This is a genomic window from Streptomyces sp. NPDC055025 (genome assembly GCF_053608565.1).
The window spans coordinates 1-41,512 of record NZ_JBSGVS010000076.1 but is presented as its reverse complement, the minus strand read 5'-3'; the positions used below and the strand labels follow the sequence as shown (position 1 = coordinate 41,512).

Sequence of the window (41,512 nt, the reverse complement as noted above, 5' to 3'; positions counted from 1 at the left end):
CGCTAGAAGGCTTTACCCGCCCTCGCACGTTTTCACAAATGATTGAATTCATGACATCTCTGGAATTCGCTGCGCACATTCTAGACCCGCCGCACACCACCCCCCGTCCACGGTCGTCCACGGCCGTCCGCGGTCAGACGATGCCCTCGGAGATCTCCGACTGCTCGCGGGCGTTGCCGTACGCCTGCGGTGTGCTGTACGAGCTACGGGCCACGTACCACCACACCGTGGCCAGGACCAGCACCACGGCCAGGGCGATCACCGCGTAGTTCATCGAGTCGACGGTCACCGGGTTGGACTGCGGCAGACAGAAGAGCACCGTGACCACGGCCACCCACACCACCGCGATCCAGCCGATCGGCTTGCTCCAGCGGCCCAGCGTCCAGGGTCCCGGCTCGAAGCGGTCGCCCGCGCGCAGCCTCAGATAGATCGGGATGGCGTACGCGGGGGTGATACCGATGACATTGATGGCCGTCACGGCGCCGTACGCGGTCGTGGAGTACAGGGACGGCACGGCCAGCAGGCACGCGACGACGACGGAGAGCCAGACCGCGGGGACGGGCGTCTGGGTACGGCTGCTGACACGGCGCCAGAGCGCGGAGCCCGGGAGGGCGTTGTCGCGGCTGAAGGCGAACACCATCCGGCTGGCCGCGGCGACCTCCGCGTTGCCGCAGAAGAGCTGCGCCACGATCACCAGCAGCAGCAGCGCGGTGGCACCGCCGGTGCCGAGGGCGTCGATCAGGATCTGCGCGGGCGGCACGCCCGTGTCGCTGTTCCGGGTGCCCGCGTAGTCCTGGATCGCGAAGGTGAGTCCGGCCAGCAGCGCAAAGCCGGCGATCCAGGAGACCCAGATGGCGCGGACGATACCGCGCGCCGCCGACACCGAGGCGTTGGAGGTCTCCTCGGAGAGATGCGCGGAGGCGTCGTATCCGGAGAAGGTGTACTGCGCCAGCAGCAGACCGATGGCCGCCACATAGACGGGGTTCTCCCAGCCGGTCTCATTGACGAACTCGGTGAAGACGAACGACGGCGACTGGTGGCTGTCGGGGATGATCGCGAGAGCGCCGACGATGATCGCGACACCGGCCAGATGCCACCACACACTGATCGAGTTGAGCACGCTGACCAGGCGGACGCCGAACAGGTTCAGGGTCGCGTGCAGCAGCAGGATGCACATGAATATGACCATGGTCCAGCCGGGCGTGGGGTCGAAGCCGAACTGGAGATTGAGGAAGGCCCCGGTGAAGAGCGCGGCGCCGTAGTCGATACCCGCGATCGCGCCCAGCAGTCCGAGCAGGTTCAGCCAGCCGGTGTACCAGCCCCACTTGCGTCCGCCCAGCCGGTCGGCCATGTAGTACAGCGCGCCCGAGGTGGGGTACGCGCTGGTGACCTCGGCCAGTGCCATGCCCACGCAGAGGACGAAGAGACCGACGCCCGCCCAGCCCCAGAGCATCACCGAAGGGCCTCCGGCGCCCATGCCAAAGCCGTACAGGGTCATACAGCCGGAGAGGATGGAGATGACCGAGAAGCTGATCGCGAAGTTGCCGAAGCCGCCCATACGGCGGGCGAGGACCGGCTGATAGCCCAGCTCCCGCAGTCGCTGCTCTTCGTCCTTCTGCGGCACGAGGTCGGCCTTCGACCACGTTGGCGGGGAAACGGACACGGAAGTACCTCCGGTGGGAAACACACCTGTAGGAGTCGGGACAGGAATCGTGCGGCGGTGCTGGTACGGATGCGGTGCGGTGCGGGCGGAGCCGTGCGGTGGGTACGGTCCCGGGGGAAGCGGCTCAGCCGGACGGTCCGTTCCGCCCCTCGCGCACGGCGCCGAGGCACCGGCCGCGGGCACGGAGGAACACGTCCTCGGCCTGTGCCGCGTCGCCGGGACTCCGCGTACGGTACGCCCACGGCAGCGTCGCGTAGAAAGGGCCCAGCGCCTCGAACACCCGGGCCCCCGCGTCGAATTGGAGCGCCCCCCACAGGGCGTGCGCGAGATGGTTCAGATCGAGCAGGGACGCCTCGGCCAGGGCCGCGTGGTCGAACCAGAGACGCAGGGCCCGCAGGGCGTCCCGCGTCGCGTCCTCCGTCACCCAGTGCAGATCCAGGGCCTTCTCATGGCCGTTCTCCCGGCGGTAGCGCTCCACCCGCACATAGAGCGGCAGTACGTGCAGGGCGGAGCCCTCGTGAGCCGCCGAGGCCGCCCACTGCACGAAGTTGACCGCCTCGGAGAGCGATCCGTCGGCCCGCCGCGCGTAGACGAACTGGAGCATGCGGTGGTACGCCTCGCGGTTGAACGGGTCGCGTTTGTCGGCCTCGGCCAGCAGGGCCCAGGGACCGGGGAACAGCATCGGCCCCGGCGGGGCGAGCCGGTGCTCCTCCATCTGCTGCTTGCCGTCGAGCTGGGCCAGCGCCAGCAGGCACACCCAGGGCACCGGGTCGGCCGGCGCGTGGCGCGTGGCCGCGCGACACGCCTCCCATGCCTGCTGCCACAGTTCCTGGGTACGCGGATGTCCCTCACGGTGGGCCCGTACGGCGCGCTCGACCATGACGCGCGTATGCATCACGGTCGCGGCGAGGCTCCGCGGTTCCTCGGTACGCCAGGCCTGTACGGCGTCGGAACCGGCGGCCACGGCGGCGAAGACCTGGGTCCGCTGCGTCCACAGTCCCCAATCGGTCGTCTCGGCGAGGAGGTTGCGCATCGCGACCCAGCGTCCTGTGCGCAGATCCTGTACCGCCGCGCGCAGTTCGTTGTCATGACCGGCCGGGTGGTACACCGGGCGGAAGTGATCGCCCGCCATCAGCTCGGCTCCGTCCGCCGGGGGCGGGACGGCCGGGCGGGGGAACCTAGCACCAGACCTCCACTCCCGTCCCTGGCGGCCCCTGGACACGGGCATGACACACACGGATGGCGTCCAGGAACCCGGACGTCCCATGGGCCGTACATGGCCGGGCACGACCGAGGAAATATCCGGCTGAACATATGGTCGTCATAGATCCTCTAGGACGGTGGGGGGTGGAGCGAGCGAACCAGGGAGCGTCACGCAGGTACGGACCTGTCGTGGCCGCGGGCAAGGGCGAAACCGGTCAAGGATGCCTGTCGCCGCGGCGATCAGTGTAGGGGCCGGAGTGACCGTGCTCGAACACTTTGCTGATCTTTCGCAACTCTCCGTTGATCAAGGCGGGTTGTGCCCTTCTCCGGGCCGTTGCCGGAGCGCTCCACGGATGGCGGAAGCGTGCCCGCCGGCAGCGGCGCACGGACGGCCCGGGGAACCCTTGACGCCCGCTCTGACCTGCACCACGCTTTCGCTCAGCGATCACGTCCCAGCAGCGGAAGGCCCCACACGCCCCGAAGAGCCCCGAAGAGCCCCGCCCCGGCGGACCCCTCGACGTCCTGACCGGTCCGAAGCCGTCGAACTCACCGAATTCGCCGGAGAAAACGCCGAAGCGACCGAAGACAAGACCCCTGACACAAGGAATCGGGACATGCCGCCAGTCCACTACTCGCCCCAGCCACGCGCCGATTCGGCCACCCGGCCGGTGCTCGCCATCGATCAGGGCACCTCGTCCACCAAGGCTCTGGTCATCTGTCCCGAACGAGGGGTGATCGGCAGCGGATCGGCACCCGCCCCGCCCCGGTACGGCCCGGACGGACTGGTGGAGATCGATCCGGCCGTACTGCTCGGCTCCGTCCTCGACGCGGGACGCGCGGCCCTCGCGGACGCCGCGGAACCGGTCGCGGCCGTCGGTCTGGCCAACCAGGGCGAGACGGTGCTCGCCTGGGACCCGGCCACCGGCGCGCCGCTCACCGACGCGATCGGGTGGCAGGACCGGCGCGCGGAGTCCCTCTGCGCCGAACTCGCCCCGCACGGGGAGCGGTTGCGGCGGCTGACGGGGCTTCCCCTCGATCCGTACTTCGCCGCGCCGAAGATGGCGTGGATCCGGCGCCGGCTGACCCGCGAGGGCGCCGTCACCACCAGCGACTCCTGGCTGATCCACCAGCTGACCGGCGCGTTCGTCACGGACGCCGCGACCGCCGGCCGCACCCAGCTTCTCGATCTCGACCACGCCGAGTGGTCGTCGGAGGCCCTTGAGATCTTCGGACTGTCCGACGAGCCGCTGCCCGGTGTCGTCGACACGGCGGGGGCGGTCGGCACGACCAGCGCCTTCGGCGGCGAGCTCCCGCTGACCGGGGTGATCGTCGACCAGCAGGCCGCGCTCCTCGCGCAGAGTGTGACCGAACCGGGCTCCGCCAAGTGCACTTATGGCACGGGGGCGTTCCTGCTCGCCCAGACGGGCGACCGGCCGCGCCGGGGCACGACGGGGCTGGTGAGCTGTGTCGCCTGGCGGCTCGGCGGCCACACCAGCTACTGCCTCGACGGGCAGGTCTACACGGCCGCGTCCGCCGTGGGCTGGCTGACCGGTCTCGGGGTCATCTCGGGGGCGGCCGAGCTGGACGCGGTCGGCTCCTCCGTACCGGACAGCGGCGGGGTGACCTTCGTACCGGCGCTCGCCGGACTCGCCGCGCCATGGTGGCGTGGCGATCTGCGCGGCTCGATCAGCGGTCTGGGACTGGACACCGGTGCCGGGCATCTGGTGCGCGCGCTGTGCGAGGGCATCGCCGCCCAGGTCGTGGAGCTGGCGGACGCGGTGGCCGTCGATCTCGGCGAGCAGCTGACGAGTCTGCGGGTGGACGGTGGTCTGACGCGGTCCTCGCTGCTTATGCAGACGCAGGCCGATCTGCTGCAACGGCCCGTCGAGGTCTCCGCGCTGCCGGATGTCACGGCGCTCGGGGTGGGCGCGCTCGCGCGTCTCGGTCTCGATCCGGAGCTGACACTCCGTCATGTCGTGCCGGACTGGAAGCCCTCGGCGGTCTACGAGCCGCGGATCGGCCCGGCCGAGGCGGCCGACCGTCTCGGCGTGTTCCGCGCGGCGGTGACCGCGCTGCTCGACCGTACGCCCCCGCCCGCCGCCGCCATGGGGCACTGAGCGCCGCGGCCCCGCCCCCGGCACCGGACATGAACCGGTCCGGCGCCCATGCCCCCGCCCGGCATCGGGGCCATACCGAGTCCCTCACCACCCCCCTCACCACCCCCGTCGCCACCTCCCTCACCACGTCCCTCAGCGAGTCCGAGCCCGGAACTGGAGCATCATGGCTGTCACCACCTCCGGAAGTCTGCCGGACGAGGTGTACGACATCGCCGTCATCGGCGCGGGAGTCGTCGGTACCGCCATCGCGCGCGAACTCGCCCGCCATCCGCTGCGTGTCGCGCTGGTGGAGGCGGCCGACGATGTCGGCGAGGGCACGTCCAAGGCCAACACGGCCATTCTGCACACCGGTTTCGACGCCGTGCCCGGCTCGCTGGAGTCCCGGCTGGTACGGGAGGGACAGCGGCTGCTGGCCGCCTATGCCGCCGAGGCCGGTATCCCCGTCGAGCCGGTCGGCGCGCTGCTCGTCGCCTGGGACGACGAGCAACTGGCCGCCCTGCCCCGGCTGGTGGAGAAGGCCGAGCGCAACGGATACCGCGAGACCCGGATCATCGGCGCGGACGAACTGTACGCCCGCGAACCATGTCTCGGGCCCGGCGCGCTCGGCGCGCTCGACGTCCCCGGCGAGAGCGTCATCTGCCCCTGGACGACCACGCTCGCGTACGCCACCCAGGCCGTCCGCGCCGGCGCCGATCTGCATCTCAACTGCGCGGTGAGACGGGTCGACGCCGGATCCCCCCATGAACTCGGCACCGTCCGCGGGCCGTTGCGTACGCACACCCTGATCAACGCGGCGGGACTGCGCGCCGACGAGATCGACCGGATGCTCGGCCATGCCGACTTCACCGTGAGACCCCGGCGCGGTCAGCTCATGGTCTTCGACAAGTTCGCCCGCGATCTGGTCCGTCATATCCTGCTGCCGGTGCCCACCGCGCTCGGCAAAGGAGTGCTGGTGGCGCCGACGGTCTACGGCAATGTGCTGCTCGGGCCGACCGCCGAGGACCTGGAGGACAGGACGGCGACCTGCTCCACCGCGGAGGGGCTGGCCTTTCTGCGCGAGCGGGGCGGGCGCGTCCTGCCCGCGCTGCTCGACGAGGAGGTCACCGCCGTCTACGCGGGGCTGCGCGCGGCCACCGAGGACGACGACTACCAGATCCGCCACCACCCCGAGCAGCGGTATGTGACGGTGGGCGGCATCCGCTCCACCGGGCTGACGGCGTCGATGGCGATCGCCGCGCATGTGGTGGAGCTGCTCGCCGGCGCGGGCCGGGAGCTGGGTACGCCACGGGACCATGAACCCGTGCGGATGCCGAATATCGGCGAGGCGTTTCCGCGCCCCTACGAACGCGCCGATCTGATCGCGGCCGACCCGGAGTACGGCCGGCTCGTCTGTCACTGCGAACGGGTGTCCCGGGGGGAGATCCGGGACGCTCTCGCCAGTACGATCGCGCCCAGCACTCCCGAGGGGCTGCGGCGGCGCACCCGCGCCCGGGGCGGCCGGTGCCAGGGGTTCTACTGCGGGGCCGCCGTACGCGCCCTGCTCGCCCCCGGGACGACCGGCGCCTCCGCCGCTTCCGAGGGCGGCGGACCATCCCCGCGGCCGGAGGTCGGACCATGAGCGCGACGACTGACCGGGACGGCTTCCCCGTCCCCGGACCCGACCGGCGACCGCGCACGGTCGATGTGCTGGTGATCGGCGCGGGCCCGGCCGGTCTGGCGGCGGCGGCCCGGCTGGCCGCCGCGGGCGCCGGCACGGTCGAGGTCGTCGACCGCGAGGAGCAGGCAGGCGGTGTCCCGCGCCACTGCTACCACTCGGGGTTCGGGTACCACTCGGGGTTCGGGCCGCGCGAGCTGTGGCGCCCGATGAACGGCCCCGCGTATGCCCGCCACTGGTGCGATCTGGCGACCGGCGCGGGCGCGGTCCTGCGTACGGGGGTCTCCGTCACGGGCTGGGCGGGACGGCTCGGACGGAACGGCCGCGGGGACCCGGCGGGGAGCCCGGGTCCGCTCGGCGTCGACACCACGGGCCCGGAGGGACTGGAGCGTCTGACGGCCGGGGCGGTCGTCCTGGCCACCGGCGCGCGCGAACGGCCCCGCAGCGCACGACTCGTGCCGGGGACCCGGCCGGCCGGTGTGTTCACCACCGGTGAGTTGCAGCAGGCCGTCCATCTCCACCGTCAGCGGGTGGGTCTGCGGGCGGTGGTCGTGGGCGCCGAACCGGTCGGCTACTCCGCCGTACGCACCCTGCGGGGCGCGGGCGTCGAGATCGCCGCGATGGTCACGGACCAGCCGCGCCACCAGACCTCCCGGGTGTCGGGGCTCGGTGCCCGGCTGCACCACCGTGTCCCGCTGCTCACCGGGACGACGGTGACCGCACTCCTCGGCCGGGGCCGGCTCTCGGGTGTCGCGCTGCGGCACACGGACGGCAGGACCACGACCGTCGCCTGTGACACGGTCGTCTTCACGGGTGACTGGATCCCCGACCATGAACTCGCCCGGCTCGGCGGTATCGCGCTGGACCGGGGCACCCGGGGCCCGGCGGTCGACACCGCGTTCCGTACGGCCGCGGCGGGGGTCTTCGCCGTCGGCAATCTGCTGCACGCCGTGGAACCCGCGGGCACGGCCGCCCGGGAGGGCAGGCTGGTCGCGGGGCCCGTGCTGCGCTATCTCGCGGACGGCGGCTGGCCCGGCCGCCAGGTGCCGGTGGAGGTCGACGCGCCCCTGCGGTGGGTCGCCCCGAACCGTATAGACCCCCATGGCCCCCGCCCGCCGCTGGGCCGGTTCACCCTCCGTACGACCGCGACGGCCGGCCGGCTGTCGACGCTGGTCGTCACCCAGGACGGCCGTCTCCTGCACCGCGAACGCCTCCGCGGGGCGGCGGCCCCCAACCGCCCCCTGTACGCCTCCGCCGACTGGATGGACCGTGCGCGCCCCGGCGGCGGCCCGGTCGTGATCTCGGCGGGCTGAGGACACCGCACGGGCCGTCGTCAGAGGGTGTCCGATCCCAGGACCGACGCGAGGAACCCGGCGCGCCGGGCCAGCGAGGTGAGCCCGGCCGCGCGGGCCACCGGGAGAAGGACCAGCGGATAGCAGTCCGAATCCATGTCGAGCATCGCGAGCGCCGTGCCCGCTTCGAGGTGGAGCCTGCCGTAGTGGGTCAGAAAGGCGAACGTGTCGCGCGCTTCCGCGTCGTCGTCCGCCGCGTCCGTCCCGCCTCCGTCCGAGAGGGTCCACGGATCGGTGGACGGACGGGATTCGAGGGCCCGGACCTGGCGTCTGATCTCCTCGCCGTCCTCCTTCCAGTCGACCTCGGCGAGCAGGCCCCGCGCCGTCAGCGCGTCCACGAGCGCGATCCACGCGAGGTCGTCGGTCGGCTCGTCGATCCCCCGGTCCTCCAGCCGCCGGGCATACGTCCGCACATAGGCCTCCGGGTCGTCGTACGCGAACAGGACCTCCTCGGCGACGGCGGGGCGGCCGGGGGCGAGGAGCTCCGCCAGCTCGGCGAGCGCCTCGGCGGTGGGTGTCGTGCGCTCCGGCATGACGGCGTCTCCTTCTCCGGATCGGCTCAAGGGCATGGACTCACAGGGCACATGGGCTCGGCGAGCACACGGGCTCAGGGGCCCGACGCCGTAGCGCGCCGTTCCCGTCGAAGACTCTGCCACGGGGGTACGACAACGGACCGGCACACGGCGCCGCCGCGGCGGCGGCCCGCGGCGGCACTCGCACCGGCGGCGGCCGTCGCGGAAGCGGGCGGCCGTCGCAGAAGCGAAGGACAGCCCGGGGACGAGGACAGCAGGCCCGGCATCCGGGCGCGGGCGGCGGAAGGTGACACATCAGGTGCCCCGCTTCCCCGCACGGTGAACGGTGAGTGACCGGCTCCCGTCCTGCGGCCATGTACACGGCGACGGTTCGCCGACGTCGGTGATCCCTGTGTGGAGATGGGTGTTCGCAGTTGGAATGTCGTTCACGCGCAGGCCACGCCGCGTGTCGACCATCGAGGGGTAACCCGGGGGCAATCCCCGGGCGCTCTTGCTGATGCGCTCGCACTCGGGAGACCGCACCCATGACACGCATACGCTCCGCAGTCACCGCTGTCGACCGTCGCTCCTTCCTCACCGCGACCGGGGCGGTCGGTATCTCCGCGGGCATCGGACTGGCGCTCGGCGCGGGCGGCGGCTCAGGAGAGGCCGCCGCCGCGCCCGGCGCGGCCACCGCGTCGGCGGTGCCCGTCCCTCTCCCCCCTGCCTCCCCCACGCCCGCCGGCACTCCCACCCGCGCTGTTCCGGCGCGTACGACGCTGGAGGCGGTCGCCGCGCCGCGCGACTCCTCCGCGGCCTTCCGCCGCCTCGGCGACGGGCCCGGCTGGCGCCGGGTCGTACGGGAGTCGCTGGCGGCTCCCCGGGCCGGCCGTACCGCCCGGCGCACGGTGCTCAGCTCCTTCGTACAGCTCACCGATCTGCATCTGACGGACGTCCAGCACCCGGTGCGCACCGAGTATCTGCGCTCGCTGGGGGTTTCGGGGTGGCGGCCCCAGGAGGCGCTCACCGTGCCGGGGGCGGTGGCCCTGATCGAGCAGATCAACGCCATCAACGCCGGACCCGAGACCGGGGAGCCGCTGTCCTTCGCCGTAACCACCGGCGACAACACGGACAACAACTCCCGGGCCGAACTCGACTGGTATCTCACGGTGATGAGCGGGGGCCGTATCTCCCCCAACACGGGTGACGGCCGCCGCTACGAAGGAGTGCAGAACTCCGGCGAACGGCTGTTCTGGCACCCGGAGGACTCCCGCCGCGACACCGACAAGCAGTACGGCTTCCCCCGTATCGACGGTTTCCTGGAAGCCGCGATCCGCTCGGTGAACAGCCCCGGACTGCGGCTTCCCTGGTACTCGACCGTCGGCAACCACGACAGCCTGGCCAGCGGTGCCATGGCCGACCGCACCGGCTATCTGGCCGAATTCGCGGTCGGCGCGCGGAAGCTGTACGACATCCCGGACGCCGACGCCAAGGCGCTGGCGAAGATCCTCGCCAAGGGCAGCATGCCCGGCGGCGGTGAACTGATCGATCTGCTGCGCCGGTCGAGGCGCTCGATGCGTTCCGTCACCCCCGACCCCGGCCGGGCGCCGTTCGGCCCGCGCGAGTACCTGTCCGCGCATCTCGACCCGGCGCGCCTGGGCGCGGGCCCGGCGGGACACGGCTACACCTCGGCCAATCTCGACAGCGACACGCTGTACTACACGTTCCCCATGGGCGAGAACATCACCGGTATCAGTCTGGACACCACCGATCGCGCCGGGCACTTCACGGGTTCGCTCGACACGACGCAGTTCAACTGGCTGAAACGGACGCTCAAGGAGCACCGGGACGGATACGTCGTGGTCTTCAGCCATCACAACAGCTGGACGATGACCAATACGCATCCCGATCCGGCCCGTCCCGGCGAGGGCCGGCACAACGGCGAGGAGGTGCTGGCCCTGCTCAACCAGCACCGGCCCGTGCTGGCCTGGGTCAACGGTCACAGCCACCGGAACTCGATCAACGCGCGCGGCTCCTTCTGGGAGATCTCGACGGCCTCGCACATCGACTTCCCGCAGCTCGCCAGGATCATCGAGATCACCGACAACAGGGACGGCACCCTGTCCCTGTTCACCACGCTGATCGAGTCGGCGGCCCCGCACCGGACGGATTTCCACGATCTGTCGCAGACCGGACTGGCCGCGCTCTACCGGGAGTTGGCGCACAACGCGCCGGGCTCGACCACCGCACCCGCGGGCAAGCTGATGGACCGCAACACCGAACTGCTGCTCACACGCTGATCAGCCGCTGGAGCGCCGGACCGTACACCGCCGCCAGATGCTCGGGCGCGGCACGCGCGTTGGCGCCCTCGCGGTGCAGGCTGAGGGTGACGCCGAGACCGAGGAGCAGACCGACGATCAGCTCGGCCCGCAGGGAGCGTTCGGGGCCGGTCAGGAGAGCCGTCAGCCGTCGGGTGATCTGCTCGTCGAAGCGTTCGCGCAGCAGGACGCGCTCGTCGTCGTTGCCGAGGGCGAACACGACCCGCAGCAGCGGGTCTCCCTGCTGCTCACGGCGGCTGCGGACCATGGTCAGCACCAGATGGCGGCCGAGCCCGTCCAGCGGCGCCGCGAAGAGCTGGTCGGCCGCGGGGCCGAAGTCGGCGACGGTGTTGAACAGCCGTTCCTTGGTGCTGAAGTGCTTGACGATCAACGAGGCGCTGACCCCCGCGTCGGCGGCGATACCCCGCAGGGTCACCTCGGCATAGGGGCGGAAGGCGAACGCGCGCCGCGCGGCCCGCAGGATCGCGTCACGCCCCGTCCCCGTCCCCACCTCGACCTCCGCCTCCGCCTCCGTCCCCATCTCTGTCCCCACCTCCGCCTCCGCCTCCGTCGGAGATCCCCCGTCGGTCGGAGATCCCCCCTCCGTGCCGCCCTCACCGGCCCCGCCTCCACCGCCGGCCGTCTCTTCCCCTGCCTGCCCGTTCATGTGCCCTCCTGGGCCAGCGACGCCGTCCGGTCGTCCCGCCCGACCGTACCGGTGGCCATGATCCGCCGCGGCGGCAGACACAGCGTGGCGGGATCCGGACGGGGCGCGTCGGGGGCAGGGGCGGCGCAGGCGGCGGAATCAGGGGGTGCACAGCCGTTCACCCCCAGGGTGAACAGCTGTGCACCCTTGCGACACCCCAGGGCCTCCCCCCGGCGTTCACCGGGCACGCGCCACCCGTGCGTCAGGTGTTTCCGCGACCCTGCACACTGTTCTGGGCGGTTCGCGGTTCGCGGTTCGCCGCCCGCCCGACGACCGCCGTGGGAGGCACGATGGCGCTTCAGATCAGCGCGACCAATCCCGAGCAGCCCGCCGTGCTGCTCGACCTGCCGTGGAACGTGCCGCTCGACGAGTGGCCCGACGCCTGTCTGGTGGCCCTCCCCCGCGGTATCTCACGCCATGTCGTACGGTTCGCGTCCGCGGGCCCCGAGGTGGTGGCGGTCAAGGAGATATCCGAGCGGGGCGCGGTGCGCGAGTTCGGGCTGCTGCGCGATCTGCACCGGCTCGGCATCCCCGCCGTGGATCCGCTGGCGGTGGTCACGGGACGGGTGGACGCGGACGGCGAGCCGCTGGAGCCGGCGCTGATCACCCGCCATCTCAAGGGATCGCTCCCGTACCGCTCGATGTTCGAGTCGACGATGCGCCCCACGACCGTCAAGCGGCTCATGGACGCGCTGGCGGTCCTGCTCGTACGGCTGCATCTCGCCGGGTTCGCGTGGGGCGACTGCTCGCTCTCCAACGCGCTCTTCCGCCGTGACGCCGGTGCGTACGCCGCGTATCTGGTCGACGCCGAGACGGGACAGATCCAGCCGAATCTGAGCCGGGGCCAGCGGGAGTACGACATCGAGCTGGCCCGGGTGAACATCGCCGGGGAGCTGATGGACCTGGAGGCGTCGGGCGCGCTCCATCCGTCGGTGGATCCGGTGCCGTTCGGCGCGGCGATCGTCCAGCGGTACGAGGACCTCTGGCACGAGGTGACACGCGAGTCGGTGTACCCGGTGGACAAACGGCACTACATCGACCGGCGCATCCGGCGTCTGAACGATCTGGGCTTCGATGTGGCGGAGATGCAGATCGAGCGCTCCCCGGTCGGTGACACGGTGACCTTCCTGCCGAAGGTGGTGGACGCGGGCCACCATCAGCGCCAGCTTCTGCGGCTGACCGGGCTGGACGCCGAGGAGAACCAGGCGCGGCGGCTGCTCAACGACCTGGAGAGCTGGATGGCCGGCGAGGACGACTACGCGCCGGGCGATCCGCTGGGCGCCCGCCCGGAGGTGCTGGCGCACCGCTGGGTCCGTGATGTCTTCCGGCCGACGGTCCGGGCCGTACCGCTTGAGCTTCGCGGGGAGATGGACGCGGCGCAGATCTACCACGAGGTGCTGGAGCACCGCTGGTACCTGTCGGAGCGCGCGGGGCGCGATGTGGGGCTGGAGGCGACGATCGAGGACTATGTCGCACATGTCCTGCCGCACTCGGTGAAGGCGATGCTCCCGCCGACGGCGGACGCGTCGAACGCCCTGTCCCCCTGAGCGGCGCCGCCCCGGAACCCACCGGGCGCGACCCCGGCGGACACCGGACGCCCCCCGGCGGACACCGGTCCCCGCGACCGGCCGTGCGTCCGTGCGGCGGCGGGCTCCCGGGCCGCGGTCCGCGGGCCCGCCCACCGGGCCGTACGCGGCGCCTCACTGCAAGGCGCGTACCGCCGCCGCGAAGAGCGACGGCATCCGGGCCGCCGCCGGGACGATCAGCCGCGCGCCCGCCGCGTGACCACTGACCCTGAGCAGCCCTTCCGTCAGCAGCCGGTGGCGTCGGGAGAGCCTGCGCCACGCGTCCTCGTACTCCTGCGGCCGGTCTGCCCGCAGACACCGTACGGCCGCTTCCGCCGACGCCAGCGCGAGCGCGATGCCCTCACCGGTGAGCGCGTCGACATAGCCCGCCGCGTCGCCCACGAGCAGCACCCGGCCCGCCGTACGGCCGCGTACCCGCTGGCGCAGCGGGCCCGCCCCGCGCACCGCGTTCGCGGGCTCCCCGTCCAGCAGGGACAGCAGCCGGGGGAATCCGGCGAGATGGGCGTCGTAGCCGCGCCGTACCGTGCTCAGCACGGCCACCCCCACCAGATCGTCGGCCACCGGCGTCACATACGCCTCGCCCGCCGACGACCAGTGCACCTCCACGAAGTCCGTCCACGGCTTCATGCGGTAGTGCCGCCGCAGACCGTAACGCCGGGGCCCGCGGTCGGGCAGGCTGAGACCGAGACCGCGCCGTACGGGCGAGTGCAGTCCGTCCGCGGCCACCAGCCAGCGGGCACGCAGCCCGCCCGCGCTCACGGAGTCCGCGCTCTGGGCGATGTCGCCGACCCGGCCGGTCACGAAGGTCACCCCGGTCTCCGCGGCCCGCCGCGCCAGCGCCGCGTGCAGTTCCGTACGCCGTGTCCCGAGCCCGGGTCCGTCGTCGAACGGCGCCTCCGCCCGGTGGGATCCGCGTACATACCGGATTCCGCGCAGCGGACGGCCGTGCGGGAGGTCGAGTCCGAGGGCGGTCAGCGCGCGTACGCCACTGGGCATCACGCCCTCCCCGCAGGCCTTGTCGACCGGGGTGGCGCGTGGTTCGATCACCACCGTCTCCAGTCCGGCCAGCGTGGCGTGGACCGCCGTGGCGAGTCCGGCGGGCCCGCCGCCCACCACCAGTACGTCGATCACGGACGCGCGCCCGCGGCAGCCGTCTCCAGGGCGCCGTTCTCACACCGTATCCGGACGGTCAGCAGCGCCGCGTTGAGTACGGTGAACACCAGCGCGGTGATCCAGGCGCCGTGCACGAGGGGCAGCGCGAGGCCCTCGGCCACCACCGCCACATAGTTGGGGTGCCGCAGCAGCCGGTAGGGACCGCCCGTGACCAGCGGCAGTCCCGGCACGACCAGCACCCTGGTGTTCCAGCGGGGGCCCAGCGTACGGATGCACCACCAGCGCAGCCCCTGCGCGGCCACGGCGACGGCGAACATCGTCCAGCCGAGCGCCGGGGCGAAGGGCCGGCCGGTCAGCCACACCTCTGCCAGACAGCCGAGCAGCAGGGCCGTGTGGAGGACGACCATCGGCGGATAGTGCCCCTGCCCCCGCTCGACGGCGCCGCGCTCCAGACTCCAGCGCGTATTGCGGCGGGCGACGACCAGTTCGGCGACGCGCTCCGCGCCGACGGCCAGCACCAGCACCGTGTACCAGATCATCTCTCCCCGTCCCTCTCCGCCGGTCGCGGCCGCTCGTCGCGGCCTACCACCGGAGCAGCACCAGCTCGGAGCAGAATCCCGGCCCCATGGCGAGCATCAGCCCCGCGGTCCCGGGCGGTGGCGGCCGTCGCTCCAGCGTGTCGCGCAGTACGTGCAGCACGGAGGACGAGGACAGATTCCCCACGGCCGCCAGCGAACGCCAGGTCATGTCGAGCGCTCCGCCGGGCAGTTCGAGTGCCTCCTCGACCGCTTCCAGCACCTTCGGCCCACCGGGATGGCACACCCACGCGGTGATGTCCTGGCGCCGCAGTCCGTGCTCGGCGAGGAATCCGTCGACCTCTTCGGGAAGGTTCTTGCGTACGAGGTCGGGAACGCTCGCGTCCAGGACGATACGGAAGCCGGAACCGGTGATGTCCCACCCCATCACCTCCTCGGTGTCCGGGTAGAGATGGCTGCGGGTGTCGACGACGGCGGGACCGGTGGTGCGGCGGCGGGCTCCGCAGGCGACCACGGCCGCCGCGCCGTCCCCGAAGAGCCCGGAGGCCACCAGATTGGCGGGTGACGGGTCGTCGCGCTGGAAGGTGAGCGAACACAGCTCGACCGAGAGCAGGACAGCCACGTCGTCGGGCCGTCCGAGCAGATAGTCGTGGATCCGGGCGACTCCCGCCGCGCCCGCCACACACCCGAGTCCGAAGACCGGCACCCGTTTGACATCGGGGCGCAGACCGAGCCGTGCCACCAGACGCGCGTCCACCGAGGGCGCGGCGATACCCGTCACCGAGGTGAACATCAGCAGATCGACATCGCGCGGGGAGAGCCCGGCCGCGTCCAGCGCTCCCGCGACGACCTCGGCTCCCAGCGGTACGGCCGCGGCGATGAAGGCGTCATTGACCTCGCCGAAGTCCTTGAGCTCCGCGTACCGGTCGAGGGGCAGGGCCGTATGACGTGTGTCCACGCGCGCGCTGCCGTGCAGCCGGTCCAGTACCCGGCGGTCCACCTTCCCGGGCGGGCAGGCCCTGGCGACCATGTCCGTGAGATCCCGCTGGGAGTGCTGATACGGAGCCAGGGCTCCATGGACGGCGGCGATGCGAGTCATCTGCGGTCCGAGGTCGAGGGGAGGCCGAGGGCGACTGACGAGCAATCCCTGCCCCCGCACCGCCGCGTCACACACGAAGTCGCCTGTACGGCCCCGCGACGGCGATATCACTCCGGCGGTATCGCCCCGGCGGTACGGTACCGGGGCTCCCGCGGCCACGGGTCCGCTCCCCGGACGGGTGGGACGGCGGTGTACTCGTACGGTCACCGCGCCCTGCCTACGATGGCCGCGTGGACGCTATCGACGCGCTGGACGCGGCCGGCGGAACGGACCTTCCCCACTCGGTGGACACGGCCGGGCGGGCGGTTCCCGCCGACGGGGCGGGCCTTCCCGGCCGGACGGGGAGCACCGGCGGGGGGCCGCGCGGCGGCGCACCGGGACGGTGGCCGCGCGGGATCGCCGCCCTGCTGGGCGCGTGCCACCCGGGGCCCGCGGCGGCCGTGACGCTGCTGATCGCCGGACTCGCGGTGGCCGCCGGGCAGAGCGCGTCCGGCTGTCTGCTGGTCGCCGCCGCCGTGCTGACCGGGCAGTTGTCGGTCGGCTGGAGCAACGACGCGCTCGACGCGGCGCGCGACACCGCGGCCGGACGCACCGCCAAGCCCGTCGTGCGCGGGGCCGTGGGCGCGCGGACCGTGGGCGCCGCCGCGCTGGTCGCGCTGGCTCTGTGCGTACCGCTGTCCCTGGCGTACGGGTGGCTCGCCGGTGCGGTGCATCTCGTCGGAGTGGCCGCGGCGTGGACGTACAACCTCCGGCTCAAGTCGACCGTCCTGTCGTGGCTGCCGTACGCGGTCGGGTTCGCCGCGCTGCCCGCCTTTGTGACGCTCGGTCTGCCCGGTCAGCCCCGGCCCGCCTGGTGGATCGTCACCGCGGCGGCGCTGGTGGGCGTCGGCGCGCATCTGGGAAACGTGCTGCCCGATGTCGACTCCGATCTGGCTCTGGGCGTACGCGGCTGGCCGCAGCGGCTGGGGCCGGCGCGGATACGGCTGCTGCTGCCCGCCCCGCTGGTGGCGGCGACGGTCCTGCTCGCGCTCGGCGGACCGGGCGTGCTGGGTGCCGTCGCGGTGGCCCTGGCCCTGGTCGCCGGGGTCGGCGGTTCGCTGATGGGCCGCCACCGGCCGAGACTCCCCTTCCTCACGGCGATCCTGGTCGCGGGTGTCGATGTCGCGCTGCTGCTGTGGCGGGGGACGGCTCTCGGCTGAGCCGAGGGTGGCCGGCGCCGGTCCCACGGCGGCCCCGGGCATCGGCCCCGGGCATCGGTCAGTCGGTCGCGGACGCCCCGGCCGCGGACGGGGCGAGCCGCTCGCGGAGGAAGGCGAGCGTGCGTTCCCAGGCCAGTTCGGCGTCCTCGGCGCGGTACACCTGGGGCCGGGTGTCGTTGAAGAAGGCGTGGCCCGCGCCCGGGTACAGCCTGAAGTCCGGCACGATGCCCGACCGGGCCTCGATCGTGGCCCGGAGCTCGTCGAGGGTCTCGGGCGGCACGGTGTGGTCGTCCTCGCCGTAGTGACCGAGGATCTCCGCCCTGAGGCGGGAGAAGTCCGGCATACCGTCCTGGATGACGCCGTAGAACGGCACGGCGGCGGAGACGCGCTCGTCGGCGGCGGCGAGCTGGAGGACGAATCCGCCGCCCATGCAGAAGCCGACGGCCCCGGCCGTGTCACCGTCCGTCCCGGGCCGCGAGAGAAGGTAGCCGACAGCGCCGGAGAGCAGCTCGACGCCCCGCCCGGTGGGCAGTTGGGACATCATGCGCAGTGCCTCGTCGGAGTCGTGGGCGACCCGCCCGCCGTACAGATCGGGGGCGAGTGCGACAAAGCCGGCCTGCGCGAAGCGGTCGGTGACGTCCTTGATGTGCGCGGTCAGCCCCCACCACTCCTGGATGACGATGACGCCGGGACCGTGTCCGGCGGGCGGTACGGCGAGATAGCCGTACGCGGTGGTTCCGGCGCTCGGGAACGAGACGTTCTGGAAGGTGGGTTCGCTGGCCATGGACGGCGCTCCTCGACGGTGACGGGTGGCACCGGGACCGGACGGCCGGTGACACCGAGATCGTAGGGAGCGGGACGGCCCGCGCGCGCACGCCGGGTATCCCGCGCGTGTGGGCGCCGCCCGGCCGGCGCGTATGGGGACGTCCGTCCGGCGCGTGTGGGGGGCGCCCGGCCGTGTGCCTTCGCAAGGTGCCCGACGGCCCGCGCGGCGGTGTCCCACCCCCGGACCTGAATCGTGGCTTCACAACCGCAACACAATCCCCCGATCGAGCGAACGCCCCCCTCCCGGGTGATTCGAACGCGGCACGATGACCTGACCGCCCCAGGCCCGTACGGGCCCTCCGGACATCCTCGAAACTCCGTCCGACGATTCGCCCTTCACCGCCCGTTACACCCTCTTGATCAGGTCCGTTGTCCGAGCGCCTGTACCCGTCGTCGTCATCTCAGGAGGACTCGTGTTCCCCGTTCCCCTTGCCGCCCGTACCTTCCGCGGACTTCGCGCGTTCGAGCACGACGGCGCGACGCCCCGCACGGCCATGCACCGCGTTGACGCCGAGGGCGGTGCCGCCGCGTGAAGCCGCTCCGGTTACCGTTCCCCCTCCCCCGCCGGCTTCCGCGCCTGCTCCGGTTCCGCTGGGGCAGGAGGCCGTACATCCAGAACTCCCCGCCCGAGCAACTGCTCTTCGGAGGCCGGCTGAAGGGATCCTGGGGCTGGACCGTCCATGAGGGCGCACGGCTGCGGACGTCGTTCTGGACGATCCTGCGGCAGATCCCCCGGCTCATCGGCCATACGGTCGCCCTGGCCTGGCAGGCCGATCGGGCCGCGCTGACCGTGGTCGCGATCGCCCAGCTCGGCCAGGCCGCGGCGACGGTCTTCGGACTGCTCGCCACCAACCGCGTGCTGGTCAGCCTCTTCACCGCCGGACCCACCGCGGAGCGGATCACCGAGGCACTGCCCTCGCTGCTCCTGGTCGGCGGGGCAGGCGCGGTGGCGGCGACCCTGCGGGCGGTCACCTTCGGCGCCACCGGGCGGCTGGAGCCGAAGGTGGAGCGGCTGGCCGCGCTGACCATGCTCACCCCGGTGATCCGGGTGGAGATGGAGCATCTGGAGCAGCCGGACTTCCACAAGATCCTCGACTCGGGACAGCACGGCCAGACCGCCGCACGCCATCTGATCCAGCACACCCTGGGCATCGTCGAATCGCTGATGGCGCTGATCGCGGTGAGCGGAGTGCTCGCGGTGCTCCATCCCGTACTGCTGCCGCTGCTGATCGCCGTCGTGGTGCCCAAGGCCTGGGGCACGGTCAAGGCCGCCCGCCGTACCTATGAGTCGATCCAGGTGTGGATCGAGCACGCACGGCAGCAGGGCGCGCTGCGCAGACTGCTGATCTCCCAGCAGGCGGGACCGGAACTGCGGGTGCACGGCGCGGGGCCCTTTCTGCTGGAGCAGTTCGACCGGATGGGCGTCGAGGCCGCGCAGGAGCAGACGAAGCTCGCGCACCGGGAGGCCGGCACGGATCTGCTGACCTCCGCACTGTCCGGGCTGACCGCCGCGGCCACCTACGGACTGCTGGCCTGGCTGCTCACCCATGGCCATATGCCGCTCGCCTCGGGCGCCACGGCCGCGCTCGCGCTGACCAGCGGCACCTCGGGACTGCGCCGTATGGTCACCCATATCCACCATCTGTACGAACAGTCCCTGTTCATGACGGATCTGATCACGGCGCGGGACGAGGCCACGCTCAGGGCCATCCCCGTCGGCGGCACACCGGTGCCGGGGCCGCCCGAGCTGATCGAGTTCGACCGGGTCTCCTTCACCTATCCGGGCCGGGAGACCCCGGCGCTCGACTCGGTGTCGCTGACCATCCGCCGGGGCCAGATCGTGGCACTCGTGGGGGTCAACGGCAGTGGCAAGACGACGCTCAGCAAACTGCTCGCCGGTCTCTACCTGCCGTCGGAGGGACAGGTCCGCTGGGACGGGACCGATGTCCGTGAGCTGGACCGCGACCAGCTCTTCGACCAGGTGGCGCTGGTGCTCCAGGACTATCAGCGGTGGCCGTTCACCGCGCGTGCCAATGTCGCCATCAGCAGGCCGTCCGAGATCCACGACCCGAAGCGGCTGGAGAAGGCCGCGGTGCTGGCCGACGCGCACGCGGTGATCGGTGAACTCCCGCACGGCTGGGACACCCTGTGCGAGAAGGGGTACGAGGGCGGGGTGGATCTGTCGGGCGGGCAGTGGCAGCGGCTCGCCCTGGCTCGCGCGTACTACCGGCAGGCGGCCCTGCTGATCTGCGACGAGCCCACCAGCAGCATGGATCCCGCGGCCGAGATCGCCGCGTTCCAGCAGATCCGCGATCTCGCGGGCGACGGGCAGACCGTCATCCTCGTCACACACCGGCTGCACAGCGTCCGGTCGGCGGATGTGATCTATGTCATGGAGGGCGGACGGCTGGTGGAGGCGGGCGACTTCACGGCGCTGATGGCGGACGAGCACGAAGGGCCGGGCCTGTTCCGGGAGTTGTTCACGCTCCAGTCGGAGCAGTACCGGACGGGCGGCCCGGCGGTACCCGCCCAGAACGGCTCCGTGGCGACGGACCGGGGCGACCGGGCGGACACGGCCGTACCGGAAAGCGCGGGGTGACCGCCGCGCCGGCCCCGGCCGTGATCCCGGCGCGGGCACGCGGCGGCGGTCCCGGACGTTGTGCGAGTGGCTCTGTGCACCACACGAGGAGAGATGACGGAATGGCCCTGTGGGACCGGTTCAAGGAATCTGCCACGACGATGCAGTCACAGCTCGTGGCGAAGAAGAACGATCTGAAGAGCGGCGCCTTCCGGGACGCGAGCATGGCCATGTGCGCCCTGGTCGCCGCGGCGGACGGCTCGGTCGACCCCGCGGAGCGGCAGCGCGTCGCGTCCCTGATCGCCACGAATGAGGTGTTGCGCAACTTCCCGGCGGAGGACCTCCAGCGGCGCTTCGACGCGTCCTTGGACAAGCTGACCGCCGACTTCGCGTTCGGCAAGGTCGGTGTCCTCCAGGAGATCGCCAAGGCGAAGAAGAAGCCCGCGGAGGCGCGGGCGGTCATCCAGATCGGCATTGTCATCGGCGGCGCGGACGGCCACTTCGACAAGGACGAGCAGGCCGTGGTCCGGGAGGCCTGCTACACGCTGGACCTGCCTCCGCACGAGTTCGACCTCTGATCGCGTAGACGCAGGGGCGGTGGCCGCTCCCGGCCACCGCCCCTCACCACGCCCCTCACCACGCCCCTGACCTGGGTGTCAGCTCTTCACGGCCCGTTCGGCGGGCGCCCGCGTGCCGTCGGGCGCGGGCTCCTTCTTGAAGGCCCAGGCCATCTCCGGCTCCAGGGCGAAGCGGAAGATCCGCTGGACCAGGGGCGTACAGAGCAGGGTGACGGCCACGGCGGCGAGGACCGAGACGAAGACCGCGCCCACGGGCCGGTGCAGCCAGTCCGCGTCGTACCAGCCCCAGGTGCTCGCACTCTGCAGGAGGAATCCATGCAGGAGATAGCCGCAGAGCGTGCCGGCTCCCAGGGCCGTGACCCACAGCCGCCGGCCGGGGACCCAGGCGAAGAAGCAGGCGGTCAGGACGAGCGAGCAGCCGAAGAGGGCGAAGGTCATCAGCACGCCGGTCCACCAGGGCACACCCAGCTCCTCCGCGCTGTCACGGTGGAAGAACCACGCCATGTTCATCCGGACGACGGCCCAGTAGGCGAAGACGACGGCGAGGGCGAAGACCGGCACGGCGATGATCCGCACCGCGCGGCGGCGGACGAGCCGGAAGTGCTCCCGCTTCAGCACCGTACCGAGGACGAAGAACGGCAGGAACTGAAGGACCCGTTGAAGATCGAGGTCGTCGCGGATCTGCGGTGAGGTGGTGGCCAGCGCGGCGATCGCCAGGGCGAGCGGAAGCGGCCACCGGACCAGCCGCCAGATGGGCGCGGTCATCCGCCAGATGAACAGCGCGAGCAGGAACCAGGTCAGATACCAGGGGTCGAGCAGGCTGATCGGCATGTCCGGCTCGTCCGCGGCCCAGCGGTGGAAGAGGCTGTAGGCGACCTCGAACAGGATGTACGGGACGGCGATGCCCGTGATCAGCCGGCGCACCCGGTCGGGCCGGAAGTCGAAATTCCGCGAGAAGTGGCCGGAGATGATGATGAACGCCGGCATGTGGAAGGTGTAGACGACGATGTAGAGCGCCGAGACCGCACGGCTGCCGCCCCGCAGCGGCTCCCACGCGTGCGCCACGGCGACGAGGACGATCGCCAGATACTTGGCGTTGTCGAAGAAGGCGTCCCGGCTCTTGGTCCGCGGGGCCGCCGCGGCGGCGGCCTCCGGCGGCCGGGCCGGGGTGCCCGGCCCGGACCGTGCCGCCTGTTCGGTGATCTGCGTCATGGCGCCTCCCCGGGGGAACCCGGTGCGGCGGGAACGCCTCTTAGCGGGGTTGTGGGAGGAATAAGCGGAGCCAACATTCAAGGCACCCTAACGAGTGCGTCAACCATCCGTTAACCCGGGTGTCGCTCATGGGACACCGCGTACGGGAACGGACCGGCGGCGCCGGGCGCCACGAGGACGCCCGGACGCGTACGGACGGAGGGCCTGCTCGTCTACGTCCGCACGAGTTCCTCCGCGAGCCGATCGATCCGGGTCCGCCAGGCGGCCAGTGCCGCGTCCGTGTCGAAGTCCTCGGATCCGCTCTGGACGAGGACGAGCCGGGCGCCGTGCCCCGTCCCCTTCCCCAGCTCCCAGGTGACCGTTCCGCGCGGCTGCCAGGTGTAGGTCAGCGAGTTCGGCGCCCGTACCTCCGTGACGGGGCCCGCCGGGACCTTCTCCGCGGTGAAGCCCTCCGGGACGGGCAGCCCCGCCACCGGCTCGATCCCGGCCGACAGGACGGCCCAGACGGTCTCGGCCGGCCGTACGAGCTGGCGTTCGAAGCGGACCCGGCTGCCGCCCTCGGCTCTTTCGACGGTGCCGCCGTCGAGTCCGAACCGCTTCAGATAGGACTCGTGCAGCTCACCGCTCCGGTCATGGCCGCCGCCGGCCCGCCCGCCGCCGAGGAGCCGGTCCAGCGCGGTGATGCGGAGATGCCAGCCGGAGGCGAAGCTCGCCGCGCCGGGGCGGTCGCCGAAGGTGTGGACGAGGGTGAGCGACGAGCCCTCGCCGTCGGGGGTGATGGTCCAGCTCAGATGGTCGGCGCCCCAGGTGAAGGCGAAGAGGCGGGGCTCCTCGGCATCCGTGACGGTGCCGGCCAGGCCCGGTTCGGGGTCTCCGGGGAAGTGGAAGCCCATCGCGCCGCCCGGCACGAGGTCCAGCGTCACCTCGGACGGGAACCACCGTGCGAGCGCGACGGGATCGGTGAGCGCGGCCCACACCTTCTCCGGAGGATGCGCGAATCGGCGCTCCATCCGCAGGGAGGTGCGGCCGTCGGCGGAGGTGGAGAGGGTGGCGTCGGACAGGGGACCGGACGTGGGACCGGGGGGCGGGTCGGTGTTCATGGGGAGTCGTCCTCCATCGCGTCGATATGCCGTTCGAGCGCGTCGGACGCGCCGGACCAGAGATGCCGGTAGTGGGAGAGCCAGGCGTCGAGTTCCGCGAGGGGCTCGGGCCGCAGCTCGTACCAGCGGCGCTGGGCGTCCTGCCGGACCCCGACGAGACCGGCGTCGCGCAGCACCCGCAGATGCTTCGAGGTGCCGGGCTGGCTCAGCCCGAGCAGCTCCGTGAGCTGCCCGACCGTGTGCGGACGGTCGAGGAGAAGATCGAGGATCTTCCGCCGGTTCGGCTCCGCGAGAACGTCGAACGGTATGGGCATGGCCAGAACATACCCGAATGGCTATATAGCCTTGCAGCCATGCACGGTGTGTCTCCACGCGATTACGCGAGGTTTCGGCCATCGACACCGTAAAGGAGCGCCACTCTGGCCGGATCCGCCTCATGACAGGGCGTCAGCATTTCCTTCATAGTTGTAACTTCGGGCCTCCGAAAGCCGATCTCCGCCCACTGGGGAAATCGGTCTTGGGAATCACCCTGCGGTACCACGCGATGTCACTGCCAAGAATTACGGCGCAGACCGTCCGGCCTCACAGAACGGCGCAAGGAGAGCGGCCGTGCATGACGAATTCCTGTGTCATGTCACCGCATACGGAATCAGCGGTGGACAGCGTATCGGCGTACCCCTCGGCACATATCGCGCTCCCACTCTGGCACTTGCACTGTGGTGGTTGCGGGACCGTGCGACATGGATCGCCGAACGACTCGATCCCAGTCCGGAAAGCCCGCGTTTTCCGGCGGGAGCCCTCACCCCGGTGGGGGAGAGCGTACCGGACGTACCGGCGACGCTCCGGGCCTGGCGGGACGATGTGGCCCACCAGGACCTGGTGGCGGAGCACCTGGCCGCCGGGCGGCTGCTGCGGGTGGCCACACGCGACGACACCACGGAATATGAACTGCTCGCGGAATCGGTGGACGCGCTCCGAATGGACCGGGCGCTTCCGGTTCTGCTCGTCGCGGCGTCCGCACCGGAAACGCACCGCGGGGAGCGCCCGTTGGCCGCTACCGCGGCGATGCCCGGCCATGAGTACCGAAGACATCCGGGCCGCGCCGACCGGCAGCGGATGACGGGGGAGGATTCCCCCGGCGAAACCATGCGGCTGGGACGGCTGTACGGATGAATTTCCCGGCGGGCCCGCAGGAGGGAGCGAAACCGCCGCCCCGGTGATCCCCGGCCGCCGCACGTCGGCCGCGGGTCACTCCGCCGCGCTTTCCCCCTGCGCGATTTCGATATGCGTATGGAGGTCATTCGCCGCGCCCGCCGCCGTGGCGCCGGACAGCGCCAGACAGCACAGCAGCGCGCCCGCGATCAGCCGCCCGGTCGGGGACGCGGCCGGCGGGCCGCTCTCCGCGCCGCCGAGCAGCGCGGCGACCCGGCGGGGCACCGGGCCCGCGGCCGCGGCCAGGACGGCGCGAGGGCGCGCGGGCCCCGGCGCCCCGCCACCGCGCTCGTGCCGGGCCGCCAGGGCGGCTCTGCCGATCGCTCGGGCGGCGAGCCGCCGGTCGCCGACGGCTGCCGCCGCCGCCTCGTCCGCGGTGCGCTCCAGGGCGTAGCGGATCGGCTCGCAGAGGGCGCGCAGGGCGGGATGGCAGTGGGCGGACAGTTCCACGGCCATGAGGAAGAGATGGTGGCGTCCCCGGAGATGGGCGCGCTCATGGGCGAACAGCGCCTCGCGCTCGGCCGGTCCGAGGGCGCGCAGCATCCCCGTGGTCACGACGATCCTGCCGGACCGTCCCGGCAGCGCGTAGGCGTCGGGCCGGCTGTCCCGTACGACCGCCAGTTCGCCGTCCGTTCCGCCCACGGCGCCTCTGGCCCGTCGCAGGTCCGTACGGGTGCGGTGCGCGGCGGCCGCCAGCGCGGCCGCGTGCCGGACCAGCAGCGCCCCGGCGAGGAGCGCGAGCGCGACGGTGACGGCGGGCGGTCCCGCCGTCACCGGTTCGAGGAGTTCGCCCAGCACGGCCACGGGGGGCAGATACGAGGCGCCGGGGACGACGAGCAGCACCAGCGCGGCCGAGCTGCTGACGGCGAGGACCAGCGCGACGGCGGTGAGCAGCCACGCGGCGTGGCGCGGCGCCAGGGCCGCGGCGGCCCGCCGCGCGGCGGGCACGGCGAGGAAGGGCATCAGCAGCGGTACCCAGACGAGGTAGCTCATCCGGCCCGCCCGTCCGCCGCCCGGGAGTCCCCGGCGCCGGACCCGGGTCCGGCGCCGTCCGGAGCGATGTCCCCGCCGTCGAGCAGGGAGCGCAGCAGCCGCTCGTCCTCGTCGTTGAGCTGGGAGACGAACCGGGCGAGCACCGCGCTGCGGTCCTCGTCCTTGGCCAGCTCGGTGTGCATACGCCGGGCGGTCAGCCCCGGGGCGTCCTCGGTCGGCGTGTAGGCGTATCCACGGCCTTCCCTGACCCGGGTGACCGTGCCCTTCTCGTACAGCCGCGACAGGATCGTGGTGATGGTGGTGCGGGCGAGCGACATCTCGAGCGCCCCCTGGACCTGCCCCGGTGTCAGCGGTCCCGCGGCGGCCCACAGCGCCGCCAGCACGCCGGCTTCCAGCTCTCCGGACGGCCGCCGTTCCGCGCTCTCGTCGCCCATGGGAACGCTCCTCCCGTTTTCTTCGTCTACAGTGAAGTAGACCGTCTACAGCACTGTAGACAATCAGATCGTCACGCAGGACACCCCTGCCCATCATTATGGGAGCAGCCCCCTTATGGCCGTATCCGCGCTCGCCGCGATGCCACAAGCCGTGAATCTCCTCGACGCGGGATCCCTGCTCTCCGCGTTCGGCGCTCTCGGTGTCGCCGTCGTCCTCTTCGCCGAGACCGGCCTGCTGATCGGGTTCTTCCTCCCCGGCGACTCCCTGCTCTTCACCGCCGGGCTGCTCTGTGTGCCCGGCACGGCGGATCCCGCGCGTCTCTCGCTGCCCCAGGTGCTCATCGCCTCGGGCGCCGGCGCGCTGCTGGGGGCGCAGACCGGTTACTGGATAGGACGGCGGAGCGGCCGGGCGCTGCTGGCCCGCGGCCGGGCCCGCAAGCTCCGTGAGGGGGCGGCCCGCGCCGAGGAACTGCTCGACCGGTACGGCCATGCCAAGGCCATCGTGCTGGCCCGTTTCGTACCGGTCGTACGGACCGTGCTGAACCCGCTGGCGGGCGCGCTGAACGTGCCCGCACGCCTCTTCACGCTCTGGCAGATCATCGGCGGCGCGGTCTGGACGGCCGGTCTCGTACTGGCCGGGTACGCGCTGGGCTCGTCCGTACCGGATGTCGAGCGCTATCTGCTGCCGATAGTCGCCGTCGTGGTGGTCCTCTCGCTCGTCCCGCTGGTGCTGGAAGTGCTGCGTTCACGCCGCGCGTCCCAGGAGGGGACACGTTGAGCGCGGACACGGGGACGCTCGCCTCCCAGGCCGGCGCGCCGGTGGCCGCGCGATGAGCCGGCCGACATCACCGGCGCCGCCCGTCCGCCGAGCCGCCCATCGGCCCGTCCGTCCGGCACCGCTGGTGGTCACCGTGCTCCTCGCGGCGGCTTTCGCCCTGCTGGCGGTGGTGGTGACCGGCCGGAACGGCGCGCCGCTCCCGCTGGACCGCGACGCGCTCGACTGGTCGGTGGGCCACCGCCCGGCCGAGGCCGTCGCGGTGGCACGGGGCATCACGGCGACCGGCACCGGGATCCTCCCCTATGTGTGCGCGGTCGTGGCGGGTCTGCTCATGGGCCGGGACATGAGGCAGCGGCTGATGGCGGCGGTCGGCGCGCTGCTGTTCCTCCTCGCCGGGCAGGCCGTCCGCTACGGCGTCCTGTACGCGGTCCACCGGCCGCGGCCCCCGGCGGCGGACTGGGCGACCCATGCCTCCCGTTACGCGTTCCCCTCCGGACACGCCACGACCTCGGCGCTTGTGGCGGGCCTGCTGGTCTGGGCCGTACTGCGGCGGAGCGGCGCGGTCCCCCGCCGCGAGGGCGGCAGAGACCGCGAAGGCGGTGGCGCGCCGGGCCGCAGGCTCCTGGCCTACGCGCTCTGCGCGCTGATCGTCTGCTGGGCCGTCGCCGTCGGGCTGACCCGGATCTATCTCGGGGTGCACTGGGCGACCGATGTCCTCGGGGGATGGCTGTACGCGGGTACGTGGATCGGCCTCGGCGTGGCGCTGATCCCCCTCGGACGGCTGCTGCCGCGAGTCCGGCGCGACGACGGAGAGGAGAGAGGCGAAGACGGATGAGGACGTCTTCCGCGGCGGCGGCCCCCGCGGCGGAAGCCCACCGACCCGGCGGGCGATGCGCTCGCCGTGCTCCGGGAGCGCCGGCCGCTCAGAGCGCGCGGTGCATGATGTGCAGTCCGACATAGCCCTTCGCGGGGTGCCGGAACGCCTCCGGCACCGTGCCCACGATCTCGAAGCCGAGCGACTCGTACAGCTTCACGGCATAGGTGTTGGTCTCGACGACGGCGTTGAACTGGATCGCGCGGAAGCCCGCCGTACGGGCCCAGTCCAGCGTGTACTCGACCAGCGCCCTGCCCACCCCGCGCCCCGACCGCGCCGGGTCGACCATATAGCTGGCGGTCGCGACATGGCCGGCGTTTCCCATCTGGTTGTTCTGCGTCTTCGCGGTGCCGAGGACCGTACCCGCCTCGTCGACGGCGACGACGGTACGGTTCGGGGCGGCCAGCAGCCACCAGTCACGGCCCTGGGTCTCGTCGAGGTCGAGCGGGTAGGAGAACGTCTCGCCCGCGGCGACGATCTCATGGAAGAAGGGCCAGATGGCGGGCCAGTCCTCGGCGGTGGCTTCCCTGATCGGCATGCGGTCAGCATGCCGCGCCGGGCCGCCCGACGGCCAGCGCGTTTCACGGGGCGAGGCGATGGCTCCGCGCCGACCCGCGCGCGGGCCCCGCACACGACCCCGGGCGGCCGGACCTTTTTGCTGGATAATGACCAAGAGAGAGGGGATATCCGAAAAGAGGCGATCGTTCATGTTCGAAGCCGAGGACATCCGGGAGTGGCGGGGCCACGATGTGGTCGACGCCGACAAGAAGAAGATCGGCTCGCTGGAAGCCGTCTATGTCGACACCGCGACCGACGCTCCGTCGTTCGCCACCGTCACGGTCGGACTGCCCACCAGAAGGCGTCTGGTCTTCGTCCCGCTGGGCGACGCCACGGTCGGTCCCGGCTATCTGAAGGTCACCTGGGACAGAAACCTCGCCAAGGAGGCTCCCTCCATCGACACCGACGGAGAGCTGCTCGCCCAGGACGAGCCACAGGTCTTCTCGCACTACGGGCTGCCCTACGCGACCGGTGCCGCGGGTGAGCGCCGGCTCGCCCGCCGCTGAAGCGGACCGGGACCGACCGGGAGACCCGGCCCGGAGACCGGTCGGCCCGATGGACGGCGCGGGCCCTGCCCGAGGGACAGGGCCCGGCCGGCGGACAGGGCCTCAGACGAGGTTCTTCTCCAGGTTCGCCAGATAGGCGGGCATGAAGTGGTCGCGGATGCCGTCGGAGGCGGGCGCGAACAGATCGGCCATACGGCCCGTCACCCGGTCCCTGAGGACATCGACGAACGGCAGCCGGTCATGGATCGTCCCGTGCGAGTCGAAGTACTTGACGGTGTCCACATGGGTGAAGAGCGGCGCCGGCGGGACCTGCGGAACGATGTCGTTGTTGTTGACGAAACGGTACGTACGGTCCTTCAGGGCGGTGTTGTACGCGGCGGCGAGCAGCCGGTCACAAGTGCGGGGCTGGCCGTAGGTGTAGATGCCGTCGGCCAGGATCCGCGGCTCCTCGAAGTACAGCCGGGTGCCGGCGAGCATGGCGAGCGCGCCGCCGAGGCTGTGGCCGGTGAACCACACGGTCTGGCCACCGGTGCGGAACTCCTCGATGGCGTCGCGGACATCCGGGTAGACGGACGCGAGCGCCTGGTGGAAGCCGTGGTGGACGAAACCCTTGTTCCCCGGTCCCGGTACGGGCGGGGTGTTGCCGTCGGTCAGCCAGTCGCGGATCTCCTGGGGGGTCGTTCCGCGGAACGCGGTGATGATCATCCGGTCACTGGCCGCGGTGTACGCCTGAGTGTCCTCCAGGGGGAACGGCATCTGGTGCCGTGACTCGAAGTGCCGGAACCGGTCGAACCCCCATTCGGCCAGGGCGGCTCGGGCGATGTCCTGGTCGCGGTAGGCGAGCTCCGAGGCCTTGGCCAGCCAGTAGGCGTGCGACAGTTGGTAACCGGTCGCGTGATGGTCGAGCGGGGCGAGGGGCACGAAAACCTCCGGTCATATACGGGCATTCAGTGTCAAGTCTGATGATTCGCCAATTTCAGACTCTTCACAGAATCGCGTTCACCCGCGCGGGCGGCGCGCGGAAGCACTCGCACCCCATCCCGAAGAGGCGGCGGGACCGGTGGACCTCGGCGTTCCGGGTGCGCCACGGCGCCGCGGAACCCTCCGGCGCAAGCCGTACGGCCCGTACCGCGCACCCGTGGGCGTCGCGGCCGGGCGCCGACCCCGATCGCGGGGAGACGGTTTTCAGCCGTCATACTCCTCGCCGCACTCCGCCCGTGCCGCACCCGGGCGGGTCGGCCACGATGCCCCACGCGCACGACAGGGCGCGACAGGGCGCGATCCCGCTCTTCGGTGGATGGCCGAAATGGGTCGACCACTCCCCCAATTGGTCTGGACCACATGGCTGGGTGCCCGCTAGGGTCCCTGCCAGCCGACACCCCGTCACGAGCCCTCCCCCGACCGGCCTCACCTGTCCCGCTCCCCCCGTCGGCTCCGCACCGAGGACCGAAGTGCCGTGATTGATATCGTTGTCGTACTCCGGGCCGAGGACGCCGTCCTCGACTTCCTGTCCGTACTCACCGACGACCACGGCGGTGAGACCCGGGTGATCCTCGGTGACCGCGCCGAGATACTGACCCTCCCCGCGGGAACGGACACGGCCGAGCGGCTCACGCTGCTCGCGTCCCATGTCCGACCCGTGACCGACGGCATCGCCGCACCGGGCCCGGAGGTCCTCGCAGGTCTCCTCTCCCGGGCCGGAGCCTGGCACGGTGGCCACGACGGCCAGGAGGGCCAGGAGGGGCCGGGCGCGCACGACGGCCAGAACCGGGAGACCGTCCGCGTATGGACACACTCTCCGGCGGACAACCGGCGCAGCCGCGGACGGCTCGGCCGTGACACCGCCCTCGCCCACACCGGCCGGCCGGGGAACGGCGGCGCCGACGCCGCCGACGGCGGACCCGAACTGCGCCATGCCGTCGGCTACTCGCCGTATCTCCAGTTCCTCAGCGATCTCGACCGTCCGATGACCCGGCGTCTGATCGCCGCGAAGCTCGACTTCGTCAACGGCTCGTGCGGACATCTGCTGGCCGAGCGGGACCCCGACCATGTCGTACAGACACCGCGCGTCCCCGCCGTCGAGCGCTTCTTCGACGCGGATCCCGTCGAACGTGAACGGCTCTACGCCCTGCTGGCCAGCCTGGACGACGAGGCCGCGTCTGTCGTGGATCCCTGGGAGTTCGGCAGTTCGCCGTACGAGGAACAGCGGCTGGACGCCACCGCGGCCTGGGTACGGGAGGGCCGCGCCGGCGTCGAGGGCCCCCTGGTGGAGGTGGGCGCCTGTGAGGGCGCGCTGACCCGCCGGCTCGCCGCGGCGGGCTTCACCGTACGGGCCACCGAGCCCAACTCCACGTTCAGGGACCGGCTGGCCACCGCGTTCGCCGGCTCGGAAGCGGTCACCGTGGACGGCGCCGATCTGGCCGAACTGGCCAAGGAGGACGGTCCGCCCCGCGCCGCGGCCCATCTGCTGATCGAGATGCTCTACTACGGCCAGGATCTCGGTCTGCTCGACGGACTCGCCACGGACCGTGTGTTCGTCGCCCTCGAACCCGAGGCGCTCGCCTCCCGGCTGCGGCCCTGGCTCGAACGCTCCACGGTCTGGCGGGCGGACGGGGAGACCGTGCTCGTCCCCCCGCGGCTGGAGACCGTCTGCGCGGGACGCGCCTATCTGAGCAAGCGCGGCAGCGTGGGTCTGCTGCTGCGGCGCACGGCCGGCTGACCTCCCGGGGGAGCGGATATGTACGACCGGCTCGTCGGTCTCGGCTACCACTGCGAATCCACCTATCAGATCCGCCGGATCACCGGCGACGACCGCGCGCACTTCTTCGACTGGCTCGATCTCGACTTCGAGTCCGTCGTGGAGACCATCGCCACCGACTTCGCCAACGTCCTGCGGCCCGGCATGGTCGAACCGTTCAGCGACGGACTCTGCGCGCTGGACCGCGGCTCCGACATCCGGTTCTTCCACGACTTCCACCCCGCCTCGGGCAGCACGCTCAGCAGTCAGGACATCCACGGCCAACTCGGCTCCGTCCGGGCCAAGTTCGCCGCGCTCGCCGACCGCTGGCGCACGCTCGCGGGATCCCCCGCGCGCGTGCTGTACATACACAACGACGCCTTCGACGAACTCGCCGCGGCCGATCTGCGCCGACTGCGGCTGAGCATCGCGACGGCGCACCCCGGGCACCGCTTCGATCTGCTCTGGCTGCGCCGTACCCCGCCCCCGGACGCGGACACGCTCGGCCCCGGGATCGGCTGGGGGACCGTGGCCGCCGCTCCCGGGCGGTGGCAGGGCGACGACGCCCAGTGGGACACCGCCCTCCGCGGCGTACGGTTCGCCGGCGGTCCGCGGCCGGCGGCTCGGCACCAGCTCAGCACCATGACCGACAGGAGCACTCCCGTATGACCACGCCCCGGCCGACACCGGCTCCGCCCGCCACCGTGATCCTCTCCCCGCACTTCGACGACGCCGTGCTGTCCCTCGCGGGACTGATCCCGGCGCTGGGCTCCCCGGTCACCGTCGTCACCGTCCACGGGGGCGCGCCCTCCCCCGGCCATGACGTCTCGTGGTGGGACAGCACCTGCGGTTTCTCCTCGGCGGGCGAGGCGCATCACGCGCGGCGGGCGGAGGACGCGCGCGCCTGTGCGCTGCTCGGTGCCGCGTGTGTCCCACTGGCGCATCCGGACGGCCCGTACCAGGACGGGGGTGTGCTCCACGAGGTCGACTCGTACCTCACGGCCCTCGCCCCCGAGACCCGGGTGCTGATTCCGCTGAGCACCAATCAGCCCGATCACGCGAAGGTGCGCGACCGCGCCCTGCACATCCTCGCGGGCCTCGGCAGACCGCTTCCCCTCGTCTACGCCGATCTGCCGTACACCGGTCATCTGCCGGAGTGGGGCACCCCGGAAACGGAGGCCGCGCTCGCCAAGGACGTCGACTACGGAGTGGCCTACCAGGAGCTCGACAGCCGTTTCGGGCTCCGGGTCGCGTACGAACTGAACCTCTCCGACGAGCAGTGGGCGGCCAAACGCGCGGCGGTGCAGTGCTACGCGTCGCAGCTCGCGCCGCTCGCCGTCGACCACGGCAGTGTGCTGGCGCGCGGGGGCCCGCTGCGCGCCGAGCGCGTCTGGGCGCTGGAGGAGCGCGGATGACGAAGGGCACCCATCCGGGGGCCCTGGACAGAGCGTGGCGCCCGCCGGGGTAGTAGACGACATATGACCCGAAAGCGTCCCGGTGCGGCAGAACCCCGGCACCGGCTGGAGCGCGTGTACAGCAGGATCATCACATCGCCCGCCGGGCTCGCCTGGAGCCGCGGCCGTGAGATGGAGCTGATGCACCGGGCCATGAGCTTCGCCGCGCTCGGCTTTCTGACGCTGGTGCCCCTGCTGGTCCTGGTAGCCGCGGCCGACCCCGCGAGCGGCCAGGGCTTCGCCCGCTGGCTGGGGCAGGGGCTCGGGGTGTCGCCGTCCTCGCAGGAGCAGATCCAGGAGCTCTTCGGCAGGCCGGGGCAGGCTCTACAGCGTACGACGGCGTTCGGTCTGGCCGCGCTGGCCGCGTTCGGGCTGACCTTCGGCTCGGCCGTGCAGACCGGTTACGAGAAGGTCTGGGAGCTGCCGATGGCCCGCTGGCACACCATGTGGCGCCATGTCGTCTGGCTCGCGGTCCTGGTCTTCTTCCTGCTCGTCTTCGTCAACACGCCCGTCACATCCGAGTCCGTCATCGAGCTGACCGTCTCCACCGTGGGCGATGTGGTCGGGACGTTCCTCTTCTTCTGGTGGTCGCAGCGCTTCCTGCTCGCGGGCCGGGTCCGCTGGCGCGCCCTCATCCCCGGCGCCATCGCGACCGCCGTGGGACTGCTCGGTCTCCGCGTGTTCTCCCGGGTGGTCTTCTCGCCCCTGATCGCCGCGAACGCCGTCACCTACGGTCCGTTCGGCACGGTGCTGGTGCTCCAGTCGTGGCTCGTCGGGGTCGGCTTCGTCGTCTACGGCGGCGCGCTGGTGGGACGGCTCTACCACGAGCACCGCACACACCTGCGGCTCCAGCGCGAGATCGAGGCCGACCAGATCTGATCCGCCGGTCCGGTGGCTCCGCCCTCGGCGACCGGACCGAGGGCCCCGCACCGCCGGCAGGGACGACCGTGCGGTCTTCCGCCGCACCTTGCACCGCACCTTCCGCCGCGTCTTGCGCCGCGCCGGTTCGCGGAGGGGCGTGCCGTGTGGGGACGGCACGCCCCGGCTCATGACCGTCAGAGGTCGAACTCACCCGGCGCGATACCGACGGCGAAACAGGCCTCGCGGACGACCGCTCGCTCGGTCTCGTCGAAGTCGCCGTCCGCGCCGCCGATGACGATGCCGATCTGGATGACCGCGCGCGCCTCGGTGGGCTTCTTGGCGACCTTGGCAATGGTCTGGAGGACGCCGACCTTGCCGAACTCGAAGTCGAGCGTGAGCTTCTGGCAGTAGTCCTCGAACCGCGCCCGGAGGTCGTCGGCGGCGAAGTTCTGGAGCACCTCGTTGGTCATGATCAGCGAGGCGACGCGCTGCCGCTCGGACGGGTCGATGGAGCCGTCCGCGGCGGCGACCAGCGCGCACATGGCCATGCTCGCGTCGCGGAAGGCTCCGCTCTTGAGGTCGTTCTTCTTCGCGTTGAGCTGCGTCTGCATCGACGAAGCGGAATCCTTGATGCGGTCCCACAGGGCCACGGGAACTCTCCTGGGAGTATGTCGGTCACTCATGGTGGTGGTCGGGCGGTCGGGCATGGTGGTGGTCGGGGCTCTACGAAAGGTACGGGGCGGACACACAGGGAGGGGACGGGCACACCGGACACCCCGGGCGGACCCTCCGGTCCAGGCGGCACACCGTAAATCTACAACACTGTAGAAGTTGACAGCCCCGGGGGACGGCGCCGAAGGCCGCCCGGCGGCAGCCACCCGGGTCTCTCCAGGCGGCAACCACCCGGATCTCTCTACACGTCTGTAGAGAAAGTAGAGTGCACGAATCGCACAGGGCGAGGACCGGCATGGCCGGCGGGTCGGCAGGGCCCGGCCGGACGGGGCCGGTACGGGGGACGGAGGAACGGTGTGGACACGGAATCCAGGGAACGGCGCGGCCCCGGCGGCGGCGGGAACCGGCGCGCCGGGCATGGCGCACGCCGCACCAGACTGACCCGGCGCGGCCGGATAGCCGTCTGGTCGGGCGGGATCCTCGCCGTCGGGCTGATAGCCGTGGCGGGCGCCGCGACCTGGGCCTACCAGGACCTCAACGGCAATATCCACTCCGCCGACGTCGACAACAAGGTCGGCGGCGGGCGCCCGGTCAACACGAGTCCCGGCTCCAGGAACATACTGGTCGTCGGCTCCGACTCACGGGCCGGCGGCAACGCGAAGTACGGCAGCGACCTCACCACCATGCAGTCGGACACACTGATGGTCCTGCATCTGGCCGCGGACCGGAAATGGGCCACGGTGGTCTCGCTCCCCCGTGACTCCTGGGTGGCCATACCGGCGTGCGACCGGGGCGACGGCAGCCGGTCCGCACCCCACCACTTCAAGATCAACGAGGCGTTCGCCATCGGCGGCACGGACGGGGAGATCGCCGGCGCCGCCGCCTGCACCATCAAGACCGTGGAGCAGAACACCGGGCTGCGTATCGACCACTTCATGTCGGTCGACTTCCAGGGCTTCAAGGGCATGGTCAACGCGCTGGACGGCATCGAGGTCTGTCCCGGGACGGCGATCCATGACACCAAGGCCCATCTCGATCTGGAGGCCGGCTGCCAGACCGTCAAGGACGAGAAGGCCCTCGGCTACGTACGGACGCGCTACAGCGTCGGGGAGGGCTCCGACCTGGGGCGCATCGGCCGGCAGCAGGAGTTCATGGAGGCCCTGGCCGCCAAGGCCCAGACAAAACTGACCAGCCCGAACGCGCTGTACGGATTCCTGGACTCCGCCACCAGGTCGCTGACCACGGACAAGGCCCTGGCGGGGATCAAGCCGCTCTCCGCTCTCGCCTCCGAGATCAAGGGCATCCCCGGTGACCGGCTGACCTTTCTGACCGTGCCGAACTATGTGCGCGAGCTCGATGTGCCGACCGACAAGGCCAATGTGGTCTGGCAGTATCCGCAGGCCGCCGAGTTGTTCACCGCCCTGGCGAAGGACGAGGAGGTCGACAAGGAGCGGCTCGCGGCCGACTCCAAGGAGCCGGTCTACGCCCATGCCGTACAGGTCCAGGTCCTCAACGGCACCGGCACCCCGGGGCGGGCCGCGAAGGCGGCGGACGCCCTGCGCACGGCCGGATTCACCGTCACGGGCATCGGCAACGCGCCCGAGCCCGTGAAGCGGACCACGGTCACTCATCCGCCGGGCCTGCGGGCACCGGCCGAGGTCCTCGCCTCACGGCTGCCGGGAGGCACCGCGCGCGAGGACCCACAGGGCGCCCCGGGGGTGGTGACACTGACCGTGGGCCCGGACTTCGATGCCGTGAGATGACCACCGCGCCGGCCTGTGCCGATCATCACATATGACAGCTTTGCGATTCCTTTACCATGGGAGGACGGGGTGCCCACCCTGTCCCCACCACCTGATCCGAGAAGGAGCTGCGGTCCCGCAATGGGTGAGCCTCCCAGTACGAGCCGTGTCATCCCCGTCCCGACGAGCCGAGGGGCGGAGGTGGCACGGTGACCGAAGTACTTCTGCTGTTCCTCGCTCTCGCGCTCACCCTCGCCTGTGCGGTGTTCGTCGCGGCCGAGTTCTCCCTGACCACCGTCGAGCGCGGCGAGCTGGAACGTGCCGTCGCGGCGGGTGAGCGCGGCGCCGCCGGCGCGCTGGCGGCGGCCAAGCGGCTGACGTTCCAGCTCTCCGGCGCCCAGCTCGGCATCACGGTGACCTCCCTGGTCATCGGGATGCTCGCGGAGCCGTCCCTCGCCGTGCTGCTGCGTGGCCCGCTGGCGGCCACGGGGCTGCCGCCGGGCGGTGTCTCCACCGTCGCCACCCTGCTGGGGGTCGCCCTGTCCACGGTGGTGCTGATGGTCATCGGTGAGCTGGTGCCCAAGAACTGGGCGATCTCCAGCCCGCTGGCCGTCGCCAAGGTGGTGGCGGGACCGCAGCGCGCCTTCACCACGGCCTTCGGCCCGCTGATCCGGCATCTCAACAACACCGCCAACCGGCTCGTACGGCGGTTCGGACTGGAGCCCGCGGAAGAGCTGGCCTCCGCCCGTACTCCCGAGGAGCTGGTCGCCCTGGCGCGGCACTCCGCGCGGGAAGGCGCGATAGAGGCGGACTCGGCCGAGCTGTTCGTACGGACCCTGCATCTCGCGGAGCTGACCGCGGAGAACGTGATGACACCCCGGGTGGATGTCCGGGCCCTGGAGGCCCGTGCCACGGCGGGTGACGCCGCGCGGCTGACCCTGGCCACCGGTCTGTCCCGCTTCCCCGTCTACCGCGACAGCCTGGACGAGGTCATCGGCACCGTGCATATCCGGGATGTGCTCGCACTGGACGAGGCCCGGCGTGACCACACCCCCGTCACCGAGCTGGCCACCAGCCCGCTGCTCGTCCCCGACTCGCTCCCGGTCGACCGGCTGCTGCGGCGGCTGCGGGAGGCGAGGACGATGGCCGTGGTGATCGACGAGTACGGCGGCACCGCCGGTGTCGCCACCGTGGAGGACATCGTCGAGGAGGTCGTCGGAGAGGTACGGGACGAGCACGACCCGGACGAGACCCCCGATCTGCTTCCGAAGGAGCCGACCACGGACGGCCGCCGGGTCTGGGAGGCGGACGGCGGAGTCCGGCTCGACCAGCTCGCGGAGATCGGCTTCGACGCGCCGGACGGCCCCTACGAGACACTCGCGGGCCTGCTCGCGACCCGGCTGGAGCGGCTGCCCGTCGTCGCCGACACCCTCGGGATCGACGGCTGGCGGTTCGACGTCCTGCGCATAGAACACCGACGTGCCGACCGGGTGCGGATCACCGCGTCCGTCCCGGCCGAGGACCCCATGGAGAACGCCCGATGACCGTTCTGCAGCTCGCCGTCGGCGTGTTCACCCTCTTCACCAACGCGTTCTTCGTCGGTGCGGAGTTCGCCCTCATCTCCGTACGGCGCAGCCAGATCGAGCCCCTGGCGGTCAAGGGCGGCCGCCGTGCGAAGACCACCCTGTGGGGACTTGAGCATCTGTCGGCGGCCATGGCCACCGCGCAGCTCGGTATCACCATCTCCTCGCTGGTGCTGGGCGCCGTCGCCGAGCCGGCGATCGCGCATCTGCTGGAGCCGCCGTTCGAGACGATCGGTGTGCCCGAGGCGCTGATCCATCCGATCGCCTTCGTGATCGCGCTGGCCCTGGCGACCTATCTGCACATGCTGATCGGCGAAATGGTGCCGAAGAACATCGCGCTGGCGGCGCCCGCGCCGACCGCGCTCGCGCTGGCGCCCGGCCTGGTGGCGCTGACCCGTGCGCTGCGTCCGGTGATCTTCGGGATCAACGCGTTCGCCAACGCCATCCTGCGGCTGCTGAAGGTGGAGCCCAAGGACGAGGTGGCCTCGGTCTTCACCGACGACGAACTCGCCCGGCTGGTCAAGGACTCCAGCGAGGCGGGGCTGCTCGATCCGGCGGACGGGGAGAGACTGCGGGACGCCCTGGAGCTGGGCACGCGCCCGGCGGGCGAGGTGATGGTCCCGCTCGGCAGGACCGTCACCGTCGACCACACGATCACACCACAGGAGTTGGAGCGTGCCGCCGCGTCCTCGGGCTTCTCCCGGCTGCCGGTGACAGGACCCGACGACACGATCCTCGGCTATCTGCACATCAAGGACGCGCTCGGCGCCGACGAGCGCACCCGGCCCTTTCCCCTCGGTGCGCTGCACACCGTGATCCGGGTCGAGATCGACACCCCGCTGGACGACACCATGACGGCCATGCGCGCCGCCGGGACACATCTCGCCGCCGTGACCGGCGACAAGGGAACCGTCATCGGCTTTGTCACCATGGAGGACGTCCTGGACGAACTGGTCGGCCCCGCCGCCGGCTCGGCCGCCACACGGTAGGCGCGCGTCACCGGTCGAAGCGGCCGGTGCCCGACCGGCCGGTGCCCCGCCTCGGGGCGCCGGCCGCTTCGGTGATCAGGGCCGCTTCAGCGATCAGGACCGATCGGGGCCGATGGGGATCGGTCGGGGCCGCTCGGGCTCGACCGGGCTCGACCGGGAATGTTCAGGGCTTGCGTGCCACTCCGACGTAGCAGGCCGCTTCCTTCAGCGTGACGTTCCCCGCGTGCTCGTCGGGGTCCGGGCGCCACTCGTGCGACGGCGTGATCCCGGGGTCGAGCAGCTCCCAGCCGCTGAAGAAACGGGCGATCTCCTCGCGGCTGCGCGCCTGTCCTGGGTTGCCCGACGCACGGTAGGCGGCCGTCAGCCGGGCTATGCCCTCGGGGTCGAACTCGGCCGTGACATGGGCGATCGCGAGCGTACTGCCCGACGGCAGCGCGTCCTTGAGCACTTCGACGATGCCATGGGCGCCGTGATCGTCGGTCACGAAGTGGAGCAGCGCGTTGAGGCTCAGCGCGATGGGCTGGGTGAAGTCCAGCGTCGACCGGATCTCCTCGGCGGCCAACAGGGCTTCCGGCGCGGTGACATCGGCATGGGCGTACGCCGTGCGTCCGGCGGGGTGGCTGTGGAGCAGCGCGCGGGCGTGGGCCAGCACGATGGGGTCGTTGTCCGTATAGACCACATGCGCCGTCGGGTCCTCGCGCTGGGCCACCTCATGGAGATTCGGCGACGTGGGAATGCCCGTGCCGATGTCGAGGAACTGACGCATGCCGTTCCGGGCGAGGAAGCGTACGGACCGGTTCATGAAGCGCCGGTTGATACGGGCGGTCGCCAGGATGGAGGGGAAGGCCGTCATGGCACGGGCCGCGGCCTCGCGGTCGGCGGGGAAGTTGGTCGTACCGCCCAGGTAGTAGTCGTACATCCGTGCAGAGTGTGCCCGGTCCAGCTCCAGATCCACCGCACTGTTGTCCCCCACCGTCGCGACCCCTTGCTCTCGTTGCCGGTTGACAGTCAGTGGCTGCCCGCCACCGCATACGGACAACCGTACGAGATATAGCAACTCCGCTTACCGGCGGGCCTGGTGGGAGAGAAGAAACCAAGTGGGCCAAGTACCCTGACTCCAAGGCCAAGTAATCATATGATGACTATCAGCGAAAAGACCCAGAGGTGTTCCGTACAGTGAGGGCATCCTTCCGGTCGGCTGACCAGTGAGAGAGGACCACACCTCTCGCGCCGACGTCCTCTGCCCTGGAGCGGCGCGGTGTCCAGGGAACGGGGCGTCCGTGCACGTCGATCCAGAGATTGCCGAACGGCCGCGGCGGCGGTTGGCGTTGACGTTCGACGCCTTCGACACGCACCACCACACACTCTGGCTGCGCTATGCCCACACCCAGGTCGGCGGCAGGGCCGCCGCCGAGCAGGTGGTGGACGCGGCCTGCGCACGGCTGCTCGACCATTGGCAGTATGTCCTTTCCAGGGAATCGGTACCCCAGTACGCCTGGGCCGTCCTGAAGGAGGAGGTGGCCCGTTGGCTGGACGAACACGGCGCCCCCGAGCCCCTGTTGGCCGACACCGCCGCCTTCCACGCCGCGATCCGCAAACTGCTCCTGCCCGACACGGGCGATCAGTTCGCCGTGCTGGAAGGGGAGATCGGTCTGTACACGGCGATCTCACGCCTTCCGGAGCGGCAGTACGATGTCGTGGTGCTGCGCCATGTCCTCCAGGTCCCGGACGAGGAGGTCGCCGAGTACATGGGCATCGAGATCGCCACGGTCCGCTCCCATGTGCGGCACGCCAGACGGCGGCTGGCCAAGGAACTGGACTTACGGGAGACCGAGACGGAGAACATGGACCGTGCACCGCGCCGATGAACCGGCGTCCAGCCCCGTAGAGGTGCTGCTGGAGAACGCCGAAGTACTCACCGACACCTACGACGACTACGACACGGAGGCGGCCCGTGCCCGGGTCACCGCCCGGTGCGCGACGGAGCAGCAGCCGGTGTGCCCCACGGGCGCGGGCCCACCCCCCCGGCACCACCCCTCCGCCCATGAACAGGCCGCCCAGGACCTCAATCTCGCCGTGGCCCTGATCCTCAACGCCCCCGAGGCGGCGGCCAGTCTGACCCGGCTGGTCGACCACGACCAGATCGATCCCGAGGGCGCCGTCGTCTTCGCGGCCCTGCTGCATCTGACCGGCCACCGGGACGCGGCACAGTTCTGGTGGCAGTTCGCGGCCGGCGGCGGCAGCAGGACCGCGGCCTTCTGTCTCTTCCTCGCCCATCAGCAGCGGGCCGAGTTCAGGGACGCGGCGTACTGGCGAGGTCAGTCGCGCGGGCTGCCCCGGCCCGGCCGGCGGCCGACGGCACCGCCCACGCTCTCCTCGCTGCTGCCCGAGACGGTCGGACACGATCTGCTCAGCCAGTGCCACCGTGGCCGCCATCCCAAGCTGCCGGCGCCGCTGGAAGCCGTCATCAACCGCCTCCGTGTCGACAGCGCGGACGAGGACTTCGGCGAAGTGCCCCAGCCGGACGTCAGCCTGACCCACGATCTGACCCGCGGCCCCGCCCGCGGCACCGCCCGTCGCGCCCATGGCCGCGCGCCCGGCACGGGATAGCGCGCCCGGCACGGGACATCCCGCGACACCGTCAGGCGAATGGCCCCCTGGGGCGGTCGGGGGCGGGCGCGGGCCCCGCGCCCCGCCCCCCCCGCCCCGGCCGGGGGGTGGCATATAGATGGCCAGGCCCGGCCCCCCCGGCGGGGGTACCCCCCCCC

Annotated in this window: 37 protein-coding genes and 1 pseudogene; 21 read left to right on the top strand and 17 right to left on the bottom strand. The window is 71.6% G+C overall.

What is annotated here, in order from left to right; genetic code table 11:
• Positions 1–133: 133 nt before the first annotated feature.
• Both ACWGDX_RS33960 and ACWGDX_RS33955 read right to left on the bottom strand, forming a co-directional pair.
• The gene (locus tag ACWGDX_RS33960) at positions 134–1,663 is read right to left on the bottom strand and encodes an amino acid permease (protein WP_453631896.1); all 1,530 of its coding nucleotides are present in this window, start codon (positions 1,661–1,663) and stop codon (positions 134–136) included.
• A gap of 124 nt (positions 1,664–1,787) precedes the next feature.
• Positions 1,788–2,795: a hypothetical protein gene (locus tag ACWGDX_RS33955; RefSeq protein ID WP_365904236.1), complete on the bottom strand. Its 1,008-nt coding sequence runs from the start codon at positions 2,793–2,795 to the stop codon at positions 1,788–1,790.
• A gap of 685 nt (positions 2,796–3,480) precedes the next feature.
• On the opposite strand from ACWGDX_RS33955, the gene ACWGDX_RS33950 reads away from it, so the two are divergent.
• The 3 genes from ACWGDX_RS33950 to ACWGDX_RS33940 all read left to right on the top strand — a co-directional run bounded on the left by ACWGDX_RS33950 (position 3,481) and on the right by ACWGDX_RS33940 (position 7,950).
• Positions 3,481–4,983, top strand: a complete 1,503-nt coding sequence (locus ACWGDX_RS33950; protein WP_453631894.1) for an FGGY family carbohydrate kinase — start codon at positions 3,481–3,483, stop codon at positions 4,981–4,983.
• 163 nt (positions 4,984–5,146) lie between these two features.
• Positions 5,147–6,601 (top strand): FAD-dependent oxidoreductase, encoded by a 1,455-nt coding sequence (locus tag ACWGDX_RS33945; RefSeq protein ID WP_453631892.1) that lies wholly within the window; start codon positions 5,147–5,149, stop codon positions 6,599–6,601.
• Complete coding sequence (locus ACWGDX_RS33940; RefSeq protein WP_453631890.1) at positions 6,598–7,950, top strand: NAD(P)/FAD-dependent oxidoreductase; 1,353 nt, start codon at positions 6,598–6,600, stop codon at positions 7,948–7,950. Before ACWGDX_RS33945 ends, ACWGDX_RS33940 begins: the two co-directional genes overlap by 4 nt.
• Before the next feature lie 20 nt (positions 7,951–7,970).
• Here the strand turns inward: ACWGDX_RS33940 and ACWGDX_RS33935 are convergent, their stop codons facing one another.
• Positions 7,971–8,522 carry a DUF6630 family protein gene (locus tag ACWGDX_RS33935; RefSeq protein ID WP_453631888.1) on the bottom strand — a complete coding sequence of 184 codons (552 nt, stop codon included), beginning with the start codon at positions 8,520–8,522 and terminating at the stop codon, positions 7,971–7,973.
• A gap of 524 nt (positions 8,523–9,046) precedes the next feature.
• Here ACWGDX_RS33935 and ACWGDX_RS33930 point away from each other — a divergent pair.
• Complete coding sequence (locus tag ACWGDX_RS33930) at positions 9,047–10,801, top strand: TIGR03767 family metallophosphoesterase (protein WP_453631886.1); 1,755 nt, start codon at positions 9,047–9,049, stop codon at positions 10,799–10,801.
• Here the strand turns inward: ACWGDX_RS33930 and ACWGDX_RS33925 are convergent.
• Entirely contained in the window at positions 10,791–11,360 is a 570-nt protein-coding gene (locus ACWGDX_RS33925) for a TetR/AcrR family transcriptional regulator (protein ID WP_453631884.1), read from the bottom strand. The genes ACWGDX_RS33930 and ACWGDX_RS33925 overlap by 11 nt on opposite strands.
• Positions 11,361–11,815: 455 nt before the next feature.
• Here ACWGDX_RS33925 and ACWGDX_RS33920 point away from each other — a divergent pair, with 455 nt between their 5' ends.
• Positions 11,816–13,072, top strand: a complete 1,257-nt coding sequence (locus tag ACWGDX_RS33920; protein ID WP_453631882.1) for a DUF4032 domain-containing protein — start codon at positions 11,816–11,818, stop codon at positions 13,070–13,072.
• 153 nt (positions 13,073–13,225) lie between these two features.
• On the opposite strand, the gene ACWGDX_RS33915 is transcribed toward ACWGDX_RS33920, so the two are convergent.
• The 3 genes from ACWGDX_RS33915 to ACWGDX_RS33905 are packed head-to-tail and all read right to left on the bottom strand — an operon-like array spanning position 13,226 to position 15,859.
• Positions 13,226–14,242 carry an NAD(P)/FAD-dependent oxidoreductase gene (locus tag ACWGDX_RS33915; RefSeq protein ID WP_453631880.1) on the bottom strand — a complete coding sequence of 339 codons (1,017 nt, stop codon included), beginning with the start codon at positions 14,240–14,242 and terminating at the stop codon, positions 13,226–13,228.
• Positions 14,239–14,763 (bottom strand): isoprenylcysteine carboxyl methyltransferase family protein, encoded by a 525-nt coding sequence (locus tag ACWGDX_RS33910; RefSeq protein WP_453631878.1) that lies wholly within the window; start codon positions 14,761–14,763, stop codon positions 14,239–14,241. Before ACWGDX_RS33910 ends, ACWGDX_RS33915 begins: the two co-directional genes overlap by 4 nt.
• A 43-nt stretch (positions 14,764–14,806) precedes the next feature.
• Positions 14,807–15,859 carry a type III polyketide synthase gene (locus ACWGDX_RS33905; RefSeq protein ID WP_453631876.1) on the bottom strand — a complete coding sequence of 351 codons (1,053 nt, stop codon included), beginning with the start codon at positions 15,857–15,859 and terminating at the stop codon, positions 14,807–14,809.
• A 230-nt stretch (positions 15,860–16,089) separates the two neighbouring features.
• On the opposite strand from ACWGDX_RS33905, the gene ACWGDX_RS33900 reads away from it, so the two are divergent.
• A complete protein-coding gene (locus ACWGDX_RS33900) occupies positions 16,090–17,058 on the top strand; it encodes a UbiA family prenyltransferase (RefSeq protein WP_453631874.1) in 969 nt (322 codons plus the stop codon).
• Positions 17,059–17,116: 58 nt separating this feature from the next.
• Here the strand turns inward: ACWGDX_RS33900 and ACWGDX_RS33895 are convergent, their stop codons facing one another.
• A complete protein-coding gene (locus tag ACWGDX_RS33895; RefSeq protein ID WP_453631872.1) occupies positions 17,117–17,842 on the bottom strand; it encodes a dienelactone hydrolase family protein in 726 nt (241 codons plus the stop codon).
• Between the two features lie 570 nt (positions 17,843–18,412).
• Between ACWGDX_RS33895 and ACWGDX_RS33890 the strand changes: the two genes are divergently transcribed.
• Positions 18,413–20,482 (top strand): ABC transporter ATP-binding protein, encoded by a 2,070-nt coding sequence (locus ACWGDX_RS33890; protein ID WP_453631870.1) that lies wholly within the window; start codon positions 18,413–18,415, stop codon positions 20,480–20,482.
• 101 nt (positions 20,483–20,583) lie between these two features.
• Complete coding sequence (locus ACWGDX_RS33885) at positions 20,584–21,039, top strand: tellurite resistance TerB family protein (RefSeq protein ID WP_453631868.1); 456 nt, start codon at positions 20,584–20,586, stop codon at positions 21,037–21,039.
• Between the two features lie 78 nt (positions 21,040–21,117).
• On the opposite strand, the gene ACWGDX_RS33880 is transcribed toward ACWGDX_RS33885, so the two are convergent.
• The 3 genes from ACWGDX_RS33880 to ACWGDX_RS33870 all read right to left on the bottom strand — a co-directional run bounded on the left by ACWGDX_RS33880 (position 21,118) and on the right by ACWGDX_RS33870 (position 23,665).
• Positions 21,118–22,251 (bottom strand): acyltransferase family protein, encoded by a 1,134-nt coding sequence (locus tag ACWGDX_RS33880; RefSeq protein WP_453631866.1) that lies wholly within the window; start codon positions 22,249–22,251, stop codon positions 21,118–21,120.
• Between the two features lie 212 nt (positions 22,252–22,463).
• The gene (locus ACWGDX_RS33875) at positions 22,464–23,351 is read right to left on the bottom strand and encodes an SRPBCC family protein (RefSeq protein ID WP_453631864.1); all 888 of its coding nucleotides are present in this window, start codon (positions 23,349–23,351) and stop codon (positions 22,464–22,466) included.
• On the bottom strand, positions 23,348–23,665 hold the full coding sequence (locus tag ACWGDX_RS33870) for an ArsR/SmtB family transcription factor (RefSeq protein ID WP_453631862.1): 318 nt from the start codon (positions 23,663–23,665) through the stop codon (positions 23,348–23,350). The genes ACWGDX_RS33875 and ACWGDX_RS33870 overlap by 4 nt, the downstream gene beginning before the upstream one ends.
• 295 nt (positions 23,666–23,960) lie before the next feature.
• Here ACWGDX_RS33870 and ACWGDX_RS33865 point away from each other — a divergent pair.
• A pseudogene (locus ACWGDX_RS33865) lies at positions 23,961–24,359 on the top strand (hypothetical protein); the annotation flags it as partial.
• 240 nt (positions 24,360–24,599) lie between these two features.
• Here the strand turns inward: ACWGDX_RS33865 and ACWGDX_RS33860 are convergent.
• Both ACWGDX_RS33860 and ACWGDX_RS33855 read right to left on the bottom strand, forming a co-directional pair.
• Entirely contained in the window at positions 24,600–25,556 is a 957-nt protein-coding gene (locus tag ACWGDX_RS33860; RefSeq protein WP_453631860.1) for a M56 family metallopeptidase, read from the bottom strand.
• Positions 25,553–25,990, bottom strand: coding sequence for a BlaI/MecI/CopY family transcriptional regulator (locus ACWGDX_RS33855; protein ID WP_453631858.1), 438 nt, complete (start codon positions 25,988–25,990; stop codon positions 25,553–25,555). The genes ACWGDX_RS33860 and ACWGDX_RS33855 overlap by 4 nt, the downstream gene beginning before the upstream one ends.
• 115 nt (positions 25,991–26,105) lie before the next feature.
• Between ACWGDX_RS33855 and ACWGDX_RS33850 the strand changes: the two genes are divergently transcribed.
• Both ACWGDX_RS33850 and ACWGDX_RS33845 read left to right on the top strand, forming a co-directional pair.
• Complete coding sequence (locus ACWGDX_RS33850) at positions 26,106–26,768, top strand: DedA family protein (RefSeq protein WP_453631856.1); 663 nt, start codon at positions 26,106–26,108, stop codon at positions 26,766–26,768.
• Between the two features lie 52 nt (positions 26,769–26,820).
• Positions 26,821–27,603 carry a phosphatase PAP2 family protein gene (locus ACWGDX_RS33845; protein ID WP_453631854.1) on the top strand — a complete coding sequence of 261 codons (783 nt, stop codon included), beginning with the start codon at positions 26,821–26,823 and terminating at the stop codon, positions 27,601–27,603.
• An 88-nt stretch (positions 27,604–27,691) separates the two neighbouring features.
• On the opposite strand, the gene ACWGDX_RS33840 is transcribed toward ACWGDX_RS33845, so the two are convergent.
• Positions 27,692–28,180, bottom strand: a complete 489-nt coding sequence (locus ACWGDX_RS33840; protein ID WP_453631852.1) for an N-acetyltransferase family protein — start codon at positions 28,178–28,180, stop codon at positions 27,692–27,694.
• 169 nt (positions 28,181–28,349) lie between these two features.
• Here ACWGDX_RS33840 and ACWGDX_RS33835 point away from each other — a divergent pair, with 169 nt between their 5' ends.
• Positions 28,350–28,706: a PRC-barrel domain-containing protein gene (locus tag ACWGDX_RS33835; RefSeq protein ID WP_066956511.1), complete on the top strand. Its 357-nt coding sequence runs from the start codon at positions 28,350–28,352 to the stop codon at positions 28,704–28,706.
• 102 nt (positions 28,707–28,808) lie between these two features.
• Here the strand turns inward: ACWGDX_RS33835 and ACWGDX_RS33830 are convergent, their stop codons facing one another.
• The gene (locus ACWGDX_RS33830) at positions 28,809–29,627 is read right to left on the bottom strand and encodes a lipase family protein (RefSeq protein WP_453631850.1); all 819 of its coding nucleotides are present in this window, start codon (positions 29,625–29,627) and stop codon (positions 28,809–28,811) included.
• Between the two features lie 535 nt (positions 29,628–30,162).
• Between ACWGDX_RS33830 and ACWGDX_RS33825 the strand changes: the two genes are divergently transcribed.
• From ACWGDX_RS33825 to ACWGDX_RS33810, 4 genes are all read left to right on the top strand, one after another.
• Entirely contained in the window at positions 30,163–31,425 is a 1,263-nt protein-coding gene (locus ACWGDX_RS33825; protein WP_453631848.1) for a hypothetical protein, read from the top strand.
• 18 nt (positions 31,426–31,443) lie between these two features.
• Positions 31,444–32,112, top strand: a complete 669-nt coding sequence (locus ACWGDX_RS33820) for a papain-like cysteine peptidase (RefSeq protein WP_453631846.1) — start codon at positions 31,444–31,446, stop codon at positions 32,110–32,112.
• Positions 32,109–32,858: a PIG-L deacetylase family protein gene (locus ACWGDX_RS33815; protein WP_453631844.1), complete on the top strand. Its 750-nt coding sequence runs from the start codon at positions 32,109–32,111 to the stop codon at positions 32,856–32,858. Before ACWGDX_RS33820 ends, ACWGDX_RS33815 begins: the two co-directional genes overlap by 4 nt.
• A gap of 63 nt (positions 32,859–32,921) precedes the next feature.
• Positions 32,922–33,776 (top strand): YhjD/YihY/BrkB family envelope integrity protein, encoded by an 855-nt coding sequence (locus ACWGDX_RS33810; protein ID WP_453631842.1) that lies wholly within the window; start codon positions 32,922–32,924, stop codon positions 33,774–33,776.
• A gap of 176 nt (positions 33,777–33,952) precedes the next feature.
• Here ACWGDX_RS33810 and ACWGDX_RS33805 read toward each other — a convergent pair whose 3' ends face one another.
• A complete protein-coding gene (locus ACWGDX_RS33805) occupies positions 33,953–34,408 on the bottom strand; it encodes a tellurite resistance TerB family protein (RefSeq protein ID WP_363085337.1) in 456 nt (151 codons plus the stop codon).
• Between the two features lie 378 nt (positions 34,409–34,786).
• Between ACWGDX_RS33805 and ACWGDX_RS33800 the strand changes: the two genes are divergently transcribed.
• The 3 genes from ACWGDX_RS33800 (at position 34,787) to ACWGDX_RS33790 (ending at position 38,744) form a co-directional block, all read left to right on the top strand.
• Positions 34,787–36,193 (top strand): LCP family protein, encoded by a 1,407-nt coding sequence (locus ACWGDX_RS33800; RefSeq protein ID WP_453631840.1) that lies wholly within the window; start codon positions 34,787–34,789, stop codon positions 36,191–36,193.
• 188 nt (positions 36,194–36,381) lie between these two features.
• Positions 36,382–37,716 (top strand): hemolysin family protein, encoded by a 1,335-nt coding sequence (locus tag ACWGDX_RS33795; protein WP_453631838.1) that lies wholly within the window; start codon positions 36,382–36,384, stop codon positions 37,714–37,716.
• Entirely contained in the window at positions 37,713–38,744 is a 1,032-nt protein-coding gene (locus tag ACWGDX_RS33790) for a hemolysin family protein (protein WP_453631836.1), read from the top strand. Before ACWGDX_RS33795 ends, ACWGDX_RS33790 begins: the two co-directional genes overlap by 4 nt.
• A 163-nt stretch (positions 38,745–38,907) precedes the next feature.
• On the opposite strand, the gene ACWGDX_RS33785 is transcribed toward ACWGDX_RS33790, so the two are convergent.
• Positions 38,908–39,717, bottom strand: coding sequence for an SAM-dependent methyltransferase (locus ACWGDX_RS33785; RefSeq protein WP_453631834.1), 810 nt, complete (start codon positions 39,715–39,717; stop codon positions 38,908–38,910).
• A 307-nt stretch (positions 39,718–40,024) separates the two neighbouring features.
• On the opposite strand from ACWGDX_RS33785, the gene ACWGDX_RS33780 reads away from it, so the two are divergent.
• Positions 40,025–40,612 carry an RNA polymerase sigma factor gene (locus ACWGDX_RS33780; RefSeq protein ID WP_382860745.1) on the top strand — a complete coding sequence of 196 codons (588 nt, stop codon included), beginning with the start codon at positions 40,025–40,027 and terminating at the stop codon, positions 40,610–40,612.
• The gene (locus tag ACWGDX_RS33775; RefSeq protein ID WP_453631832.1) at positions 40,596–41,354 is read left to right on the top strand and encodes a hypothetical protein; all 759 of its coding nucleotides are present in this window, start codon (positions 40,596–40,598) and stop codon (positions 41,352–41,354) included. Before ACWGDX_RS33780 ends, ACWGDX_RS33775 begins: the two co-directional genes overlap by 17 nt.
• Positions 41,355–41,512 lie beyond the last annotated feature (158 nt).

What these genes read in the sequence shown, in the direction of transcription:
- ACWGDX_RS33845 (WP_453631854.1), top strand. Translation starts at nt 26,821, where the DNA reads ATGAGCCGGCCGACATCACCGGCGCCGCCCGTCCGCCGAGCCGCCCAT.
- ACWGDX_RS33860 (WP_453631860.1), bottom strand. Translation starts at nt 25,556, where the DNA reads ATGAGCTACCTCGTCTGGGTACCGCTGCTGATGCCCTTCCTCGCCGTG.
- ACWGDX_RS33820 (WP_453631846.1), top strand. Translation starts at nt 31,444, where the DNA reads ATGTACGACCGGCTCGTCGGTCTCGGCTACCACTGCGAATCCACCTAT.
- ACWGDX_RS33885 (WP_453631868.1), top strand. Translation starts at nt 20,584, where the DNA reads ATGGCCCTGTGGGACCGGTTCAAGGAATCTGCCACGACGATGCAGTCA.
- ACWGDX_RS33925 (WP_453631884.1), bottom strand. Translation starts at nt 11,360, where the DNA reads ATGGGGACGGAGGCGGAGGCGGAGGTCGAGGTGGGGACGGGGACGGGG.
- ACWGDX_RS33930 (WP_453631886.1), top strand. Translation starts at nt 9,047, where the DNA reads ATGACACGCATACGCTCCGCAGTCACCGCTGTCGACCGTCGCTCCTTC.
- ACWGDX_RS33835 (WP_066956511.1), top strand. Translation starts at nt 28,350, where the DNA reads ATGTTCGAAGCCGAGGACATCCGGGAGTGGCGGGGCCACGATGTGGTC.
- ACWGDX_RS33905 (WP_453631876.1), bottom strand. Translation starts at nt 15,859, where the DNA reads ATGACTCGCATCGCCGCCGTCCATGGAGCCCTGGCTCCGTATCAGCAC.
- ACWGDX_RS33920 (WP_453631882.1), top strand. Translation starts at nt 11,816, where the DNA reads ATGGCGCTTCAGATCAGCGCGACCAATCCCGAGCAGCCCGCCGTGCTG.
- ACWGDX_RS33880 (WP_453631866.1), bottom strand. Translation starts at nt 22,251, where the DNA reads ATGACGCAGATCACCGAACAGGCGGCACGGTCCGGGCCGGGCACCCCG.
- ACWGDX_RS33935 (WP_453631888.1), bottom strand. Translation starts at nt 8,522, where the DNA reads ATGCCGGAGCGCACGACACCCACCGCCGAGGCGCTCGCCGAGCTGGCG.
- ACWGDX_RS33910 (WP_453631878.1), bottom strand. Translation starts at nt 14,763, where the DNA reads ATGATCTGGTACACGGTGCTGGTGCTGGCCGTCGGCGCGGAGCGCGTC.
- ACWGDX_RS33855 (WP_453631858.1), bottom strand. Translation starts at nt 25,990, where the DNA reads ATGGGCGACGAGAGCGCGGAACGGCGGCCGTCCGGAGAGCTGGAAGCC.
- ACWGDX_RS33840 (WP_453631852.1), bottom strand. Translation starts at nt 28,180, where the DNA reads ATGCCGATCAGGGAAGCCACCGCCGAGGACTGGCCCGCCATCTGGCCC.
- ACWGDX_RS33815 (WP_453631844.1), top strand. Translation starts at nt 32,109, where the DNA reads ATGACCACGCCCCGGCCGACACCGGCTCCGCCCGCCACCGTGATCCTC.
- ACWGDX_RS33850 (WP_453631856.1), top strand. Translation starts at nt 26,106, where the DNA reads ATGGCCGTATCCGCGCTCGCCGCGATGCCACAAGCCGTGAATCTCCTC.
- ACWGDX_RS33945 (WP_453631892.1), top strand. Translation starts at nt 5,147, where the DNA reads ATGGCTGTCACCACCTCCGGAAGTCTGCCGGACGAGGTGTACGACATC.
- ACWGDX_RS33895 (WP_453631872.1), bottom strand. Translation starts at nt 17,842, where the DNA reads ATGGCCAGCGAACCCACCTTCCAGAACGTCTCGTTCCCGAGCGCCGGA.
- ACWGDX_RS33875 (WP_453631864.1), bottom strand. Translation starts at nt 23,351, where the DNA reads ATGAACACCGACCCGCCCCCCGGTCCCACGTCCGGTCCCCTGTCCGAC.
- ACWGDX_RS33790 (WP_453631836.1), top strand. Translation starts at nt 37,713, where the DNA reads ATGACCGTTCTGCAGCTCGCCGTCGGCGTGTTCACCCTCTTCACCAAC.
- ACWGDX_RS33870 (WP_453631862.1), bottom strand. Translation starts at nt 23,665, where the DNA reads ATGCCCATACCGTTCGACGTTCTCGCGGAGCCGAACCGGCGGAAGATC.
- ACWGDX_RS33950 (WP_453631894.1), top strand. Translation starts at nt 3,481, where the DNA reads ATGCCGCCAGTCCACTACTCGCCCCAGCCACGCGCCGATTCGGCCACC.
- ACWGDX_RS33940 (WP_453631890.1), top strand. Translation starts at nt 6,598, where the DNA reads ATGAGCGCGACGACTGACCGGGACGGCTTCCCCGTCCCCGGACCCGAC.
- ACWGDX_RS33955 (WP_365904236.1), bottom strand. Translation starts at nt 2,795, where the DNA reads ATGGCGGGCGATCACTTCCGCCCGGTGTACCACCCGGCCGGTCATGAC.
- ACWGDX_RS33810 (WP_453631842.1), top strand. Translation starts at nt 32,922, where the DNA reads ATGACCCGAAAGCGTCCCGGTGCGGCAGAACCCCGGCACCGGCTGGAG.